At 43.1% G+C, this 44,352-nt stretch carries 42 protein-coding genes (1 of these 42 cut by a window edge); 27 read left to right on the top strand and 15 right to left on the bottom strand.

Going from position 1 to position 44,352, the window contains the following annotated elements; all coding sequences use genetic code 11:
* On the bottom strand, positions 1 to 1,671 hold a 1,671-nt coding region (locus ACWNM1_RS09030), incomplete at its 3' end, for a PucR family transcriptional regulator (RefSeq protein ID WP_449600732.1).
* Positions 1,672 to 1,935: 264 nt separating this feature from the next.
* Here ACWNM1_RS09030 and ACWNM1_RS09025 point away from each other — a divergent pair.
* The 7 genes from ACWNM1_RS09025 (at position 1,936) to ACWNM1_RS08995 (ending at position 9,968) form a co-directional block, all read left to right on the top strand.
* Positions 1,936 to 2,802 (top strand): DUF2877 domain-containing protein, encoded by an 867-nt coding sequence (locus ACWNM1_RS09025; protein WP_449600731.1) that lies wholly within the window; start codon positions 1,936 to 1,938, stop codon positions 2,800 to 2,802.
* Between the two features lie 15 nt (positions 2,803 to 2,817).
* Positions 2,818 to 4,365, top strand: a complete 1,548-nt coding sequence (gene fdrA / locus ACWNM1_RS09020) for an acyl-CoA synthetase FdrA (protein WP_449600730.1) — start codon at positions 2,818 to 2,820, stop codon at positions 4,363 to 4,365.
* Between the two features lie 2 nt (positions 4,366 to 4,367).
* Complete coding sequence (locus ACWNM1_RS09015) at positions 4,368 to 5,795, top strand: oxamate carbamoyltransferase subunit AllG family protein (RefSeq protein ID WP_449600729.1); 1,428 nt, start codon at positions 4,368 to 4,370, stop codon at positions 5,793 to 5,795.
* Between the two features lie 85 nt (positions 5,796 to 5,880).
* Positions 5,881 to 7,041, top strand: a complete 1,161-nt coding sequence (locus ACWNM1_RS09010) for an ankyrin repeat domain-containing protein (protein WP_449600728.1) — start codon at positions 5,881 to 5,883, stop codon at positions 7,039 to 7,041.
* A gap of 31 nt (positions 7,042 to 7,072) precedes the next feature.
* A complete protein-coding gene (arcC, locus tag ACWNM1_RS09005) occupies positions 7,073 to 8,023 on the top strand; it encodes a carbamate kinase (protein ID WP_149646526.1) in 951 nt (316 codons plus the stop codon).
* 23 nt (positions 8,024 to 8,046) lie between these two features.
* Positions 8,047 to 9,501, top strand: a complete 1,455-nt coding sequence (locus ACWNM1_RS09000; RefSeq protein ID WP_449600727.1) for a cytosine permease — start codon at positions 8,047 to 8,049, stop codon at positions 9,499 to 9,501.
* 14 nt (positions 9,502 to 9,515) lie between these two features.
* Positions 9,516 to 9,968: a nucleoside deaminase gene (locus tag ACWNM1_RS08995; RefSeq protein ID WP_042124600.1), complete on the top strand. Its 453-nt coding sequence runs from the start codon at positions 9,516 to 9,518 to the stop codon at positions 9,966 to 9,968.
* Positions 9,969 to 10,033: 65 nt separating this feature from the next.
* Here the strand turns inward: ACWNM1_RS08995 and ACWNM1_RS08990 are convergent, their stop codons facing one another.
* Positions 10,034 to 10,909 carry an alpha/beta hydrolase gene (locus ACWNM1_RS08990; protein ID WP_449600734.1) on the bottom strand — a complete coding sequence of 292 codons (876 nt, stop codon included), beginning with the start codon at positions 10,907 to 10,909 and terminating at the stop codon, positions 10,034 to 10,036.
* 121 nt (positions 10,910 to 11,030) lie between these two features.
* Here ACWNM1_RS08990 and ACWNM1_RS08985 point away from each other — a divergent pair, with 121 nt between their 5' ends.
* The 7 genes from ACWNM1_RS08985 to ACWNM1_RS08955 all read left to right on the top strand — a co-directional run bounded on the left by ACWNM1_RS08985 (position 11,031) and on the right by ACWNM1_RS08955 (position 17,932).
* Positions 11,031 to 12,272, top strand: coding sequence for an allantoate amidohydrolase (locus ACWNM1_RS08985; RefSeq protein WP_449600726.1), 1,242 nt, complete (start codon positions 11,031 to 11,033; stop codon positions 12,270 to 12,272).
* A 291-nt stretch (positions 12,273 to 12,563) separates the two neighbouring features.
* Positions 12,564 to 13,541: a ring-cleaving dioxygenase gene (locus ACWNM1_RS08980; protein WP_449600725.1), complete on the top strand. Its 978-nt coding sequence runs from the start codon at positions 12,564 to 12,566 to the stop codon at positions 13,539 to 13,541.
* 17 nt (positions 13,542 to 13,558) lie between these two features.
* Positions 13,559 to 14,164, top strand: a complete 606-nt coding sequence (locus tag ACWNM1_RS08975) for a flavin reductase family protein (protein ID WP_449600724.1) — start codon at positions 13,559 to 13,561, stop codon at positions 14,162 to 14,164.
* Positions 14,165 to 14,329: 165 nt separating this feature from the next.
* Positions 14,330 to 14,905: a TetR/AcrR family transcriptional regulator gene (locus tag ACWNM1_RS08970; protein ID WP_234531240.1), complete on the top strand. Its 576-nt coding sequence runs from the start codon at positions 14,330 to 14,332 to the stop codon at positions 14,903 to 14,905.
* 69 nt (positions 14,906 to 14,974) lie between these two features.
* Positions 14,975 to 15,844, top strand: coding sequence for an NAD(P)-dependent oxidoreductase (locus ACWNM1_RS08965; protein WP_449600723.1), 870 nt, complete (start codon positions 14,975 to 14,977; stop codon positions 15,842 to 15,844).
* 26 nt (positions 15,845 to 15,870) lie between these two features.
* The gene (locus ACWNM1_RS08960; RefSeq protein ID WP_449600722.1) at positions 15,871 to 16,923 is read left to right on the top strand and encodes an LLM class flavin-dependent oxidoreductase; all 1,053 of its coding nucleotides are present in this window, start codon (positions 15,871 to 15,873) and stop codon (positions 16,921 to 16,923) included.
* Positions 16,924 to 16,963: 40 nt separating this feature from the next.
* The gene (locus ACWNM1_RS08955; RefSeq protein ID WP_449600721.1) at positions 16,964 to 17,932 is read left to right on the top strand and encodes an alpha/beta hydrolase; all 969 of its coding nucleotides are present in this window, start codon (positions 16,964 to 16,966) and stop codon (positions 17,930 to 17,932) included.
* 192 nt (positions 17,933 to 18,124) lie between these two features.
* Here the strand turns inward: ACWNM1_RS08955 and ACWNM1_RS08950 are convergent, their stop codons facing one another.
* Positions 18,125 to 18,664 (bottom strand): NADPH-dependent FMN reductase, encoded by a 540-nt coding sequence (locus ACWNM1_RS08950; protein ID WP_042124617.1) that lies wholly within the window; start codon positions 18,662 to 18,664, stop codon positions 18,125 to 18,127.
* Between the two features lie 281 nt (positions 18,665 to 18,945).
* Here ACWNM1_RS08950 and ACWNM1_RS08945 point away from each other — a divergent pair, with 281 nt between their 5' ends.
* The 3 genes from ACWNM1_RS08945 (at position 18,946) to ACWNM1_RS08935 (ending at position 22,761) form a co-directional block, all read left to right on the top strand.
* Complete coding sequence (locus ACWNM1_RS08945; RefSeq protein ID WP_042185346.1) at positions 18,946 to 19,398, top strand: MarR family winged helix-turn-helix transcriptional regulator; 453 nt, start codon at positions 18,946 to 18,948, stop codon at positions 19,396 to 19,398.
* Positions 19,399 to 19,409: 11 nt separating this feature from the next.
* Positions 19,410 to 20,621 (top strand): MFS transporter, encoded by a 1,212-nt coding sequence (locus ACWNM1_RS08940; RefSeq protein WP_449600720.1) that lies wholly within the window; start codon positions 19,410 to 19,412, stop codon positions 20,619 to 20,621.
* 370 nt (positions 20,622 to 20,991) lie between these two features.
* On the top strand, positions 20,992 to 22,761 hold the full coding sequence (locus tag ACWNM1_RS08935; protein WP_449600719.1) for a M3 family oligoendopeptidase: 1,770 nt from the start codon (positions 20,992 to 20,994) through the stop codon (positions 22,759 to 22,761).
* Here ACWNM1_RS08935 and ACWNM1_RS08930 read toward each other — a convergent pair.
* Positions 22,758 to 24,338, bottom strand: coding sequence for a bifunctional metallophosphatase/5'-nucleotidase (locus tag ACWNM1_RS08930; RefSeq protein WP_449600718.1), 1,581 nt, complete (start codon positions 24,336 to 24,338; stop codon positions 22,758 to 22,760). The two genes, ACWNM1_RS08935 and ACWNM1_RS08930, sit on opposite strands and share 4 nt — an antisense overlap.
* Before the next feature lie 171 nt (positions 24,339 to 24,509).
* Between ACWNM1_RS08930 and ACWNM1_RS08925 the strand changes: the two genes are divergently transcribed.
* From ACWNM1_RS08925 to ACWNM1_RS08895, 7 genes are all read left to right on the top strand, one after another.
* Positions 24,510 to 25,487, top strand: a complete 978-nt coding sequence (locus ACWNM1_RS08925) for a phosphate/phosphite/phosphonate ABC transporter substrate-binding protein (RefSeq protein ID WP_449600717.1) — start codon at positions 24,510 to 24,512, stop codon at positions 25,485 to 25,487.
* 135 nt (positions 25,488 to 25,622) lie between these two features.
* The gene (gene phnC / locus ACWNM1_RS08920; RefSeq protein ID WP_449600716.1) at positions 25,623 to 26,405 is read left to right on the top strand and encodes a phosphonate ABC transporter ATP-binding protein; all 783 of its coding nucleotides are present in this window, start codon (positions 25,623 to 25,625) and stop codon (positions 26,403 to 26,405) included.
* A 1-nt stretch (position 26,406) separates the two neighbouring features.
* Positions 26,407 to 27,198, top strand: coding sequence for a phosphonate ABC transporter, permease protein PhnE (gene phnE / locus ACWNM1_RS08915; protein ID WP_449600715.1), 792 nt, complete (start codon positions 26,407 to 26,409; stop codon positions 27,196 to 27,198).
* Positions 27,195 to 27,998, top strand: coding sequence for a phosphonate ABC transporter, permease protein PhnE (phnE, locus tag ACWNM1_RS08910; protein WP_341147231.1), 804 nt, complete (start codon positions 27,195 to 27,197; stop codon positions 27,996 to 27,998). The genes phnE (ACWNM1_RS08915) and phnE (ACWNM1_RS08910) overlap by 4 nt, the downstream gene beginning before the upstream one ends.
* 169 nt (positions 27,999 to 28,167) lie before the next feature.
* Positions 28,168 to 28,899 carry a ZIP family metal transporter gene (locus ACWNM1_RS08905; RefSeq protein ID WP_042185362.1) on the top strand — a complete coding sequence of 244 codons (732 nt, stop codon included), beginning with the start codon at positions 28,168 to 28,170 and terminating at the stop codon, positions 28,897 to 28,899.
* Positions 28,900 to 28,945: 46 nt separating this feature from the next.
* Positions 28,946 to 29,164: a hypothetical protein gene (locus ACWNM1_RS08900; protein ID WP_449600714.1), complete on the top strand. Its 219-nt coding sequence runs from the start codon at positions 28,946 to 28,948 to the stop codon at positions 29,162 to 29,164.
* A gap of 662 nt (positions 29,165 to 29,826) precedes the next feature.
* Positions 29,827 to 30,693 (top strand): stalk domain-containing protein, encoded by an 867-nt coding sequence (locus ACWNM1_RS08895; RefSeq protein WP_449600713.1) that lies wholly within the window; start codon positions 29,827 to 29,829, stop codon positions 30,691 to 30,693.
* A gap of 375 nt (positions 30,694 to 31,068) precedes the next feature.
* Here the strand turns inward: ACWNM1_RS08895 and ACWNM1_RS08890 are convergent, their stop codons facing one another.
* Positions 31,069 to 32,058: an aldo/keto reductase gene (locus ACWNM1_RS08890; protein ID WP_449600733.1), complete on the bottom strand. Its 990-nt coding sequence runs from the start codon at positions 32,056 to 32,058 to the stop codon at positions 31,069 to 31,071.
* 94 nt (positions 32,059 to 32,152) lie between these two features.
* Entirely contained in the window at positions 32,153 to 33,001 is an 849-nt protein-coding gene (locus tag ACWNM1_RS08885; protein WP_449600712.1) for an AraC family ligand binding domain-containing protein, read from the bottom strand.
* 202 nt (positions 33,002 to 33,203) lie between these two features.
* Between ACWNM1_RS08885 and ACWNM1_RS08880 the strand changes: the two genes are divergently transcribed.
* Entirely contained in the window at positions 33,204 to 33,872 is a 669-nt protein-coding gene (locus ACWNM1_RS08880; RefSeq protein WP_449600711.1) for a general stress protein, read from the top strand.
* Positions 33,873 to 33,956: 84 nt separating this feature from the next.
* On the opposite strand, the gene glpX is transcribed toward ACWNM1_RS08880, so the two are convergent.
* From glpX to ACWNM1_RS08860, 4 genes are all read right to left on the bottom strand, one after another.
* Positions 33,957 to 34,952, bottom strand: a complete 996-nt coding sequence (glpX, locus tag ACWNM1_RS08875; RefSeq protein ID WP_076283979.1) for a class II fructose-bisphosphatase — start codon at positions 34,950 to 34,952, stop codon at positions 33,957 to 33,959.
* A 42-nt stretch (positions 34,953 to 34,994) separates the two neighbouring features.
* On the bottom strand, positions 34,995 to 35,801 hold the full coding sequence (locus ACWNM1_RS08870) for a pyruvate, water dikinase regulatory protein (RefSeq protein ID WP_449600710.1): 807 nt from the start codon (positions 35,799 to 35,801) through the stop codon (positions 34,995 to 34,997).
* Between the two features lie 12 nt (positions 35,802 to 35,813).
* Positions 35,814 to 36,470: a helix-turn-helix transcriptional regulator gene (locus ACWNM1_RS08865; RefSeq protein WP_449600709.1), complete on the bottom strand. Its 657-nt coding sequence runs from the start codon at positions 36,468 to 36,470 to the stop codon at positions 35,814 to 35,816.
* Positions 36,471 to 36,612: 142 nt separating this feature from the next.
* Positions 36,613 to 37,545, bottom strand: coding sequence for a DMT family transporter (locus ACWNM1_RS08860; protein WP_449600708.1), 933 nt, complete (start codon positions 37,543 to 37,545; stop codon positions 36,613 to 36,615).
* 159 nt (positions 37,546 to 37,704) lie between these two features.
* Here ACWNM1_RS08860 and ACWNM1_RS08855 point away from each other — a divergent pair, with 159 nt between their 5' ends.
* Together ACWNM1_RS08855 and ACWNM1_RS08850 are read left to right on the top strand one after the other, a co-directional pair.
* Positions 37,705 to 39,114, top strand: coding sequence for an aminotransferase-like domain-containing protein (locus ACWNM1_RS08855; RefSeq protein ID WP_449600707.1), 1,410 nt, complete (start codon positions 37,705 to 37,707; stop codon positions 39,112 to 39,114).
* Between the two features lie 133 nt (positions 39,115 to 39,247).
* Complete coding sequence (locus tag ACWNM1_RS08850; RefSeq protein WP_449600706.1) at positions 39,248 to 39,931, top strand: hypothetical protein; 684 nt, start codon at positions 39,248 to 39,250, stop codon at positions 39,929 to 39,931.
* A 332-nt stretch (positions 39,932 to 40,263) separates the two neighbouring features.
* Here ACWNM1_RS08850 and ACWNM1_RS08845 read toward each other — a convergent pair whose 3' ends face one another.
* From ACWNM1_RS08845 to ACWNM1_RS08825, 5 genes are all read right to left on the bottom strand, one after another.
* On the bottom strand, positions 40,264 to 41,673 hold the full coding sequence (locus tag ACWNM1_RS08845; RefSeq protein ID WP_449600705.1) for a nucleoside recognition domain-containing protein: 1,410 nt from the start codon (positions 41,671 to 41,673) through the stop codon (positions 40,264 to 40,266).
* A complete protein-coding gene (locus tag ACWNM1_RS08840; protein ID WP_449600704.1) occupies positions 41,651 to 42,382 on the bottom strand; it encodes a FeoB small GTPase domain-containing protein in 732 nt (243 codons plus the stop codon). The genes ACWNM1_RS08845 and ACWNM1_RS08840 overlap by 23 nt, the downstream gene beginning before the upstream one ends.
* Positions 42,379 to 42,633, bottom strand: coding sequence for a FeoA family protein (locus ACWNM1_RS08835; RefSeq protein WP_042185387.1), 255 nt, complete (start codon positions 42,631 to 42,633; stop codon positions 42,379 to 42,381). Before ACWNM1_RS08835 ends, ACWNM1_RS08840 begins: the two co-directional genes overlap by 4 nt.
* Before the next feature lie 274 nt (positions 42,634 to 42,907).
* On the bottom strand, positions 42,908 to 43,366 hold the full coding sequence (locus ACWNM1_RS08830) for an SRPBCC domain-containing protein (protein WP_449600703.1): 459 nt from the start codon (positions 43,364 to 43,366) through the stop codon (positions 42,908 to 42,910).
* 103 nt (positions 43,367 to 43,469) lie between these two features.
* On the bottom strand, positions 43,470 to 44,352 hold the 3' portion of the coding sequence (locus ACWNM1_RS08825) for a helix-turn-helix transcriptional regulator (RefSeq protein WP_449600702.1). Its footprint extends 74 nt past the window's final position; the window shows 883 of its 957 coding nt (coding positions 75-957); its start codon lies beyond the right edge, outside the window; its stop codon occupies positions 43,470 to 43,472.

Genomic DNA, 44,352 nt, shown 5'->3' with positions numbered 1-44,352 from the left:
AAATATCTTTAGCGCTATTTGAATTCGTAGTAATTCTTCAGAATGTTTTAAGTCCAGATTTAGGATTTCCTTTATTTTCTCGATGCGATAGATAAGTGTGTTTCTGTGTAAAAACATAGCCTTTGAAGTTTCGGTGACATTAAGATTGTTAATAAAGTAATTTTCCAAAGTTAACATATAACTTGTACCATGTAATTGATCATGATCAAACACTTTACCTAGACACTTCCGGAAAAATTCTTCTAAGGCAACGACTTTGATATTGGCTTCCAACAGGTGGTAAACCGAATAATCCTCGAAATGTGAGACCTTGTTTTGAAGGCTTTTTTGTTGCATCAATTTAATCATTTCGTTCGCCTCAGAAAAGCTATTATGCAGCGAGCTGATTGTACTGTATTGCTGACCAATGCCTATTAAGAGAGTTTCCTTCGTTCTTTCAATAAGTACCTCAAGCAGTTCATTTGCATATACCTTGGCATCATTAATCGAAACAGGAGGTCTTTCTTCATTTTGCCCTACTAGAATGATGACTCTATTATTTCTATAAAAGCACTTTATTTCTCCAATCGCTTTATGTGACAAGTCATAAATGATGTCCACACATTTTTTTGCAATGGACTCCATTTTGTACTTTCCGATAATCATATCTTCAAACTTGTCTGCTTCATTCATTTCAATATTTATCACCATACTGTAATACATATAGCTCGGATTTAATCCATGTAAATAACATAAGGTTTGCAGCGCTTCATGGGATGATATTTTCCCCGAAAGTAAATCATCAATGGAGTCCTGCTTAATTCTTATTTCAAGTTCGCTAATTTCCTTTGCTTTGATCAGCTCGAGTGCCATGATGGTGGAGGCTTGCTGCAAAATAATGTAATCAAATTCTGATAGTTCTTGCACTGTCTGCCAAATCACAATATAGCCATAAATATAGTTAGAAGCAGCGACAGGAATCACTCGACATTTTATTTCTGCACCTTCTGAATGATAGGTCCTCTTAATAGACTTTTTCATTTCATTTAGATTGGTAGGAATGGTATCGATGAACGCTTTATTAAAAACTGGCTGTCGATTTGAAAAATCAAGATAATACTCGAGTGGACTGTTGTTCTTCGCATGTTCTGTGTAATGTATTAATCGCCAATCCTTGTCTACGACAATAATAGGGTTACTAGTCGTTTCGGATAACATGGAAGTTATTTTGGCAATACCACCGCCTTCGAGGGTGATTTTGAAGAATAAGTTATGTATATCTAAAGTCTTTCTATTGAGCAGATCATATCTTCCGGAAACCTTCTCATTAATGATCGAGATCATGTTAGAGAGTGTATATTCAAAGGGCAGTTCCAGAAGGGGTAACCCATACTTGTTGGCTTCATCAATCATGTTCTGTGGAAGCTTGTCAAAGTACCGTTTCATTTTCACAACCAATCCTGAACAGTTAAGCTCTGCAAGCTCCTTAATTATTCGGTTTTGTAATTCTGCATTATTTTTAAAGATATAGCCTGTTGATAAGAGTAGTTCGTTAGGTGAAAGCCAGTCAAAGGCATCAGGATTCTCTATAATGTTAACAATGGATATGGATTTATCAATTCCTTGTTCTCCAGCCACGATCTTTATTCCCTCTATAGCCTTGATCTTCATTAAGTCTTTAACGGTTAGCAATTTTTGGCACGCTCCTCAGACACACTTTTAACACATTCGCTTGTATAACATGCACAAATAGGATGCACTCTTTTTGGTTCGCTTAAACGATGACGATCCCTACCAGTATATTATATATTAAGTGCGTAAGGTAGTTACACTAATCGTTGCCTTTGTACGATGTAACCAAATCATATTATTCAATGCATTCATCCGTTTGTTGTAGTGAAAAGGAGGTCAATCACCTTTTTGAAAATATAAGGAATTAAAACAGAGGTGACGCTAGTGAGATTTGCAAAATCCGGTGATGGCGATTTTATTCAACAAATCACTCATCATAAGTTTCATGGTTTTGTTCATAGCACGTTTAATCGCACACTCAATATTCAATGTTTGGATCGTGGAGATCTGTATACTATTGCGTGTAAGGGAATCGATAATGCTCCTAATACACTTATTATTGACTTAGAACACTTTGAAGAAGCAGATATTAGGGTGAATGACATTGTAAGTTCGGATCATTCCGTTTTATCAATTGCTAATAAGATGTCTATCACAATGAATGGTGTTAAGAAATGGAATTGTGAACTGCCTAGATATCCTTCAGAAGCTGATGTCTTAATAATGAATGTATCCACCATGAAGCAATATATCAAACTTCACGGAAATAACAGCAGAATTGAAAGGGCTTTCAAGAGCGGCAATCCTTTTGACGATGAAATGTCTAGAATGCTTCATGAACGGACGCAGTTACTTGTATCGGAATTGCAAAACAAGCGAATTTCTACTGCGATCACACATGCAACTTCGCTCATAGGCCTTGGACCAGGCTTAACGCCAGCCGGTGATGATTTCTTGGTGGGATTGTTTACCGTCATGGGCACCGAAAATCATCGATATTTTCAATACCAATCGTTTTGTGAAGAAGTCGTCTTACATGCGAAAGCTTTAACCAATGATATCAGCTATATGGCATTAGCTAAAGCAGCCGTTGGTCAGGTAAGAGAGTCCATTATTGATTTAATGGAGGCATTATTTAGAGGTAGCGAAGAGGAATTAAACTGTTCTTTACGTAGGGTATTAGCTATAGGCTCCACTTCGGGTACAGATATAGCCCTAGGAATTATTGCGGGTCTGGAAATGAACATGTAAATGGGAGGTACAAATATGACTGTTCAAGTTTTAGTAAAACCAAATACTTATATCGATTCCGTATCTTTGATGTCACTCTCAACTAAAGCGAATCAGATCGAAATCGTAGAACAAGCCATTATTGCAATGGGTACTGAAATGAATAAAGAGGTCATTAGAAATGTGGGCTTGATGACACCTGAAGTAGAAAGTGCCAAAACAAGTGACTTAGTAATTATTGTGAAGGCAGCCTCTGAAGAGCTTTGTGAGGGCGCTTTTGAAAGCATCAATGAATTATTAACGAAAAAGAAAGATACATCTAAAGGAAAAAGTGAGGTTAAATACTCAACAATTTCCTCGGCAGTAAACGGTAATCCAGAAGCTAACTTAGCGATTATTGCCGTAAATGGGAACTACGCTCCTAGAGAAGCAAGAAAAGCGCTTGAAAATAATCTTCACGTCATGCTGTTTAGCGACAATGTAAGTATTGAAGATGAAATTCAATTAAAGACTTTAGCCCAAGAAAAAGGCTTGCTAATGATGGGGCCAGACTGTGGTACTGCGATTATTGGTAATGTCGCTTTGTGCTTTGCAAATGCTGTGAGAAAAGGCAATATCGGGATCGTTGGGGCATCAGGAACAGGTAGCCAAGAGGTAACGGTTCGTATTCATGAATTTGGCGGTGGAATCACACAGTTGATCGGTACGGGCGGCAGAGATCTAAGTGAAGAGGTTGGCGGCATTATGATGCTGGCCGGAATTAAAGCGTTAGAAGAGGACGATGCAACAAAGGTTATTGTTCTCGTCTCTAAACCACCAGCACCAAGTGTAGAAGAGAAAGTACTAGCACAAATTAAACAATGTAAGAAACCAGTCGTGGTTTGGTTTGTGGGTGGGAATGAAGAAAAGGTCACCCAAGCTGGCGGTCACTTTGCAAAAATGTCAAAAGAAGCTGCACTTAAGGCGGTACTTTTAGCTGGAGCAGACGAATCGAAGCTTAACAAACGTGCGTTAAATCTTCCGCTTATTGAAGAAGTACGTGCGAAGTTAAATCCTGAGCAAAAATATATCCGTGGACTATTTAGTGGCGGTACGCTCTGTGATGAAGCGATGCACATTGCTATGGAGAAATTCGATAATGTCTACAGTAACATTCAGAGAGATCCTGAATATCGCTTAAAAGATGTTAGAGTAAGCCAAGATCATACCTTTATTGACTTCGGAGACGACCAATTTACACAAGGCAAACCACATCCTATGATAGATCCATCCACTCGGATTGAAAGATTTATTCAAGAAGCAAAAGATCCTTCTGTCGGTGTTATTGTGATGGACTTTGTTCTAGGCTTCGGAGCGCACGAAGATCCTGTAGGCGCAATGCTTCCAGCGATTATCGAAGCGAAGCAAGCCGCTGAAGATGAAGGAAGACATCTAGAGATTATTGGATACATTCTTGGAACAGAGCTAGATAGTCAAAATATCGAAGGTCAAATTAATAAATTGTTAGCTTCTGGTGCTACACATGCTAGCAGCAGTCAGAACGCAGGTCTACTAGCAAGAGAATTCGTTGTGAAAGGAGAATAGTCATGAGTAAAATCAATGAACTTTTTACGAATAAACTAAATGTTATAAATGTAGGCATTGCGAACTTTAGAGATGATTTATTAAAACAAAACGCGAATGTAACTCACTTGGAGTGGACGCCGCCAGGCAGAGGGAATCCAGAATTAATTGCTGCGCTGGATAAGCTTGAAGACCCAAGTGTTACAGATAAGATTGAAGCTGCTAACAAAGAGGCTGTTGAGCGAATTATTAACTCGCAACCGGTACTGATTGGCTTTGACCAAGCGATCAATGTGGTTCCTGGTATGACGAAAAATACAATTTTACATGCTGGCCCGCCAATCACTTGGGAACGAATGAATGGTCCGATGAAAGGTGCGGTGACAGGGGCTATTGTATTTGAAGGGCTTGCCCCCAATATTGAAGCAGCAGCTGTACTAGCCGAGTCTGGAGAGATTATTTTCTCGCCATGTCATGAACATAACTGTGTTGGTTCCATGGCTGGTGTAACATCGGCTTCCATGTTTATGCATATTGTTGAGAATAAAACTTATGGAAATATTGCCTATACAAATTTAAGTGAACAAATGTCCAAAATCCTTCGTATGGGTGCCAATGACGAGAGTGTTATCCAGCGTTTGATTTGGATGCGAGATGTATTGGGTCCTATTTTAAGAGATGCGATGAAACTTAATCCAAATGGGATTGACTTGCGCCTAATGCTCTCACAAGCCCTTCATATGGGGGACGAGTGTCATAACCGAAATGTAGCTGGAACAACCCTGCTCATTCAAGCACTAACGCCTTATATTATCCAAACCGATTTCACTGTTGAACAGAAAAAAGAAGTGTTTGAATTCGTTAGCAGCAGCGACTATTTCTCGGGTCCGACATGGATGGCGCTTTGTAAATGTGCCCTTGATGCTGCGCATGGTATTGAGAATAGTACCATTGTTACCACAATGGCTCGTAACGGAGTAGAATTCGGTATCCGCGTGAGTGGAATCGCTGGAAACGTGTGGTTTACAGGTCCTGCACAACAAGTAATAGGTCCTATGTTCGCTGGTTACAAACCTGAGGATTCTGGTCTTGATATTGGTGACAGTGCGATTACGGAGACCTATGGAATTGGCGGATTTGCTATGGCAACTGCACCGGCTATTGTTTCGCTTGTGGGGGGTACCGTTGATGATGCAATCAGCTACACCACAAAAATGGCAGAAATCACAACCACTGAAAATCCTAATGTGACGATTCCAATGCTTGACTTTATAGGGATTCCAACAGGTATTGATATTCAAAAAGTCATTCAAACAGGAATTATGCCAATTATTAATACAGCCATTGCACATAAAGATGCGGGGATTGGAATGATTGGTGCAGGTATCGTTAACCCTCCAATTGAAGCATTTGAACAAGCATTACTTGCATTAAGTGAAAAGATTAAATAAGAAGAGGGCTAACTTGCTTAGCCCGCCATTCTTATTTCGAACTAGACGAACATCTTCGTGCTAGGCTGTGAAGGAGTGAACAATTTTGGATAGTCTATCCTTGAATACAAAACTTATTGAGGCGAGTGAACAGGGAGAACTGCCTTCTGTTGAGAAACTATTAGGCGAAGGTGCCATTGTTGATTATAAAGATGCTGCAGGGCGAACAGCGTTAATGGCGGCAACTCAGAACAATCAAATCGCGATTGCTAAAAGATTAATAGAAGCAGGAAGTGACGTGAACACTAGAGATATTACACAACTCTCACCGTTTATTTGCTCAGCAGCAAATGGCTTTTATGAAATCCTGCGTCTCATGATTGCTGGTGGAGCTGATTTGAAGAGTGTGAATCGATTTGGAGGAACAGCGCTGTTACCATCGAGCGAAAAGGGCTATTTAAAAACAGTAGAAGTGTGTATTGATGCTGGGGTTCCAGTGAATCATGTCAACGACTTAGGCTGGTCAGCCCTACTTGAAGCAGTCATATTGGGGAATGGCGGACGACTATATTCTGACATTATTGAAGCGCTTGTTCGTGCAGGAGCAGATGTGCACTTGCCTGATCGAGATGGGCTCTCATCCCTACAACATGCCGAAGAGAACGGTCAACATAAAGTCGTGAAGATTCTAGAACAAGGCTTCCAAGAAAATAATGAATATGTGAAGCAGGCAAAGGCTCTTGCTAACAACGATCAATATGAAGAAGCTATATCTGTCATGGGCAGGGCGCTGGAAGTGGATGCTGACAACCTGGATTTCATCTATTATAAAGGTTATTTCTTGCAGGAATTAAAGAGATACGAAGAGGCACTTCAATGCTATGAAAGCGTTTTATCTATGGATCGTGCAAATTTAGAATTTTATTTCTATACAGCGAATTGTTTAAGACTGTGGAAAAAACCGGAGGAAGCTCTTCAGGAATATGATAAAGCCTGTGAGCTGGCACCTAATGAAACGTTCTATCGCTATCACAAATCTAATTATTTAAGAGAACTTGGGAGACACCAAGAAGCAGTTATCGAGATGGATAAGCTGCTAGCGCTTCAGCCGAATAGATATGACTTCTCCTTCCATAAGGCGAACAGTCTAAGATCGCTTGGTAAGCATATAGAAGCTATTAAGGCTATCGAGAACGCAATTAAGAATGATCCAACAAATCCGTTATATCACTCACACAAAAAGCAATCTCTTGAGTTACTCGGTTAGCGCATAAGAATTGCAACATAGGAGGCATCAGATGAAAGAGACTGTAATCGTTGCTATTGGCGGGAACTCATTGGTCAAGGAAAATGGTCTGGATTCGATTCATGACCAATCTGAAGCAGTAAAAGAAGTTGTCGTCAATATTGTTGATATGGTGCAAGAGGGCTACAATGTCGTCGTTACTCATGGTAACGGACCACAGGTAGGGTTTGGACTAAGAAGATCTGAGATTGCACATGAAATTGCCGGCATGTCTCCAGTTCCACTAGTGAATTGTGGAGCCGATACACAAGGCGGAATCGGTTATTTAATTCAACAAGCTTTAATTAATGAATTTGCAGTTAGAGGAATCCACAAGAATGTGGCTACGGTGATTACACAAGTCGAAGTAAGCTCAGAAGACCCTAACTTCAAGAATCCGACGAAACCAGTAGGATCCTTCTTTTCCAAAGAGCAAGCGGAAGAAATGAAAAAAGAACATCCGGAATGGAGTTTTGTAGAAGACTCTGGCAGAGGATACCGTAGAGTAGTTCCATCCCCAAGACCTATAGATATTGTGGAGAAAGACGCGATTAAGTCATTAATCGACGGGGGCTTTGTCGTTGTCGCTGCAGGCGGTGGAGGGATCGCAGTCGTGAAGTCTGATGATAACACGTACAAAGGTGTCGATGCAGTCATCGATAAGGATTTTGCAACGAGTCTTTTAGCAGAGCAAATTCATGCGGAGACCTTAATTATTACAACGGGAGTGTCTAGAGTATGCATCAACTATGGTAAGCCGAATCAAAAAGAGCTTTCCAAAATGACGGTTGATGAGACTAAACAATATGTGCTAGAAAATCACTTCCCAGCAGGAAGTATGCTGCCTAAAATCGAGGCGAGTTTAAGCTTCTTAGAGAACAGCGGAACGCGGGTTATTATTACGAATCCGGAAAGCTTGAAAGATGCGATCAATGAACAGGCAGGCACTCATATCGTGAAGTAACTTAAGCGAGGGGAAGTGTAGATATGGATCAAGCAAAATTGGAACAAAATTATGATAGGTACAAATCATACGGTTACGGTGAGGAATTACTGCCCAAGAAGCCTGAGCAAAGAGACTGGGGAATGTCCAACTATATAACCCTTTGGATGGGTGCTGTTCATAATATTATGTCGTATATGACAGTTGCAGGCTTCTTCGTCTTAGGATTGGATACAACACAGGTGCTCTTTGCCGTTATGCTTTCAGCCATTATTGTCTCTGCATTTTATGCTTTAAATGGGTATTCTGCCTCCAAATATGGGCTGCCATTCGCAATGTTGCTGCGTGATTCCTTTGGAGTAAAAGGAGCCATAATCCCTGCATTAATACGGGGGCTTGTCGCCGGGTTAGTCTTCTTTGGAACCACAACCGTTGTAGGTGCAGAATCATTAAATGTTATATTTGCTAGATTTATTCCGGATTATATGAGTTTAGGCGGCGGGTTTACACTATTCGGGTTAGCATTCCCGACCATGATCTCCTACGCAATTCTTTGGACAGCAACTGTGCTGTTGTTCTTAGGGGGAATGAAGACACTGGGTAAGTTCGGTAACTGGTCATCCCCAGTAGTGTATGTATTTATTATTGGTGCTGCGGTGTGGGCGATCAAGATTGCTGGAGGGTTTGGTCCGATTTTAGAGTATGTACCGGCGAACCCAACTTCAAGTCCACTAGTCTTTATTGCTTGCGTGAGTGCATTGGTATCTAACTGGGCGGGTCCTGTTGTAAATATGTCTGACTTCACCCATCGTGCGAAATCGCCAAAAGCGGCTATGATTGGATTGCCAGTAGGGTTTATCTTGTCTTATATTCTTTTTGCCATCACTTGTGTGGCTTTAATTGCAGGTACTGAAATTGCGTTTGGTGAACCGATCTTCAATATCGTTCATGCCATTGATAAAATTGAAAACACTTTCGCGGTTGTTGTATTGATTCTAGCGCTAAACGTAGGAGCAATTGCCTTCGTAGTGTTTGCAAACCTATTGCCAGCTGGCTTGCAAATGTCATCTCTTTTCCCAAAAAAATTCACTGTAAAGACCGCAGGTGTCTTAACAGCCGTTGTTGGAACTTTGATTTTGCCATGGAAGCTTGTAGAAAGTACAACGACCTTATTCTACTTCTATAGCTTTATTGGGTCCATCTTTGGTCCAATTGCGGGTATTATGCTTTCAAGCTTCTTTATTCATCGGAAAAGAGTATTAAATCTTGACCATATTTATGTCCCAGCAGGTAGCAATGGTGAATATAAGAATGGTTACAATCCTGTTGCGATGGCTGTTTTAGCAGTCAGCTTCATTCTTCCTATGTCAGGTGCATTTCTTAAGGGTATCCCCTTCCTAGTTAGGATGAATGATTTTGCTTTCTTTAGTGGCTTAATTGTTTCGTTTGTTCTATACACCATCTTTAGCAAAACACTAAAATCATCCCAATTAAACTAGAGGAGGAATTTGAAATGGATTACATGAAATTGGCTGTAGACGCAACGATCGAGGGTATGAACAAGAAATTTGGAGGCCCGTTTGGTGCAACGATTGTCCGAGGGGATGAGGTGATTGCAGCGGTTAGCAATACAATGATGAGAGACACGGATCCTTCCGCACATGCGGAAATGGTAGCTATCCGAGAAGCTTGCAAAAAGCTAGACACGATGGACTTATCGGATTGTGTAATTTATGCCACCTGTGAACCGTGTCCGATGTGTATGGGTGCTATTATTTGGTCAGGTGTTAAAGAAGTTCATTATTGCAGCACAAGAGATGATGCGAAAGAGCACGGCTTCTCTGACATTCACCTTCGCGAATATTTTGTGGGTCATGATGAGAGTGTTGTTAATATGATTAAAGTGGAAGCAAGAGAAGATTGCGATCATTTATGGACGCATTTCCACGAATTAAACAAGAAATAATTCATGTGGTCTCCTATATTTTCCGGCACTATTTTAGTGCCGGATTTTCCTGTTCTTCTACAGACTTACTCAGCAGCAAGATGAAGCTGGAGAAAATCAACCACCTGATGAAGAGCTTTTTGCACAACTGGATTATCGAAATCTTTTTCAAATACATGCTCTCCGTTTGGAATAGTAATAAGCTTTGCCGGTACTCCTTCTTTCACGAGCGCAGCTCTCATGAATACCGATTGTTCATACGGCACATCTACATCGTTCGTTCCGTGCAGTAACAATGTAGGGGGAAATTCCTTAGTTACATGATGAATAGGACAGAATTTGAGGAGTTCTTCCTTATGCAGAGAAGGATTCAAGCCCGTCACTTCTTCGATCCAACGACCGGATTGTCTTGCATATAAATAGAGGAGAAAACGCTCGTCTACGCTTGCGCTCGTAATGATTTGATCGGACACTGTACCTTTTGCAATCTCCATGGAGACGATATCCTTTTCACAATAGAATTTACTTGGTTCGAGTGCCCACGGAGCGCTAATATCGCCATATCCATAGAAGGAGACAATCGCACGCGGCTTATGGGTAAACATTCCTGTGCACAGCGCAAGGAAACCACCTGCGGAGCTTCCCACCACAGCAATCCTTGAGGGATCAATGGAGAATTGTTTTGGTCCTTCATTCACTAACCAAAGAAGGCTATCCTGGACATCTTCAAGGATGTCAGATAGGGTTGACCTAGGGGCTAATCTATAGTCAATCGAAAATAGCGCAAAGCCATTATTAGTGTAAAGTTGTATCATTTCCTCGGATAGATCTTCTCGATCACCCCAAAGTAGGCCGCCTCCGTGAATGTACACAATAGCAGGGGCTTGGGGACGGTTTGTTTCATAAAAATCAGCTTTAATTGTAAATGAGTCATTTTCTTTAAAAATAATGGTCTTCTTCATCACTATCCATTACACCTCATCAAGTAAGTAATTTTTAAAGACTAGCACTACCTCTATTGTATATCATTCACGAATTTTGATGAAACCATAATCATGAATACCCAGGATTGGAGATACTGGCATGGATAGAAAGAGAAGATATCAGGCTTTATTTGATAATATTAATCAATATAACTCAGGTGAGAAGGGCATCACTAGAATTGCCTATACAAATGAAGAGCAGACATGTACGAGTGCTTTCATGCGGATGTGTAAGGCTGAAAATTTAGATATCCGGATGGATCACTGCGGAAATGTGATTGCTAGAAGAAATGGGAAGATAGAAGGGCTCCCACCCGTTGTAATGGGCTCTCACTTGGATACGGTATATCAAGGTGGGAAGTACGATGGTGTAGTGGGTGTAACGGCTGCTTTGGAAGTGATCAAACGTCTAAACGAAAAAGGGATTGAAACGGATCATCCGATCGAAATTATCTCATTTGCCTGTGAAGAATCCTCGCGTTTTGGTATTTCAACAGTAGGCAGCAAAATAATGTCAGGGTTATTTCAGAAGGAGAAATATAGATCTTTGAAGGACAAAGACGGTATTACAATGGAAAAGGCATTTTCGCTATGTGCACTGGATTATAACAGTATTGATCAGGCGAGTAGAGAGAACGAAGAATTAAAAGCGTTTTTTGAATTACATATTGAGCAAGGTCCTGTCTTAATAAACAATAATAAAAGAATTGGAATTGTGACTGGAATTGCTGCGCCCGTGAGGCTTCATATTCAAATATCAGGGAAGGCATCCCACTCTGGAACGACACCTATGAACATGAGAAAAGATGCTTTTCTGGGTGCCTCAGAAATAGCACTTGAGCTTGAAAAAGCAGCTAAACTCGAACAAGAATATGGAACGGTTGCGACCCTTGGGGTGATAGACATCTTAAATGGTGCTATGAACGTGGTTCCGGGAGAAGTGGAAATTAAAATTGATATCAGATCTACTTCAGTGGCATCCAGACAACGTGTGTTAAACCATTTATATCAAACGATATCCTCAGTACAAGAAAGCAGACAACTTGAAATTGCGAGTACGGAGATCATTTCGGAGGAACCTGTCCTATTATCAGATGAGATCAGTCATGTTCTAGAATCCATTTGTGAAGAGAAGGGTATATCCAATCAACGGATGATTAGTGGGGCAGGGCATGATGCTATGAACATGAACAAACTCTGTCCAGTAGGGCTTATCTTTGTTCCTTCTGTAGATGGACTTAGTCATCATCCCAATGAATATACGGATTTAGATGATATCATTTTGGGGATTGATATTTTAGAAGAAGCTGTTCTTCGTTATGCGTTTGTAAGACAAACATAGATTTTTTCACAGTCATGTTCATTATGTTTCTTCACATACTGAACATGGCTGTTCTGCATATCTACTATAGTGTTTTGTTGACAACAACAAAGGAGTATGTTAAATTTATCTTAAGTTAAAGATAATTAATGTAAAGATAATTATTTGAAATAGTATTCTATGAAAAATAGGATGAAATGGTGAAAAGAGATTTTTTTTGAATGATATCTTAACGTTAAGATAATTCAATTAATCTTTCTTGATCTAGGGAATTATATTACAAAATCAAACTAACTTTAGGAGTGTATAATCATGAGAAATTTAAAAGGGATTCACCACGTAACAGCCATCACAAGCAGCGCAGAGAAAAACTACGAGTTCTTCACTTACGTATTGGGAATGCGTCTAGTGAAGAAAACCGTCAACCAAGACGATATTCAAACGTATCACTTGTTTTTTGCAGATGATAAGGGCAGTGCCGGAACGGATATGACGTTCTTTGACTTTCCTAACATATCTAAAGGCGTACACGGAACCAATGAGATCGCCAAGACATCCTTCCGAGTACCAACAGATGCTGCATTAGACTACTGGGTAAAGCGTTTTGATCGCCTGGATGTGAAGCATTCTGGAATTAAAGAGCAATTCGGCAAAAAGACATTATCCTTCGTAGATTTTGATGATCAGCAATATCAGCTTATCTCCGATCAATTTAATGAAGGGGTCGCATCAGGTACACCATGGCAAAAAGGACCGATCCCTTTAGAGTTTGCGATCACTGGTTTGGGACCAATCTTTGTACGTATAGCTGACTTCAGCTATTTTAAAGAAATGTTGGAAAGAGTCATGCTGTTTAAAGAAATCGGACAGGAAGAGGCTTATCATTTATTTGAAGTCGGCGAAGGCGGAAACGGTGCTCAAATTATTGTAGAGCATAATGAGGATTTACCGAATTCACGTCAAGGTTTTGGTACGGTTCACCATGCTGCTTTCCGAGTAGAAGACCGTGCGATGCTGGATGAGTGGACTAAGCATTTTGAAGACTTTGGGTTCCGTACCTCAGGCTATGTGGATCGTCATTTCTTCGAGTCACTGTATACACGTGTTGCTCCACAAATCCTGTTTGAGCTTGCGACAGATGGACCTGGATTTATGGGAGATGAGGAATACGAAACGGTTGGAGAAAAGCTTTCATTGCCACCATTCTTGGAACCTAAACGTGAGCAAATTGAGAAGTTAGTACGCCCTATTGATACCGTTAGAAGCACGATCGATTTCGTGAAAGAGTAAGGAAGGAGCTGGGGAGATTGATATCGATTGATCCAAAGCATAATAGTGAGCGGGAAAATTATAAGTTATTAATTGGTACTGTTATTCCTAGGCCCATTGCTTTTGTCACTACACAATCAGAAGATGGCATTTTGAATGGTGCGCCGTTTAGCTATTTTAATATCGTCTCGTCTAATCCTCCAATGGTTTCACTGTCTATTCAAAGACCAGCGGGGCGATTAAAAGATACAGCCCGTAATATCTATAACAATCATCAGTTTGTTGTGCATATTGTAGATGATGAGAATGTTGGGAAAATCAATCAAACCGCTGCTTCATTGCCAAGAGCAGAAAGTGAAATTGAACTTGCCAATCTTACACCGGTCCAAAGTAAAAATATAGCTGTACCTGGTGTATTGGAAGCAAAGGTTCGAATGGAATGTAAGCTTGTACAAGCGATACCTCTAGGGGAAGAAGAACCTGGAAGTGATCTATTCATTGGCGAAATTGTTCAGTTTCATATCGATGAATCGATTTATCAGGAGGGGCGGATTGACCCTAGAGCCTTAAATGCAGTAAGTCGTTTAGCGGGAGCTAATTACGCTACGATTGGTGAGATTTTTGAAATTGAAAGACCCAAATAATAAACTAAGACCTGTTCGTAAGCGATGAAGCCTACCGAGCAGGTCTTTTTGTGGGCTAATTATAGTTCATCAGCTATGCCAAGCAAAACGTAAGGTTTTCTCTCGAAGTTTATCTGGACTGATCGTTCCATATATGTTATATTGCCATTACAGGAGGTGTTACTCATGGCAAGGACAAGAGAGTTTAACGAGGATCAAGCACTACATCAAGCGATGCTGTTGTTTTGGAAAAAGGGTTATGAGGCAACAAGCATACCGGACTTGCTGCAGGTTATGGGCATTAGCCGATCTAGTCTTTACGATACTTTTTCGGACAAGCAAACGTTGTACATTGCCGCACTGGAACATTACAAAAAGGTTAGCTTCAATAGACAGGCCATTCTTGAACAGGCGTCAAGCGTTAGAGCAGGGATTCAACAATTTTTTGAGCAACATATTACTTCAGCGTACGATACGAGCCTACCCGGCGGGTGTTTTGTAACGAATGCAGCTACAACACTAGAGTCGCGGGATGAAAAAATAAATGAATTGATAAAGACTAGTTTTTTGAATTTAGAACAGGCCTTTTGTGAGCTTTTGGAAAAAGGCCGACAATCAGGCGAAATTGATAAAACCACTGATGTCAAAGCGTGGTCTTATTTATTGCTGAATTTACATCAAAGCATAAATATTATGGCAAAAGCAGATCAAGATCAACAACGTGCCAAAGAGATGATAAAATTTGTAATTGCAGGAATATAAATTTTTTTTGGTTATTCTGGAACGATCGTTCCGTTATTGTGAATCATCCTTAATACGGAGATGAGACTTATGAAAATATCGTTTATCGGGCTTGGGAAAATGGGTTTTCCAATGGCCCAAAATTTGTTGAAAGCTGGTAATGAATTAATCGTTTTTAATCGTACTCGTGAAAAAGCGCAACCCCTAATAGATCAGGGAGCGCATTATGCCGAGACACCATTGGAGGCAGCACAAAAGAGCGATATGGTCATAACCATGCTTTCTGACGATGCCGCTTTGGAGGAGATTGTTGAGGGTCCGAATGGAATTTTGAATGGATTACCGGAAAAAGGAATTCACATATCTGCCAGTACGATCAGTGTAGATCTGGCTCGGAAATTATCCGCGTCGCATGCGGAGAGAAATCAATACTTTGTGTCTGCCACAGTGCTGGGGCGTCCGGATGCCGCTAAAGCCGCTAAATTGCGCATCATTTTGGCAGGTCCGGAGCAAGCCAGACAACAGTTAATTCCTATTTTAGAAGCATTGGGTCAAGAAATATTTGAGATTGGTGATTATAGCGAAGAAGGAAATGTTGTGAAAATAGGCGTAAACTTTTTAATTGCTTCTATGCTGGAAGCTTTATCAGAAACGCAGCTGATGGTAGAAAAGTATGGCATAGAGCCAGCCCGATTTATGGATGTGGTGAATGCTCTTTTTCAATCTCCCTTATATCAGAACTATGGGGCGATAATGACGGAACAGCGGTTTGAACCAGCTGGTTTTAAAATGAAGCTAGGGCTGAAAGATGTTGCACTGGCTATAGAGGCAGCACAGTCCGTCCAAGCTCCTCTACCTTTGGGCCAACTTATCCATCATCATTTATCTGAAGGAATAGCTCGTGGTTATGGTGAGATGGATTGGACAGCTTTAATCCGTTGTCTAGAGCATTCTTCTTAAAAAAATTAAAAGAGGTGTGATAAATCATGGAAATAGGTGTTACTTCGTTCGTAGAAACAAAGCCTGATATTGAGACTGGAATTGTGATGAGTCATGCCCAGCGATTACGAGAAGTAGTCGAAGAAATCGTCCTTGCGGATCAGGTGGGACTTGATGTTTTTGGTATCGGTGAGCATCATCGTGAAGATTATGCAGCTTCTTCACCAGCAATCGTGTTGTCCGCTGCTGCGTCCTTAACTAAACGGATTCGCTTGACTAGTGCTGTGACGGTCCTTTCATCTGCTGATCCTGTACGTGTGTTTCAGGATTTCGCTATGCTTGATGGCATCTCCAATGGACGAGCCGAGATTATAGCGGGCCGGGGTTCATTCGTTGAATCCTTTCCGTTGTTTGGTTATGGCTTACATGACTATGATGAATTATTTAATGAAAATATCGAGCTGCTTATGAAAATACGGGAATCCGAGAAAGTAACATGGAAGGGAGGCCATCGGCCGGCAATTCATAATTTGGGCGTGTACCCGCGGCCCGTCCAAAACTCTTTACCTATATGGATTGGCAGCGGAGGTACGCAAAGCTCAGCCGTTCGTGCAGGACTTTTGGGTCTGCCATTGATGTTGGCGATCATTGGCGGGAATCCAATGAATTTTGCTCCGCTTGTAGAGCTGTACAAGAAGGCGGCGGCCCGTGCTGGACATGATGTATCGCAGCTTCAGGTGGGATCTCATTCGATTGGATTCGTCGCAGAAGATACGGAACGGGCAGCAGATCTCTTTTTTCCATCTACCCAGTACGGCATGAACAAGCTCGGGAAAGAACGAGGATGGTCGTATTACGACCGCTCCAGCTATGATGCGGCCCGAAGCTTTGAAGGTGCATTGTACGTTGGAGATCCGGAAACAGTTGCTCAGAAGATCATTCATCTACGGAAGCATTTAGGTATCACACGCTTTATGATGTATGTTCCACTAAGCACGATGCCGCATGAACTTGTGTTGCGGGCTATAGAACTGCTCGGAACGGAGGTTGCTCCACGAGTCCGAGAGGAAATTGCCAAGTGGGAGGCTGAGAAGGAATAAGGATTATACAAGCAATCATTATTGTATTGGAGGGATTTTCTTGAGTATCGATAAACGTATACTACCAGAATTAAGAGAGGCATATTCACAATTTCCAGGGTTTCAATTGGAAGAGAATTTAGAGTGGAGCAGAAGTTTAGTGTCGGCTCCGTCAGTGAAGAGGTCAGAGCATGTAAACACAACCAGTCGAAAAATCCCGGGTGTTGCAGGGGAGATGCTGGTAAAAATTTATGAACCTGCTGGGCGAAATGCTGACAAGCTTCCAGCTATGTTGTGGATTCACGGTGGCGGATACGTGTTAGGACATCCTGATATGGACGACAAGTTGTGTGAACGCTTTGTTCAGACGGCTAGATGTGTTGTCGTGTCGGTTGATTATAGGCTGGCACCTGAGCACCCCTATCCAGCTGCAATCGAAGATTGTTATGCTGGCTTAGTATGGATGGCAGAGGAGTCGGAAGCGCTTGGCATTGATGAGAATCGGATTGCGATTGCTGGTGCAAGCGGTGGCGGCGGGCTGACAGCAGCACTTGCGCTGATGGCACGAGATAAAGGTGGACCCTCCATTATCTTTCAGATGCCGTTGTACCCGATGCTCGACAACCGTAACATTACGCCATCAAGCCATGAGATTACGGAAGAAGGTGCAATCTGGAACCGGACGGACAACTTAACGGCTTGGAACATGTACCTGGGCGAGGAGAACGATGCCGGCAGGATAACTTCCTATGCGGTACCAACGAGAGCGGAGAATTTAGCTGGACTGCCACCAACCTATACATGTGTAGGTCAGCTTGATCTATTCCGAGATGAGACGATCGAATATGTAACACGACTTGCGCATGCAGGTGTAGATATCGAATTTCACTTGTATCCCGGATGTTTTCATCTTTTCGAAATATTCGTTCCAGAAGCGGAAGTGAGTCAGCGCGCCGTTCAGAGCTATATGGATGCTATGGCCCGGGCACTTCACCCCAAACACTCGTCCTCCCCAAGCGAGAGCTGTTAATAAATCACATACCATATGATCATTGCTCCTTGTTGTAGATTGATATCCTCGTCGATTATGCGAGAAAAGAATCAATACAAGGTGATCATTTCATCATACAAAAAATACACCCCTTAGAATCGACCGGACAAACCATAGGTTTATCCATGTCTATTCTTAGAGGTGTATTTCATAATATTAAAGCGGGTGATCTTAACGAAGCGTCTTGAGCGCACCGCTCCAAGCCAATACTTGATCAAGCATGCCATTTACATTGGTCAGGTGAAGATCCGCTGGTTTGAACACAGAACCGTTCTCGAAATCAGTGAACAGGGACAGGGCTGGATGTACACGAACATCTGCTACAGACAGTTCTCCCAAAATTCCACGTAAATGCTCAGCTGCACGAGCGCCGCCTACGGAACCATAACTTACGATACCTGCTGCTTTGTTGTTCCAAGCTTCACGCGCGTAATCGAGTGCATTTTTCAGTGATGCGGAAATACTATGGTTGTATTCTTGAACGATAAATACGAAACCATCTAACGTAGCAAGCTTTGTATTCCAAGCAGTTGCTTGTTCAGTGGCATCAACTTCTCCCATTAGTGGAAGTTTGAAGTCCGCGATATCTACGATCTCATAATTAGCATCTCCGCGTGCATCTGCGACCTTTTTAACCCATTCCCCTACCTGTGGGCTTAAACGACCTTGACGAGTACTTCCCAGAATGATTCCGATGTTTAATTTAGACATTGTTTGTTCCTCCTCGATTTTTGTTCTACCAAATAGTTTGTCTAGAAATCCCATGAATTACACAACCTTTAAATAAATAATATTAAGCGTGTTACGCTCTAGTTGTCTTTAAGTTAAGTATCTTTAACATGAGATAATAATACCGTGTTTAGTTTACTTTGTCAAGCAACTTAATAATAGTTAGTTTATAATTTTGTCTCACCTTTACAAATTTAGTTGTCTAGAATATAATTGTTTAAGCAACTATTTAAAAAGAAGATGAAATGAGAAGAGGTCTGAGCATGACGACAAAGCATAACCAATCCGAACTTACGTTAGGATTTATGATGGGAACGACCTATCGTAAATTAAGCGCGTTATTCCAAAATGGGCTAAAGGAATATGATATAACACCTGAGCAATGGTCAGTGCTTTTTCAAGTCGACAGAACGGAAGGGCTGATTCAGAAGGATATCGCGAAGCGTTCGGGTAAGGATAAACCAACTACGACGCGAATTCTGGATCATTTGGAGGGAAAAGGACTGGTCTATAAAAGAACCGGGGAGAATGATCGTCGTTCTTTTAAGGTTTATATTACGGAAAAAGGAAGAGCTCTGATTAAGGAGACTTTTCCTATTGAGGATCAAGTCACAGATGAGATTATGAACTGTATTTCCAGCGATGAATATGAGCTGCTCATGGGGTTGCTGCTAAGAATAAATAATCATATTGATCAAATAAATGATGGAGAGTAGGAACGTAAGTTATGCCAGAACAACAAGAACTACGTACGAAACTATGGACCAAGTCTTTTATTGCTTTAACGTTTAGTGCTTTATTTTTATTTATGAATTTACAGATGCTGCTATCTTCATTTCCGTCTTATGTTAAAAGTGAATTTCAAGCCGGAGATATTATGGTCAGCTTGGTTACAAGTGTATTTGCGCTAACTGCGATTGCTTCACGTTTTATGACTGCTTTTCTAATGCGGAGGGTTAGCCGCAATGTACTACTATATATTGGTTTAGCCATCGCGGCCGCCATAACCGGTCTTTATGTGGTAGCAGACTCCATCGGGTCACTATTGTTGATGCGGGTAGGCTATGGGATTGGGTTCGGGATTGCCAGCACGATTATTCCCACGATTGTTTCACAGATTATTCCTAGCAAAAGAATGGGCGAAGGGATCGGCTATTTTGGCTTATCAACCAGTCTTGCAATGTCCATTGGTCCTATGATTGGCTTGAACGTAATGAAGCAATCGGGGTTTGGAACACTGGCGATGATCGGAACATTCACCTTGCTTCTTGCCTTTCCAGTCCTATTGTTCTCACGTTCGCTTCCAGCTGTACCGAAAAAACAGCCTATTGAGCGATCCATTGCACCATCCAAAGCACTCAAGGTTCCTTTTAATACAAAGTTAGTATTGCCTGCAATACTGAATGTCTTACTCGCGATCACATACGGGGGATTACTTAGCTTTATCGCTTTGTTCGGCGAAGCGGTACATTTAGAGCAAGTGGGTTTGTTCTTTTTATTTAACGCGATTACAATCATTATTATTAGACCTATCTCCGGCAGATTATTTGATAAAAGAGGTCCGGCTGCTGTTCTGATTCCCGCTGCGGTTTGTGTTGTCGCGAGCTTAACGGTGCTCTCGTATACGACATCCATGCCAATGCTCATTATATCCGCATTGCTCTATGGACTCGGCTTTGGAGCTATTCAGCCAACTATACAGGCATGGATGCTTCGGACATCTACACCTGCACAGTATGGCATGGCGAACAGTATGTTTTATAACTCAACAGATTTAGGGGTAGCCAGTGGGGCCATTATTCTTGGGGCAATCTCGGCGGCATCCGATTATGGGATGATGTATCGTTATTCTGCTGGGTTCATGGTGCTGTTTCTAATGATTTATATTGGGATTCAGATTACTAAGGCCAGAAGTAACCCTTCAGCTTTAAGTCAATAAGGGATGATTTCAGATTAAGCTAATCTTTAGGTACTATTCATATCGTTTTAAGCTAAGGGGGTTATAGTAATCACATAACCCCCTTAAATATAGACCTTGACCCTGCCGGACGATGGCAGGGTCCTTTTTTTGTTGATGAAGAGGGTAGAGATCGGTAGATTAAGCCAATCTTTATCTACTATTCATATTCTTTTAAGCTAAGAGGGTTATAGTAATCACATAACCCCCTTATAATATAGACCTTGACCCTGCCGAACGTTGGCGGGGTCCTTTTTTTGTGTGAAGAGAGGAAGTACATTATGTCGATGCACTTTTCTGTCGTTATGGATTATGCTTAGAAGAAAGTAATCGATGGGGAGCAGGTTTACGAATGAATATGACATGGAATTTGGATCGTTTATACCCTTCGTTTGAATCGGAGAAGTTAAGAGGGGATCGCGAGCTACTGAGTCAACTTATTATAGATTTAAAAGCCTGGGCTGAGGGCAATCTAAAGCTTGAGGGTGTTTCCGTCGCAGCGATCGAGGACTTTCTAAGACTCTACAACCATTATAAAAGCGTATATGTATGTTTATTAGCCTATGCAGAGTTAACGCTTAGCGCAGACAGCAGTTCTGAGGAAGCCATGAATCTTGCTGATGATATTGAACATTTGAGCTCAGAGATTGCTGGGGTACTTGCTGGTTTTAAACGATGGATTAGCACTTGTGAACATATAGATGAGCTTATCGTTAGCTCAACTTATCTTCTGAAACATCAATTTTATTTACAGGAGCTTCTTCTGCAATCCCGTTATGTGTTAAATGAGGAAGTGGAAGTTGCGATTGCCAGAATGCAGAGCACGGGTTCCAAAGCGTGGGGAAGGCTCTACATGGAGAGCGTATCGAGTACACTTACAGATGTGGTAGTACAAGGGGAAACTAAGAAAGTAACGCTTGCGGAACTAAGGAGTATGGTCTATGAGAATAACGCTACATTAAGAAAAGCGGCTTATGAAGCCGAGGCTGAAGCTTGCAGTCGTATTGCTGGGGTTTGTGCAGCTTGCATGAATGGAATAAGTGGTGAGGCGCTAACGATTTATGGCATGCGTGGATATCAATCTTCTCTGGAAAAGGTGTTAGTGGCATCGCGAATGGACAGTGAAACTTTATCGGCAATGCTCGCCGCTCTTCAGGAGAGTTTGCCAGCTTTTCATACCTATTATCAAAAGAAAGCCGAACTGCTGGGACATTCCACAAAGCTGCCTTTTTACGATATTTTTGCACCGATTGGCGAAGAAAGTGTAAAAATCTCTTACGAAGATGCTCAAAAAACAATTGTCTCTAGCTTCGGAAGCTTTAGCGGGGAATTGGCCAATTTAGCTCAAAAGGCCTTTGATCAGCAATGGATTGATGCAGAACCTAGAGCGGGTAAGGGTGGATATGGGCTCTGCATCGATATTTTTCCGATAGGCGAGAGCAGAATCATGACACAGTTCACTGGAAATGCTATAGATATTAGTATTCTTGCCCATGAGCTCGGCCATGCCTATCATAGCTCCTGTCTGGGAGAAGAAACGATGCTGAACACAGATTATCCGATACCGATTGCCGAAACGGCTTCGATCTTTTGCGAGACGATCGTAAATCAGGCACTACTTACTAGTTCGACCAAGAAGGAAGCACAGCTTCTATTGGAGAGAAGTATTTCCGATGCTGGGTATTATCTTGTAGACTTCTTTGCCCGTTATTTATTTGAGCTTAAATTATATGAGAGAAGAGCCTCAGGTCCGCTTCCTGTTCAAGAGCTGAACGAACTGATGATTGCTTGTATGGTTGAAGCTTACGGTGAGAGCATTGATCCTGATACGATCCATCCTTACATGTGGATGAACAAGGCTGGATATTTTATGGCTGGTTATGAATTTATGAACTTCCCGTATTCTTTCGGACTGTTATTCGCTAAAGGACTCTACGCAGAATATTTAAAAAAGGGCGAGGAGTTCGTCGCCCGGTATCGTCAGTTCCTTAGTGCTACCAGCAAGCATAATATTGCAGATGTAGCAAAGTTTATGGATATTGATGTACATTCCATTGATTTTTGGAGAGTTGCTTTAAAGCTGATTGAAACTGATATTGAGGCATTCATCAGCACAACCTAAACAACTCTCCAGTTGTGATCACAGGTAGCTTCAATTTGGCCGCGTTTTTCAATGTAATTCGTGACAATTTCAGACATGTCGATCAGTACTTCTTTGACAATCGGCTTGCCCTTATACATCTCATAATCTCCACCGCCGCTTGCTCTATAGTTGTTCATAACAACATCATATTCCTTAGAGGCCTCTACAGGCTGCCCACGATGCAGCAGATGGAGGACTCTTTTGCCTACAGGTTTATTGATATGAAGCTCGTAGTGGATGCCTTCCCACATATCATAATTGTAATGTTGCGATTTAGGTTCTACATAAGCAGGGTTAACAATTACATTTCCCTCTAGATCCTTTTGAAAATAGTTGGCGGTTTGTTCCAGTGCCTCTTTTATATCTTGTCCGGTCAGTCTTAGCACAGTTAGCGTGTTAGGATAAATGAAGTTGGAAAGAATATCTCTCCGGGTAATGGTGTTACTGAAGCCCTTGCAATCGTTGCTGAGTAAAGCGGCTGTCGAGATCCGAACTCCTGTAGCCTCCATTTGAACCTTATTCATGAATTCGATAAAGGGATGGTCAGACATGCGGCATTCATCCGCACTAGAAATGGATAGGTCACCGATCACTGTACCTATTTTCTCATCCAACCATGTTTCTGTTTCTGATTCAAGCGTGCTGCTCAGACCTACAATTGTATCATCTACAGATGTTTTGTCATCCAGAGTAAGGAGCTCGGCATGTTTACTCTTAATTTTCCAATACTCGTTTTCTTTTTGAAAGACTACTGAAATTTTACCGAGGGAATGTCCATTACAATCAGGCTGTATGATCGTTACACCATTTAATTCACTAGCGATGGAGCGATGCTGATGTCCGGTAATTAATACGTCTAAACCTTCAACCTCTATACACATAGCGTAAGCTTGATTCTCTCCAGTTAACCTCTCTACAGGTTCTCCGTTAAGTAAATCGCGCTCGAATCCACCATGATAAGCTACAACAAGCAAATCGGGCTGCTCTTCTTCTCGTATAGAGGCACACCAAAGCTTTACAGTCTCTAAAGCATCCTTGAATTGAAGTCCTTCAATATGGACAGGATTCTCCCAGTGGGGAATGTAATGTGTGGTAACCCCGAGAATAGCTACTTTGATCTTTTTGTCTATCCATTTGATGATATAAGGTTTACCGAATGCCGGTTTACTTGTCGTTTGATCTATAATTCCAGCCGATAACCAAGGGAATTTGGAATCTTGAATGGCTTTATTAAGCAGTGGCTTACCAAAATTAAATTCATGGTTACCAATAATTGCAGCGTCATATTTCAATTCATTCAATGCAGCTATGCCTGGATTTAGTTCGTCACTGTACTGTGTGGCTGCATAATAAGCTAGCGGTGTACCTTGAATAAGATCACCGTTATCGAGAAGTATTAGCTCCGGACAATGGGCTCTTTCTTGTTTAATCAGGCTGGCAAGGGTTGCTAAGCCTTTTTGTTGTTTCTCACCCGTACGATAATCAATGGGACTTAAATGCCCATGGAGATCACTTGTTATGAGGATTTCACAAGTTAAGTTATTGTCTTTATTCATGGGTAGCCTCCTACGGATAATAAGTTCAGACCCCATTCTATCAGAAAATTTGGAAACTTTAAGAGATTGGGATAAATTTTACATTTATTTGATAGATAGATGCCTTAGATTTAATACAAAAACTTTATAGTCTAGAAGTACTAAAAAAAGAAAACAGTGGAGGTCTTTCGTTTGAGAAAAATAAGTAAATTCGTACTGCCGCTAATGATGTCTATTACATTGCTTAGTGGTTGTGGTGCTAATAACACTGCTAATACCGCAAACCAAGGATCAACAGATGCAACAAATGCACCGAAGGAAACGGCAGCTCCTGTAGCAGAGGGTTATGTTCCAGAGAAGCTTACCGTACAATTTGTCCCTTCTCAAAATGCAGATACGCTCGAAGCTAAGGCAAAACCTCTTGAAAAATTACTGGGTGATAAACTCGGTATTCCTGTAGAAGTAAGTGTCTCTACTGATTACAACACAGTTATCGAAGCTATGGCTTCCAAAAAAGTAGATGTGGGTTTTCTTCCTCCAACAGCTTACGTATTAGCCAAAGAAAAAGGAGCTGCTGAAGTTATTCTTCAAGCTCAACGTTTTGGTGTAAATGATGAAACTGGCGCTCCAACAGATGAATTAGCTGATTTCTATAAATCTATGATTATCGTTAAGAAAGATTCTGCCATCCAATCCGTGGCCGATTTGAAGGGCAAAAAAATCGCCTATCAAAACGTTACTTCCTCTGCAGGTTTTGTATGGCCGGCAGCAACGCTAATGGATGCAGGACTTGATCCGCTGAAGGATGTACAAGCCATTACGGTCAAGGGACATGACCAAGGCGTACTTGCTGTACTGAACGGTGATGTAGATGCCGCAGCTATTTTCCAGGATGCTCGTAATATTGTTATTAAAGATTATCCGAAAGTATTTGAAGATACCCGTGTTCTTGCCTTCACTGATAAAATCCCTAACGATACGATTTCGGTTCGTTCAGATATGAACAAGGAATGGATGGAGAAGATTCAGCAGGCGTTCATTGATATCGCAGCTGACACAGAAGGACATGCAATTGTTAAAGAAATTTATTCTCATGAAGGTTATGTGAAGTCACAAGATAGCAACTTTGACATTGTTCGTGAATACAACAATAAAGTAAAAACAGAGTAGTCCAAGCCGTTCAAGGATACAACGATGTTGGTGTATAACAGGCATTAAGGATAGCCAGCTCCGGATTCCCCCCCGGATCTGGCTATCTCTTTCTCTTTTATACGATTATACGAAAACACACAAAGGAATGATTTCATGATAAAGCTTCAGAATGTATCCAAGACATATCAAAACGGAACTAAAGGCTTAAACAACATTAATCTGACTATTCCAGCTGGGGAATTTGTAGCTATTGTTGGTCTTTCTGGAGCAGGGAAGTCAACCTTGCTGCGTTCCATTAACCGGCTTCATGATATTTCGGAAGGCGATATTCTTATAAATGGGCAGTCCATCACGAAGGCGAAGGGAAGCCAGCTACGAATGATTCGCAGGAATATCGGAATGATCTTTCAAAGCTTCAACTTAGTGAAACGTACGACTGTGCTTCGTAATGTATTGGCAGGGCGGGTCGGCTATCATTCCACAATACGGACGATAATTGGCAAATTCCCACAGAAGGATATTGATTTAGCCTTCGAGTCACTTGATCGGGTTAATATTGCTGAGAAGGCCTACACACGTGCAGATCAACTATCTGGAGGTCAGCAGCAACGAGTGGCTATTGCTCGTGTTCTTGCGCAGGAGGCGCAAATTATCCTTGCAGATGAACCTGTTGCTTCACTGGATCCACTCACGACCAAGCAGGTTATGGATGATTTGAAAAAGATTAATATGGAGTTTGGGATTACGACCATCGTGAATTTGCATTTTATCGACCTCGCTAGAGAATATGCTACCCGGATTATTGGGCTCCGGGCAGGAGAAGTGGTATTCGATGGTCCTGTATCCGAGGCAACCGATGAGAAATTTGCTGAGATTTACGGCAGACCAATTCATCAGGATGAGTTGTTAGGTGAGCCTGTAAGCGGAGGCATGTGATATGAGTGTGAAAGCAGAGAAGCTACATCCCAAACCACCAAGGAAGATAAAACATTATTTTACAGCCATTATATTAGTAGTATTACTGTGGAGAAGTGCGGTCTTGACCGATTCATCCATCGGAGAGCTGCTCTCCGGTCTGCCAAATATGCTGGATCTGCTTAAGGAAATGTTCCCTCCAAACTGGGGGTATTTTGACAATATTATAGATGCGATGCTGGAGACGATCCGGATGGCATTGGTTGGTACAACGTTTGGTGCCCTTCTGGCGGTTCCCATTGCCCTGCTGTGTGCAAGCAATATTACGCAAAGCCGATGGCTTCATTATCCGGTACGTATGCTGCTGAATTTGATCCGCACAATTCCCGATCTGCTGCTGGCTTCTATTTTTGTTGCCATTTTTGGCCTTGGTGCGCTTCCGGGAATATTTGCTTTGACGGTATTTTCGCTAGGGCTGATCGCCAAGCTTACCTATGAATCGTTGGAGACGATTGAACAGGGACCTTTGGAAGCAATGACTTCAGTCGGAGCAAATAAGATTCAACGAATTATATTCGGCGTCATTCCGCAAGTACAGGCTCATTTCATGTCTTATGTGCTGTATGCCTTTGAGATTAATGTTCGTGCTGCTGCAGTTTTGGGTCTGGTAGGAGCGGGCGGAATCGGCCATTACTATGAGGTGACATTAGGTTTCTTAGAATACGATAAGACTTGCACCATTATCTTGTTCACATTAGCAGTAGTATTGATTATTGATTATGTAAGCACTAAGCTGCGGGAGAAATTAATATGAGTAAATCATGGAATACCCTAGTCCCCAAACCTCGTAAAAATCGTTTCCGATGGCTGATTTATGTAGCATTAGCGGCAGTGTATATTTGGGCTTTTTCGGGAGTGCCGTTTAATGGATTTAAAGAAACCGCCGGGATCATTACTAAGGCAATCTTTGCTGGGATATTCTCACCTGACTGGGCCTTCGTTTATTTACCAGATGGGGAGGATCTGCTTCGAGGATTGCTTGAGACGTTAGCTATTTCAATTTTAGGGACTTTTATCTCGACCTTCATATGTATCCCATTTGCTTTTTGGGCTGCGGTCAACATGAGTAAGGGAAAGGCGATTTCGGGCTCCGGCAAGCTAATGTTAAGCTTTATACGGACATTCCCTGAGATCATTATGGCTTTGCTGTTCATCAAGGCTGTTGGGCCGGGTTCATTTGCGGGTGTACTGGCATTAGGACTGCATTCCGTCGGCATGCTCGGTAAATTGTTCGCGGATGAGATTGAGAATATTGATAACGGTCCACTCGAGGCTTTAATTTCTTCAGGTGCCAGCCGTATGCAGGTGTTATGGTTTGCGGTTGTGCCGCAGGTATTGCCAGGCTTTCTATCCTACACTTTATACAGATTCGAAATTAACGTTCGCTCAGCTACGATTCTGGGTGTGATTGGAGCAGGCGGGATTGGCACACCGTTAATCTTCGCACTCAGTTCACGAAATTGGGACCGTGTTGGAATTATACTACTAGGCATCATTGCGATGATTACGATTATTGATCTGATTTCCGGCATGATTCGGAAGAAGCTAGTGTAACAGAATCGCATAATTACATGTTGGACAGAGACCTCCTTAGGGTATGAATCGAGCCTATGGGGGTCTTTTTATGATTAGCGCACTATTCGGAAAAGCTATATAGAAGTAATAATACTTTTTGTGTTAACATATGTTGGTCTATCAGAATTGTAATGAAGGAGTTGAAGGTTTGGAATCTGCGCTTATTGGCAGCTTTGTTTCAGCAATGGCTACGGTCCTTGGAGCGTTTCCGATCCTGTTCGTGAAGAGGTTATCTGAGAAATGGAAGGACGTACTCGTTGCTTTTACTGCAGGTATAATGGTATCGGCTTCTACATTTGGACTCATGCCGCAAGCGATTAAAGAATCGGGTATTATCGCATTAACCTTGGGCCTGATTACAGGAGTTCTACTGCTTGATTTAATTGAAAAGAACATCCCGCATATCGACGTGGAGAATAAACCCGGATATACCAATATGGATTCCAAGGCGCTGCTCGTTTTGATTGCGTTGTTCATTCATAATATACCAGAAGGTCTTAGTACGGGATTCAGTTATGCCAGCGAGCAGGCGAGTCTGGGTCCCACCGTGGCCATAGCGATTGGTGCACAAAATATGCCTGAAGGATTGATTCTCGCAGTCTTTCTGATGAATTCTAGAACAACTAAGTTAAAAGCATTGGGAATCGTTACGCTTACCGGACTTATGGAGATGGTATCTGCGGTTATTGGGTATTTTACGGCGAGTTACCTACAGAATGTAGTGGGCTATGGTCTTGCTTTTGCCGCCGGGGCTATGCTATTCATCGTCTACAAGGAACTTATTCCAGAGAGTCATGGTCATGGTTACGAACGGCCTTCGACGTATTCTTTTATCTTTGGATTATTGATTATGGTGTATATTACGCAGATATTTGGGTGAGTAGGGTAGAAGGGATTCCAGTGAATCCTGTCGAACAAGAGTAGTTATGATGACAACACATAAACTTGAAAAGCTACCTTTTTACACCTTACTTATTTTTATCGTTGCTGGATCTATTGGGGCGGGGTATTTTTATACCCGTTCCTTTTTGGCGTTGTCGGCTGTGCTCTATGGAGTAACGGCTGAGCTGGAAGCGATCAAGGTCTCTTTACTCTTGCCAGTATCCTTATTATTCTCAAGTCTCTCCGGGAAAAGGCGTGATTAGATCTGGTCAGCTTGGGCTTGGAGTGGCGCAGTGCTAACACTTTTGGGACTTGCTTTTGGTTTGGGGGAAGGTAAGAATCAACGCTCGGTTATGTGAAGGTTGTTTGCTGTGCTTAACACAGCAAAATAGATTACTATTATCGGGCTCTAGAGCGGTACTGATCCTAGCTGTGATTGGAGCCATTGCTTTTGTGTTCATTAATAGAAGCAGTAAGTTCATTTTGATGTTGGTGGTGGTTTTACGGTTCTAGCCCCTTCTTATATGTAAAATATGTTCATCAACATAATTTGCAGATTGCACTGGATGTCGGAGTGAATGGGTGTTGGTGTTCATCGCAATGATTGTTATGTTGAAGAAATTGGATGAAAGTCGAAAATAACGTGGTGTATATTAAAAAATACATTGTTATTTGTTAGATTATGTCTTACTATAGGTAAGTATTTCCATCACATACATATTTAATGAGGAGAAGATTGTCTGCGGTTTTCATTCTACTACAGGAGCTCCTTTTTGAAGAAGGTTGTGGGAGGTATTCAGCGAACAGTATGAAAAAGTTATTTGGTTCAGAAGAATACTGAGATAATCCATTAGTAACCCAACGGGTAATCTAATGTTCTACATACTAAGGGATACATCAATTACATCTAGGGGGAAATATGTCTATGCAAGTGAAGAAGTCCGTATTCATCAGTTCATTAGTAGTGTGCAGCTTAGTGTTCGGGGTAGTTGGAGCGGGAGCAGCAAATGGTATCACAAAGATTCAAGCCGCTTTAAATTCAAATATCAAGTTTAAAGTTGATGGTAATTCATGGCAACCAAAAGATAGTAATGGAAAGAATCTCTCCGCGCTTGTCTACAACGGTACTACCTATCTACCATTACGTTCTACAGCAGAGGCTCTTGGTGTCAACTTGTCGTTGAACAGCGCAACACAAGTGATTTCACTGGATAGTGGTTCCGCAAACGGGATTCCTTATAATGATGCGACGACTCCAATCACATCTCCAAGTACAAGCACATCATCGACTCCAGTCACATCTCCAAGTACAAGCACATCATCGACTTCTAGTGATATCAAGGTACTCTCTGGAACTACATCACAAATGACTAGCAAATTAAAGGAACAAGCTGTGATTCTTCTTAAAATGTACGGAGATTCCCTATTAAGTGGAGATACTTCCAACTACGCCGCTTATTTATCGAAAAATGTATCCACTTCTCGTGAGAATTCGGGAACTTCTTTGGGTGATGACTACTTTATAAATAATTATTCTGATTTGATAACAGGTACAAAAAAAGCGAATTCGGCATCAACTCTCAATTCCTTTGCAAAGGCTTTACAGAATGCTAAACTTTCTGATATTGAGGTTGGGCTTATCAGTGATAAAAATGAGTACTTCCAACGTTTCAGCTTCTCTTTTCAGCCGAAAGACTTTAATGCTCTCAGTACTGTTTACGTCTATTTTTCATATGATGTAGAGACCTATAACAGTAGCACTTATATACTGTCAGAAGCCTACGTAGACTAGGAACTCGAACATAAATATCTTTCAATCAAGCCTATTCTTCGGAGTAGGCTTTTTATTTTGACTTTAAAGTTGACTTCATTTATATACTGTAATGAGGTGAGAAAACGGACGTGCCAGATAATGTAGTAATTGAATTGAACTCTGTTATAAACGCTGTGCGCAGAAGTTTGCACCTGAGAAGGCAATTTCTCGTCAGGAAATGGTTGTCATGCTAATGAGTGCAATTGATCTCCAAGCTTTAATCTAAAATGTTTAAAAAAACGGCCAATGAAGTGCCAGAGCAGCTTAAGCTGCCTGACCTCATTGGCCGTATCGCAGAAACGGTTTCAACCTCTAAAAGTACGGTAATGCCGTTTCCTCTTGTTTAATCTATAATTATCCTCGCAAAATCGTCTCGATTTGCTCCAGCTCTTCTGTGCTTAGCTCCGGTGCATTCAAGGAAGCGACAGCATCTTCAATCTGACTCACCTTACTTGCGCCGATTAGAGCAGAAGTGACTTTACCTCCGCGGAGTACCCAAGACAACGCTAGCTGAGACATTTTTTGTCCACGTGCAGCAGCAATCTCGTTCAGTTTGCGAACTTTGCCGATCGCCTCTTCAGTAATAGCATTTTCGGACAGGAATACACTAGGTCCAGCAGCACGAGAATCAGGAGCGATTCCGTTTAGATAGCGGTCTGTCAGAATGCCTCCTTGTAGTGGGGAGAACACAATCGAACCGATGCCTTCCTCAGCTAATACATCCTGCAAGCCATCTTCAATCCAGCGGGACATCATGGAGTAGTTAGGTTGATGAATCAGGCATGGCGTTCCTAGTCGACGCAGAATTTGTGCCGCTTCGCGTGTCTGTTCAGGGCTGTAATTCGAAATCCCAACATACAGCGCTTTACCTTGACGTACAATAAGATCCAGCGCAGCCATAGTCTCTTCCAGTGGTGTATTCGGATCTGGACGGTGGTGATAGAAAATATCTACATAATCAAGGCCCATACGTTTCAAGCTTTGGTCTAGACTGGAGACTAGATATTTCTTGGAGCCCCATTCGCCATAAGGACCGGCCCACATATAATATCCAGCCTTAGTAGAGATGACCATTTCATCACGATAAGGAGCAAAATCCTTCTTAAGGATTTGACCAAAGCTTTCTTCTGCGGAGCCAGCTGGGGGACCGTAGTTATTAGCGAGATCAAAATGAGTGATTCCAAGATCGAAAGCTCTTCTTGCCATGGCGCGACCATTCTCGAATAAGTCGTTTCCGCCAAAGTTATGCCAAAGTCCTAGCGAGATCGCCGGAAGGAGTAGACCGCTTTTTCCAGTGCGGTTATATTTCATATTGTCATATCTGGTAGCGCTTGCGTTATACATCATTATTTCCTCCTAAAAAGACTTATTTCTGATTACGTTACGTCCTTATTGTAGCGAAAGATCCCGGACAAACGTATGTCAGCAAGGAAGAAGTTTATAGCACAATGTCATTTTCGAGATGACGGACACGGTATTCTTTTGGAGAACAACCTTTCACCTTCTTGAACATTCGCGAAAAGAGTAAAGGGTCCTGATAGCCGACGGAACGCGAGATCTCACCGATAGTACAGAGGGTTTCTGTCAGAAGCTCGCATGCTTTAGCGACTCGGTAATTCAATAAATACTGCTGTGGTGGCATACCAATGGTCCGTTTGAACAAGGAAGATAAATATTTGCGATCCAGCTTGAGAGAAGAAGACAGCATTTCCACCGAAATGTTCTCACAATAATGTGTATGCAAAAAGTGGAGACTTTGCTCGACGTAAATACTCTTTTGACGCGGTAAAGGAAGTACATCCGGAACAGCTGGCACCGCTTGTAGCAAGAGGGAGAAAAACTCATACATGATCGCTTTTAGCGGCAGGTCAAGACAATCTGAATTGTCGGCTGCTTCTGTCATGCGTTCGTAGAGATTAGGCATAAGCTGTTTATCCATCGGGAAGATTGGCTGCTCAGGGGTCAAGGAGGTTTTGGATAAGATATATGATACCTGTTCTCCGGTAAAGGCTACCCAGGAATAGATCCAAGGATGGGTCAGGTCCGCTGCATAAGAAGTAACGATATGAGGGTAGGTAAGAAAAGCTTGTCCCGCTTGCAGGATATGGGTTTGTTCACCCACAGATACCTTTCCAGTTCCCTCATGAATGAAATGTATTTTGTAAACGTCACGAACCCCGGGTCCGAAAAAATGCCCAGGTAGACACTGCTCCCGCCCCCAGTAATGGAGATGCAGATCGGGATTTCCTCTAAAGGGACGCTCAGAATTATAATTAAATATCGCCATGAATGCTTCAGTCTCTTTCTTTTATAGAGTTAACTAAGGGTGATTATGTCCACTCTCTTTTATTATACAGCATATTTTAGTGGGAATATTACTTGGAATGGTTTGCGAATTCTGTAATAGAAGTTTATCCCGGCTCAGTTTGGTTAAGTAAGCTATGAAGCTGAACGTATGAGCTAACTTCGATCACTAGGAGGTAATGGAGATGAATAAGAGAATAGTAGGTGTCTTTGCTGCCGAATACGAAGCTTCGAGGGCTATTGAAGAGTTGAAACGTCAAGGCTGCAGAACAGAGGACCTATCGATTATCGCGAGAAATACAGAGAGTGCGGATACGCTTAGAGATGAATCAGGCAACCAAGCGCCGGAAGGAATAGCTACTGGTGCAGCTACGGGTGGTCTGCTGGGTGGATTAACTGGACTCTTGATGGGGATAGGCGCTTTGGCTATTCCAGGCATCGGGCCGATCATTGCAGCAGGACCGCTTGCGGCAACACTTGCTGGAGCGGCAATAGGTGCAGGCAGCGGTGGATTAGTTGGCGGTCTTATTGGACTTGGCATTCCTGAAGAGGAGGCCAAGCGTTACGATAACTATGTAGATGAAGGCCATATTCTTGTAATGGTGGATGTGGAGGGCGAGCAGAAAGAGGAAGAAGTGAAGCGGATCTTCGTACAGCATAATAGTCTGAACGCAGACCGTTTTGAGGAAATTGCGAATAAAAATACAGCTGAGAATCGAAATTATGATGGTAGTGTAAAGGAAAGTGATGCGCTCCGGGCAGCTGATCAACAAGAGGCGAGAAATCTAGCTCAAGCTACCGGAACCTTGGATGCCATGGATACCTTAGCGAGTGAGCGTATTAGAAATAAATAAGATATGAAAAGATATTTAGTAAAAAACAGACTATTTCACTAGCCAAGGGTGAGCTGGTGAGATAGCCTGTTTTTTTGTGTAATGCTATAGAGAGGCAACATTCTGTCTAACGGTTAGTCCATCCGGTATTTCTTTGCCAGGCAGGAAATGAATGCTACGGATGTAGCGGATTGTTCGACTCTGTGCCCGCATGATGACCGAATGCGTCTCAGCGCGCTCTTTGCCGATAAAACGGACACCGTTCAGAAATTCACCTGAGGTTACGCCAGTGGCGGCAAAGAGTACGTCGCCTGTGCCAACCATGTCCTCCATGTATAACACTCGTGTAGGATTAGAAATTCCCATACGGACACAGCGCTGCTGCTCAAGAGGTCCATCGGGAAGCAAACGGCCCTGCATTTCTCCACCAAGACATTTCAGTGCGGCAGCGGCAAGGACGCCTTCAGGTGCTCCGCCCGAGCCCATGTACAAATCAACATCGCTATCCGGCAGGGCTGCCGCAATAGCGCCAGCCACATCGCCGTGACCGAGTAGCTTAATCCGTACACCCGCTTCTCGAAGACTATGAATGAGCTGCTCATGCCGTTTGCGGTCTAGTACCATTACGGTTAGCTCGGAGAGGGACTTGCCGCTGAAGAGGCATGCTTTCTGGAGAGTGACCTCCACAGGGTCTTCAAGACTAAGCTTCCCGGCAAGCTCAGGACCGCAAGCGAGTTTCTCCATATAAATGTCTGGAGCATGCAGTAGGCTGCCCTTATCTGCTATGGCAATCACGGATTGGGCATTGTGAAGACCACAGGCCACCACTTCAGTGCCTTCCAGAGGATCGACGGCTACATCGACAGAAGGACCCTTTTGATTCCCGACTTTCTCGCCAATATAGAGCATTGGAGCATCATCCATCTCTCCTTCACCAATGACGACCGTTCCGTCGATGGAGACAGAATCAAACATGGAGCGGATGGCGGTTGTGGCTGCATCATCTGCCGCATTTTTATCTCCCCGCCCGATCCAGCGAGCTGAGGATAATGCACCTAGTTCAGTTACCCGTACAATCTCAAGAGCCAGTTCGCGATCCATTCTAATTCCCTCCAGTACATCCCATAAATTTTAATCTGAATGTTAGATATAACCCATAATAATACCAGCGGTTTCTTCTATAGCTTTGTCGGTAATATCGATTACAGGACAGCCTAGCTTATTGAACAGAGAAGAGGCATATTCCATCTCCTCTGTAATCCGCTTCAGACTTGCATATTGGGAGCCAGTCGGTAACCCAAGCGCCTTCAGCCGCTCGGAGCGAATCTTCAGCATATACTCCGGCTTCATGGTTAGTCCGATCAATCGGTTCGACGGCAAGCTTAGCAGCTCTTGCGGAGGAGCAATTTCTGGAATAATCGGATAGTTAACGACCTTTTTGCCCCGATGGGCCAAAAAGATACTAAGTGGTGTCTTCGAAGTACGGGACATCCCTAGTAGAACGATATCGGCCTTCAGCATAGCGCCGAGATCGCGGCCATCATCACAGGCAACTGTGAATTCAATAGCCTCCATACGGCGGAAGTAGTTCTCATCAAGCTGGTGCAATAAACCCGGTCGCTGCTGAGGAGCATCGTCAAATGTATCAATGAAAGCTTGCATCATTGGGCCCATGATATCGACGATACGAAGGTCAAGCCGTACAGCCTCTTCTTTAATCATTTCTCTTAGCTCCGGCTGCACCAGCGTATAGACGACAAAACCTTTATGCTGCGCGGCTTCTTCCATGAGCTTCCGGAGCTCATCTTCATGTCTAATGTTCCCGTATCTTTTGATGGTGATCTGCTGATTCTGGAATTGATGAATGACGGCCTGCACGACAGCTTCCGCCGTATCTCCTATAGAATCTGAGCAGATCGTTATTAGGTTGGAAGATTGCTCGATGCTCATGAATTCCTCCTGTTATCCTTTGGCTTCTAGTTCGAGGAGAAGTTTTACGATAGCAGTTTTCGTCAAGCGTCCTATGACATCCAGTTTCGTACCATTGTCTTCTTTGACGCTGGGAACAACTACCGGTAAACTATCTACCTCGTGAAAAATCATTTTATGTGCGGCATCAAGCACCGTCTCATCTGGTGAAGTTGTGACCACTTTGGGCTGGCGTGTCATGACCATGCTTACGGGCATGGATACAGCACCCGGATTGCCAAGGGTTACTTTCAGGAAATCCTTACGTGAAGCAACACCGGTGAGCTTGCCCTCTTCATCACAAATAATAAGGGTGCCAACATCCTGTAGAAATAGCGTAACTACGGCATCTTGAACCGTAGTAGTCTCACGGATAATAATAGGTACACTTTGAATCTCTTTTACCTTTGTCTCCTGCAACAAATAATTGCTTCCCAGACGATTAGATGATTTGAGTCCTGGGAAGTAACCGACTTTAGGTTTAGCATCGATATATTTGAGCATAACCAGAACAGAGAGATCGGAGCGAATCGTTGGCCGTGTTAAGTTCAGACATTCGGCAATCTGTTCGCCGGTAATCGGAGCTCTTTTGTTCACAATATCAATGATTTCTAGTTGACGTGATGTCAGTTCGATCGCAATTCCCTCCACTTCAGATAAAAAGGCACTCCTCTTTAGAAAAGAAGCGCCGTTAAGCGAATCCTCCTTTCATATATGAGTCATATATAGATGTTTTTAATTTAACTTGGTTATATAATACGAAATAGTGGTCATAAATGCAATATATAGTACGTCATATATTCATTTTTTTTGACGTAGATGTACGGACCCTACGCTTTAACATTAATTGTCTCAAGGCATCAGCATTGACCAGGATGGTCCCAGCAATGATAGTGAATACACCGAGGATCGTAACCCAATTCACGGCTTCATTATAAAAGAAAAAGCCAACCCCTACGGCAATCGGTGGAGAGATATAGAGCCAGGTAGATGGAAACACAGGATTTGTCTTAGCGACGAGCCAGTAGAACAACGAATGACCGACCATCGAGCCGATTACGATTAGATAGAGCAGTGAACCTGTGGTCTCGTAAGAGAGCAGAAACTCAGGATGTACTTTTTCGGTGGCTAAGGAAAGAATGAATAACAGCACTCCACCATACATCATTTGGGCTGCATTTAGTGCGATTGGAGAGACCTCAGGCATACTATTGATTACTTTTTTAGAATAAATCGCACCTACTGCGTAACAGCATTCCCCAATGAGGACAGCTACGCAGCCGATGAGCCATAACGGTGAAATATCAACGACAAGATTAGGAAGAACGAGCAGCAGTACGCCAGTCAACCCGATGATACAACCATATAGGGAGATGGCAGGTGCTTTTTGACGAAGAATAGAAGTTTGGAGCAACAGAATCATGATCGGACCAGTAGCAGAGAGTACAGCTGCAAGCCCTGAAGATACATATTGTTCAGCCCAGTAGAGACCTGCAAAGGTGCCAAAGGTTAACGCAGATCCGGTGAAGAGCATTTCTTTACGCAGGAGCAGCGAGAATCTAGCCTTTCGTTTCCAGACCATCCATAGAAATAGAACAGCGCCTGCAACAAAAAATCGCAAGCCTGCTGAAAAGAAGGGCGGCGCACCGGCATCCACACCGATTTTGATAGCTAGAAAGGTCGTGCCGAAGATCAGACATACGAGTGCATAAGCGAATAAGATCATTTTGAAAGTCCCCTTTAGTGTGTATATAGCGATCCTTGAACCAGTTCGTTAATCATATAGGGGAGTATACAGAACAGATGATGTTGAATAGAACAGATGACTTCGAAAATCGTGTACAATACTGTAAATAGGAGTTGTTCGGAGAGGAGTTGCAGTGAGGTGAAAAAGTCAGCGAGCGTGGAGCATAATCATCCCTTGTTTCGGCAGGTATATGAATTTCTAGTGAATCGCATGGAGCGGGGGGAGTGGGAGGCACATGATAAGCTTCCTTCTATACGGCTGCTGGCGGAGGAATTACAGGTACATCGACTGACAGTATTCAAAGCGTATAGAAGGCTGACAGAGGATGGGAAAGTTTATGTAAAAGATAAATCAGGTTATTACGTATCGCCTGTTAGCTTGGTTCCTATTGTAGAAAAAGGAGCAGCAGTGACTGCCTATGCGCTCACTAATCCTCTTTCGGATATACAGAGAATGCCTGCTAAGTATCAGTTCTCACAGGCGCTGATTGATCCAGGTCTTTTGCCAAATCTTTTTCTATCCGACTATGTCAAAAAAGTGTTCGATTTATATCCCAAGGTCATGGGGACGTACTCTTCGGTTCAGGGAGATGAGGAGCTACGGGAGACGCTAAGTCGTCATTTTCGGAAGAAGCATTGGCTACAGTTATCCTCGGAAGAGCTGCTTATTACTTCGGGTGCACAGCAGGCGATCAATCTGATTGCACGAATTGTGCTCGGGCCTATGGACACGGTGCTTGTGGAGCGACCAACCTACAGTGTGGCCATGGATATTTTTCGCCGGGAGGGGGCAAGGCTGGTTCCGGTGGAGATCACTCCGATGGGCTACGACTTGGAGGAAGTTGAAGCGCTGATGAAAAAGCATAGACCGCGCATGTTCTATATCAATCCGACTCATCATAATCCAACTGGATATACGGTGCCAGCGCAGCAACGTAAACTGTTGGTCGAGCTTGCCGAGCGTTATCGCTGTCTGTTAGTCGAAGATGATCCGTTCCGCGATATGTATTTTGAAGAGGAGCCCCCGCCGCCCTTTTTTGCTTACGATACCGAAGGTTGGGTGATCTATATTAGCAGCTTCAGTAAATATGTAGCCCCAGGCTTACGGATCTGTGCGGTGGCTTGTCGCTATCCGTTTATGGAGCGCTTGATCACGGCCAAATCACTCGCGGACAATGGTACTCCGCTGCTTAACCAGAAGATATTCCTACATTACTACACGTCATCACGTTTGCAACAGCATCTCGGTAAGCTACGCATTGCACTTCAGGTGCATAAGGAGATTGTAGAGGAGGAGCTGGCTGGGACTGGGTGGGAGTGGACGCCTCCGCAAGGGGGCTTGAATTTATGGGTGAAGCTGCCGGACCATCTTTCGGCGGATCGACTGTTTGTCTCAAGTATGGCCCAGTCGATTGCTTTTGTGCCAGGAGAGTTGTTTGATCCGCTTGGTGAGATGAGGTCGAGGATTCGAATAAGTTACTCCTTTGCAAGCGAGGGGGTGCTACGTGAGGGGATTCAGCGAATGATTGCAATTGCGCGAGGGTTATGAGTAGGTACAGTAGACATGAGGAACTAATGAAGACTATTTAGGATGGAAAAGATTAGACTTGTATAACTTGTTTGGAAATTGTTGTAACACTTTCTTCTTCTGTTCCGTCTGTAGAGTAAAGAAGGAGGTTATTATGATGTTTAAGGCTAAGTTACGCAGTCCACTTATGATGTTCCTAAGTATAATGTTAATATTTATGGCCTTGCTAACGGTGCGTCCCTCCGTTACTTATGCGTGTTCCTGTGTTGTACCTGCGGAGCCACTTGAGGCGCTGGAGTCAAGTTCAGCCGTCTTTACTGGGAAAGTAGTGGACAAAAAGGAGCCAAAGGGGACTATAATCTCATCTGCGGATTCAGTAAAAGTAACCTTTGAAGTCGATTCCAGCTGGAAAGGAGTTAAGGGGAATAAAGTTACCTTGAGTACTGCTTTATCGTCTGCCAGCTGTGGTTTTGAATTCGTGGAAGGGGAAAGTTATATCGTCTATGCGTATGCTAATGACGAAGATGACTCTGGTAAATTAGAGGCCAGTTTATGCAGCCGAACGAAGCTGCTTGCCTCGGCATCAGAGGATCTGAAGGAGCTTGGACCTAGTATATCGGCAGGTACTCCTACAGCTTCTCCGGAGGTAACATCGAATCCTTCGCCGAAATCCGCAGATGGGAATAATGAGTCGACGGATGTGGCGGGGAAACCAGCCGCGGAGAGTGACTCTTTTCCACTTGTGAATGTAGGGATCAGTGGAATCATTATCGTTCTGATAGCTATAGTTGGCGCTGTGTTGTACCGTCGTAGAGATGGTGGAACGCGTAAGAAATAAACTGTTGGTCTGATGAAGCGGTCGCCCGGGAAGTATTCGGGCGGCCGCTTATTTATTTGAGCTGATCTTAATGAAATCAATAATCAGGGAATTCCTCCCTGTAATTCAGCAGAAATTGCCCATCTTGGCAATAATCCGCTCATTTATAGGGAGAATTTCCGCAAAAAGTTCAATTTGCACTTATAAAGTCCGAATTAGAGGGAGGATTTCCCTAAAAATATTTCAAGGAGGCTAGGAATCTGTGAAGCCAGCTGAAGTTAGGTAATGAAGGTGATATAAGGTGCTGCCGGTAATGAAGGTGAGGAGGGGCAATTTCATGCCGCAGGCTTACGTCACACCCACCCGAACAACCGAGCAAGCTGAGCGACAGCAAAGGTTACTCCAATGGCGATGCCGAGTGGGATGACTGCTGAGAGAACAGCCCACTTCATGCTTTTCGTTTCCTTATAGATGTTCACGAGTGTAGTGCCGCAAGGATAGTGGAGCAGGGAAAACAACATCATATTAAGCGCGGTCAGCCAAGTCCAGCCATGTGATAAAAAGACATCTTTGATGCTGCCCAAGCTATCGATATCGACCATAGCACCTGAGGACATATAGCCCATAAGCAGAATGGGCAGTACGATTTCATTCGCAGGAAGTCCAAGAATAAAGGCCATGATGATAAAGCCATCCATGCCGAGCATGTGTGCAAAAGGATCGAAGAATGCGGCCATATGATTCAGGACAGAATCTCCACCAACAAACAGGTTGCCAAGAATCCAAGTGATAATACCGGCAGGGGCAGCAACGACGATGGCACGAGTAAGTACGTTAAGGGACTTATCTTTAGAGGAAATAAGTATGGTCTTCCAAATTTGTGGACGACGATAGGGCGGGAGCTCTAGTGTGTAATGTGTTGGAACACCGCGTAGCGCAGTTTTGGACATGACCCAGGAAACCGTCAGGGTAACGATGATGCCGATCAGTACCATCCCCATAAGTACGGAGGCGGTGGTGAGGGTACGGAGTGCGCCTGTCGTAGCTGCTCCTGCCATGAATAAGGAAGACAATAGAATCAATGTCGGCCAGCGGCCGTTACATGGAACGAAATTGTTGGTCAAAATCGCGAGCATCCGTTCACGCGGCGATTCGATGATTCGTGTGGAGAGGATCGCGGCGGCATTACAGCCGAAACCCATAGACATGGTCAAAGCTTGCTTGCCGTGACCACCTGATTTTTTGAACAACCGATCCATGTTAAAAGCAACCCTCGGCAGATACCCGAAATTCTCAAGCAGCGCAAACACTGGAAAAAATATCATCATTGGTGGGAGCATGACGCTAATGACCCATGAGGTTCCTCGATATAATCCCAGAACAAGTACACCGTGTAGCCAAGCGGGGGCATGGATCGCCTCAAATCCGGCAGTGAGATAACCTTCGATGAAGCCGAAGAAGGAAGCAAGCCAGCTTGAAGGATAGTTGGCGCCGGCAATCGTAATCCAGAATACGATACCGAGGATGGCGAGCATAATGGGGAATCCCCATATTTTTGAAGTTACGATATTATCTAGCTTATAAGTGCTGTTCAGCTTCTTCTTATCCCTATAGGTGACTGCATCCCGGCAGATGCCTGCGGATACGCCATAGATACCACTGACAATCTCATCCCGTATCGCTCCGCCGTCAGCGAGCTTTTTCGCTGTGGACAGCAAGGAATCTAGAGGATCTAGTCCCTTAGTGATATGCGGTGACTCCATGACCGATGACCTCCTTTGCTTCAGGTAATTCTTTATTCTTCATATTCTCTTTAAGTGAGGTAAGAAGGCTGTCATCACCATCTAACAGGCGCAATGCAATCCAGCGGGCCGGGTATTTGCTGCCAATGGTTTGTTCTACCAGCGGTGTAAGATCTGCAATTCCTCGTTCAATCTCCTCGTTGTACGTAATACGCAGTGGCTGTGCAGTGAATGCGCCTGTAGCCACTCGCTCCACCTGATCCAATAACGCCTCAATACCGATTTTATTGCGAGCTGATATCGCTACAACAGGCACGTCGAGACGTTTGGAAATACGTTTCAGATTGATGTCGATACCGAGTTTACGGGCTTCATCGATGAGGTTGATGCAGACTACAGCCCGCCCGGTAATCTCCAGCACTTGTAAGGCAAGGTTGAGATTTCGTTCTAGCGAGGTAGCGTCAAGAACAACTAGTGTCACATCGGGCTGTTCAAAAATAATATAATCTCTAGCCGCTTCTTCATCAGCAGAATTCGAGTACAGCGAATACGTACCAGGAAGATCTACTGCGAGGTACGTATGGTCATTATGCTTAAACTCGCCTTCAGCAGTAATGACGGTTTTACCTGCCCAGTTCCCTGTATGCTGGCGCATGCCGGTCAGCAGATTGAAAAGCGTGCTTTTGCCAGTGTTAGGATTGCCTGCAAAAGCGACTGTGAAATGACTCATGCTTCTACACCTCCGATGACTTCTCCAAATATTAAAGAGCTTTCTTCTCTACGTAATGCAATGGTCGTGTTGCTTACCCGAAAAGCTATAGGATCTCCTAAGGGACTACGCCGTAACACCTCAACGGCATTACCGACTACAAACCCGAGATCCAGTAATCTTCTTCTAAGCACGCCCTGAACTTCAATGCCGCTGATACGCAGTGTGCTTCCTTTAGCCGCTTCTGATAAAGGAATACTAGCTCCAGACATTAGATCCCCTTCTTTCATTTGTTATTATTTGTATTTTTATGGTTATTATTTTGTGCATTGGAATTTTTCTTGTGGTCTGACACAATATTAGTATATGTGAACAACTTTGTCCCTGCAACAAGAATGTTTTCCTAAGGCAAAATTAATTTAGGCGCAAAAAATCCCCTAACGGAAAGAAGGCTTGCGCTCTCCAGCCGAGGGGCTAAGGTTGAGTCTACTTATAGGCTTGTCTTTAATTGGGATAGTCTAATCCAAGTTTTTATTAGCCGTGAAGTTACGTCCAGCTTCCAAAATCTAGCGTGCGCCCAGTCTCTACTAAGGTTTTGATATTACTTAGAACCTGCCACCAAGCGCTGATGCTGCCTGCATACGAAGGATCTTCAGGATGCCATTCATCATGGATAAGCGTGAGCTTAGTAGTTCCACCCACTGGTTCAAGCAGCCAAGAAATACGCGATTCATATCTTTCATAACCTTTATGATAGGAGGGGCCGACCTTATGCGTGAAACGCAGTGCTTTTTGTGGGGTGAACTCCAGCAGAGTCCCATAGACATGCAGCGTTTCATCTCCATCTGCACCGGGTCCGATGTATTCCAGTAATTCTCCTTCTTTGAAGGTCGAACGAATAACGCTGCCGTAATAAATCTGCTTCGTACCTTCCGGAGAGATTAAGGTTTCCCATACCTGCTCAGGTGTTCCGTCAATATAAAATTCATAGTGTAGTTCCTTCATTCGTTATTCCTCCTTGATTTATAGGTTCATTTATTCCCTCAGACTCATTTACACTATACAAAAGGATCACTGACAACTACGGTCAGTGATCCTAAAGAATAATTTATGTCTTATAATGAGCTGCTAAATTGGAGGCTATGGAGGCTAGTCTTTCTCTTAGTGAGGAAGGCTCCATGATTCGTAATGTGGTTCCATAAGGCAACAAGAAGTAGGGTGCATAAGTCAGTAAAGAAGTTACGTCCACTTGAAAGCGGGCTTGTCCTTCCTTGCGCTGTACCAGCGTATGTCCGAACAACCAATGACTGCATAGATCATTCAAGACTCCCTCGTCGGATGCGATGACTACTGTAACTAGTTTCTCTTCAGTATTGCGTGCAGGCAGTAAGCTCTTTAACAAAAAATCACGTGCAGAGAAGTCAGCAGGACGAGCGAACACAGCTTCTGTACGTTGTAGTTCAATGATTCTATCCACCCTGAAACTACGAATTTCATGTCGCTCGTGGCAGTAAGCTACGGTGTACCATTGGCCCTTCCAGAGTACAAGTCCGTAAGGATCAATGGCACGGGATGATTTGGTTTCTCCATTACCCTTACGATATTCCATTTGCAGGGTGTATCCGTTCGCTGCCCCCAATTCCAATTCTTGTATCAGATGGCTAAGCGACGGGGAAGGAGAATGGATCGTCTCAATGCCATTCTCATGGCGCTCCATTTGTTCTAATTGCTGGGCATTGCTATATCTTTTTAGCTTGGATAGGGCCCGGTCCAGAGCTTCAACATAAGGATATCCGGTCCCCCTGGCAAAAGAAGAAGCTTGTAGAAGGGCACGCCGCTCTTCGGAGTCAAAGAATAAGGGAGCTTCGATAAAATGTTCTGGTAAGCTATAACCGCCGCCAGGTCCGCTATCCGCGATAACGGGTACACCACTGATGCATAGCGCATCGATGTATCTGTACACAGACCGAACACTGATCTCTAGCTCTTCC

Source organism: Paenibacillus sp. Marseille-Q9583, assembly GCF_976954365.1.
Note: the sequence above shows the minus strand (reverse complement) of the source record. Positions and strands in the feature narration are given on the sequence as shown.

Bases quoted from the DNA above. Each gene is read 5' to 3' on its own strand.
- ACWNM1_RS08970 (WP_234531240.1), top strand. From the start codon at position 14,330: ATGGCAAGGACAAGAGAGTTTAACGAGGATCAAGCACTACATCAAGCG.
- phnC (WP_449600716.1), top strand. From the start codon at position 25,623: ATGATAAAGCTTCAGAATGTATCCAAGACATATCAAAACGGAACTAAA.
- arcC (WP_149646526.1), top strand. From the start codon at position 7,073: ATGAAAGAGACTGTAATCGTTGCTATTGGCGGGAACTCATTGGTCAAG.
- ACWNM1_RS08945 (WP_042185346.1), top strand. From the start codon at position 18,946: ATGACGACAAAGCATAACCAATCCGAACTTACGTTAGGATTTATGATG.
- ACWNM1_RS08895 (WP_449600713.1), top strand. From the start codon at position 29,827: ATGCAAGTGAAGAAGTCCGTATTCATCAGTTCATTAGTAGTGTGCAGC.
- ACWNM1_RS08830 (WP_449600703.1), bottom strand. From the start codon at position 43,366: ATGAAGGAACTACACTATGAATTTTATATTGACGGAACACCTGAGCAG.
- fdrA (WP_449600730.1), top strand. From the start codon at position 2,818: ATGACTGTTCAAGTTTTAGTAAAACCAAATACTTATATCGATTCCGTA.
- ACWNM1_RS08880 (WP_449600711.1), top strand. From the start codon at position 33,204: ATGAATAAGAGAATAGTAGGTGTCTTTGCTGCCGAATACGAAGCTTCG.
- ACWNM1_RS08930 (WP_449600718.1), bottom strand. From the start codon at position 24,338: ATGAATAAAGACAATAACTTAACTTGTGAAATCCTCATAACAAGTGAT.
- phnE (WP_449600715.1), top strand. From the start codon at position 26,407: ATGAGTGTGAAAGCAGAGAAGCTACATCCCAAACCACCAAGGAAGATA.
- ACWNM1_RS08860 (WP_449600708.1), bottom strand. From the start codon at position 37,545: ATGATCTTATTCGCTTATGCACTCGTATGTCTGATCTTCGGCACGACC.
- ACWNM1_RS08965 (WP_449600723.1), top strand. From the start codon at position 14,975: ATGAAAATATCGTTTATCGGGCTTGGGAAAATGGGTTTTCCAATGGCC.
- ACWNM1_RS09000 (WP_449600727.1), top strand. From the start codon at position 8,047: ATGGATCAAGCAAAATTGGAACAAAATTATGATAGGTACAAATCATAC.
- ACWNM1_RS08845 (WP_449600705.1), bottom strand. From the start codon at position 41,673: ATGGAGTCACCGCATATCACTAAGGGACTAGATCCTCTAGATTCCTTG.
- ACWNM1_RS08995 (WP_042124600.1), top strand. From the start codon at position 9,516: ATGGATTACATGAAATTGGCTGTAGACGCAACGATCGAGGGTATGAAC.
- ACWNM1_RS08840 (WP_449600704.1), bottom strand. From the start codon at position 42,382: ATGAGTCATTTCACAGTCGCTTTTGCAGGCAATCCTAACACTGGCAAA.
- ACWNM1_RS08990 (WP_449600734.1), bottom strand. From the start codon at position 10,909: ATGAAGAAGACCATTATTTTTAAAGAAAATGACTCATTTACAATTAAA.
- ACWNM1_RS08935 (WP_449600719.1), top strand. From the start codon at position 20,992: ATGAATATGACATGGAATTTGGATCGTTTATACCCTTCGTTTGAATCG.
- ACWNM1_RS08900 (WP_449600714.1), top strand. From the start codon at position 28,946: ATGATGACAACACATAAACTTGAAAAGCTACCTTTTTACACCTTACTT.
- ACWNM1_RS09015 (WP_449600729.1), top strand. From the start codon at position 4,368: ATGAGTAAAATCAATGAACTTTTTACGAATAAACTAAATGTTATAAAT.
- ACWNM1_RS08850 (WP_449600706.1), top strand. From the start codon at position 39,248: ATGATGTTTAAGGCTAAGTTACGCAGTCCACTTATGATGTTCCTAAGT.
- ACWNM1_RS08885 (WP_449600712.1), bottom strand. From the start codon at position 33,001: ATGGCGATATTTAATTATAATTCTGAGCGTCCCTTTAGAGGAAATCCC.
- ACWNM1_RS08870 (WP_449600710.1), bottom strand. From the start codon at position 35,801: ATGAGCATCGAGCAATCTTCCAACCTAATAACGATCTGCTCAGATTCT.
- ACWNM1_RS08835 (WP_042185387.1), bottom strand. From the start codon at position 42,633: ATGTCTGGAGCTAGTATTCCTTTATCAGAAGCGGCTAAAGGAAGCACA.
- ACWNM1_RS08950 (WP_042124617.1), bottom strand. From the start codon at position 18,664: ATGTCTAAATTAAACATCGGAATCATTCTGGGAAGTACTCGTCAAGGT.
- ACWNM1_RS08890 (WP_449600733.1), bottom strand. From the start codon at position 32,058: ATGTATAACGCAAGCGCTACCAGATATGACAATATGAAATATAACCGC.
- ACWNM1_RS08940 (WP_449600720.1), top strand. From the start codon at position 19,410: ATGCCAGAACAACAAGAACTACGTACGAAACTATGGACCAAGTCTTTT.
- ACWNM1_RS08985 (WP_449600726.1), top strand. From the start codon at position 11,031: ATGGATAGAAAGAGAAGATATCAGGCTTTATTTGATAATATTAATCAA.
- glpX (WP_076283979.1), bottom strand. From the start codon at position 34,952: ATGGATCGCGAACTGGCTCTTGAGATTGTACGGGTAACTGAACTAGGT.
- phnE (WP_341147231.1), top strand. From the start codon at position 27,195: ATGAGTAAATCATGGAATACCCTAGTCCCCAAACCTCGTAAAAATCGT.
- ACWNM1_RS08960 (WP_449600722.1), top strand. From the start codon at position 15,871: ATGGAAATAGGTGTTACTTCGTTCGTAGAAACAAAGCCTGATATTGAG.
- ACWNM1_RS08980 (WP_449600725.1), top strand. From the start codon at position 12,564: ATGAGAAATTTAAAAGGGATTCACCACGTAACAGCCATCACAAGCAGC.